We start from the raw sequence: 56381 nt of genomic DNA on the forward strand, positions 1-56381 counted from the left end.
CACCTTTTATCTCCACCTTTTGCTCCACCTCGAACGGTAATATTTTGCCGTTTTTTGCGTGCCGGGGGAAAACAAAAAGTCCCGATTTCGCTTGGAAATCAGGATTTTACTATCTTTTGCTTTTCTTCAAAGTGGTGCCACCAGGAATCGAACCGGGGACACAAGGATTTTCAGTCCTTTGCTCTACCAACTGAGCTATGGCACCTTTCCTTTTCGTTTGCGTTGCAAAGGTAGGAATAATTTTTCAAACCACAAAACTTTTGAAAAAAAAGTGGAAATATTTTTTTGTTTCGGAAAAAAGCCTTATCTTTGCAGTGCAAAAACGGAAAGTAGCGCAGTTGGTAGCGCACTACGTTCGGGACGTAGGGGTCGGGCGTTCGAATCGCCTCTTTCCGACAAAAGCGATGACGGTCTTACCGCCATCGCTTTTTTGTTTGAAACATATTGTCCTCAATAACAATATATAAAGCATCACAAAGACAAAAAGAATCGTGTCATATCCCACAAGGAAGCCTGACACGATTCTTCTTATAATATCTATTCGGAGATAGCCTTGAACACCGGACGGGGATTCTGCACCTGGCTATCATAGCCATACCACACATATTCTTTGGCTCCGGGAGGAGCATAAACACAAAGACGTAACTGTTCCTGATATTCTCCAAAAACAATATTCCACTTTTCCGGAGGCGATACATGTTTCGTACGTACATGCTCGGCCGGTTGCTTTTTAAGGGATAAACCGCCCTCAATCCAAGCCTGCGCTACCAAAGGCGCATATTCCGGATAATGGTTCTTACAGAACTCATATAAAATTACACCACGACGATCCAATGCCATAGGCTGGTCAATCACATGCAGGGCCTGCAAATGCTCCAGAAAGCGAAGCAGGAAGTCAGGCTGCTCTATAATCAGCTGCCGTGTAACAGTCTGCCAGGTCTTTGCATTGTAAAAGGCATCGAGAAGGCGAGACAGATAGCGTGCCGTCTGCAACTCTTGTGGAGTAATGTGCGGGGTCATCAATACTTCATAAGGAGGATAAGGAGAATAAACCAGACCAAGTTCTGAAGCACGTCGCCGCATATCCGTACCGGGCAACACCTTTAAAGACTCCAACTGTATCTCACCGGCATGGTACGAAGCCAGAGTTACTACGTCAGAAAATATGTCTTGCAGTCGGTAAAGCGGCAGACCGGCAATCAGATCGGCATGTGTTTCCATGTTCGGAAGGGAACAAAGGAACTTCAATCCGGAAAGAGCATCCTCCAATCTTCCCTTACGATGACCCTCGGCAAGCACATCGGCTCGCAGACTTTGAATTCCGGCCTCCAAATGCAAAAGCCCCTGGGGCAAAAGAAGAAGTTCCTGCTTCAGCTCATCAGTCAGCAGGGCCGGGTGAATCTCCAAATGAAAGCGCATACCGGGAAACTCCTGAAACAACTGAAGCAACTGCCGGGCATAATGAATATTGTAATTAAAGGTGCGGTCCAACAAGCGTACATCCCGAATCCCAGCCTGATGGATTCGCTGCAAACGTTCGCGCACCTGCGACAAGGGTAAACGGCGCACAGGTTTCTCTCCCCCACTCACACAAAAAGAACAGGTATTGAAACAGCCGCGCGTTGTTTCCAACTGAACAAAGGGTTTCTCCCAATTGAAGAAACTGCTTTCCTCGGGAGAACACAACTGATCGAAATCTAGAACCCGGGCAATCCCTTGATCATGATAATTCCCTTGCGCATCATAATAGCACAGGCCTGAAATGTCAGACCAGGACTCCGGTTGATCCCAGACTCTCAGCCACTGGGAAAAACTTTCTTCTCCCTCACCCCGGAAAACAGCCGTAACAAAAGAAGACGTACGCAGGAACTCGGAATTATCACCCAGAAACTCCGGACCACCCAAGAGTATCGTTGCCTCAGGTAAAAGAGCATGTACTCTGGCCAGCACATGAAGCAAAACCTCATGATTGAAGAGCCAGCAGGTGGCGGCCACAACATCGGGCGCATAACGATATACCTCGGCCGCGATCATTCCGGGGTTTTCATTAATGGTAGCAGAATGGCGAAACCATTCCACATCGTCGGCCGAAGTGGCGACCTGCGCGTGTAATGCCGGTAAGGCCAAAGAGGAATGGGCATAAGAGCTGTTAAGATCAAGCCATAATAGTTTCATATCGAATAATGAGTTGAAAGGTCATGAAACAAAAAAGAGGATGCATCATGGATGCATCCTCTGACTTTAGTATATAGCAAATTATTCTGCTGCATTCTCTGTTGCAGGAGCTTCAACAGCTGGTGTCTCAGCAGCCGCAGCTTTCTTAGAACGACGTGTACGAGTGGCCTTCTTGGCAGCTTTCTTAGCCATGTTTTCATTGTAGTCAACCAACTCGATAAAACACATCTGCGCATTATCACTTGCACGGAAACCAGTCTTGATGATTCTGGTATAACCACCCGGACGGTCAGCAACCTTTACTGAGATCTCCTTGAACAACTCAGTAACAGCGTACTTGTTCTGCAGGTAGCTGAACACTACACGACGAGAGTTTGTAGTATCTTCCTTAGACTTAGTGATCAAAGGCTCAACATATTTCTTCAGCGCCTTAGCCTTTGCCAGGGTCGTAGTGATTCTTTTGTGCATAATCAGAGAGATAGCCATGTTAGCCAACATAGCATTTCTGTGAGATGCAGTACGGCCCAAATGATTGAATTTTTTATTATGTCTCATGTTTTATTATTCTTTATCTAATTTATATTTAGAAATATCAGTTCCAAACGACAGATTCAGACTCTCTAGCAAATCATCAAGCTCAGTGAGCGATTTCTTACCGAAGTTTCTGAACTTAAGCAGGTCAGTCTTGTTAAACTGTACCAGATCTCCCAGTGTCTCCACATCAGCTGCCTTCAAGCAGTTCAGGGCACGTACAGAAAGATCCATGTCAACCAGCTTGGTCTTCAGAAGTTGACGCATATGCAATACTTCTTCATCGAACTCTTCGTTGCCCTCACTGTCGGAATTCTCCAACGTGATCTTCTCGTCTGAGAACAACATGAAGTGATAGATCAGAATCTTTGCAGCCTCTTTCAGGGCGTCCTTCGGGTGAATGGAACCATCAGTAGAAATTTCAAGAACGAGTTTCTCGTAGTCAGTCTTCTGCTCTACACGATAATTTTCAACAGCGTACTTAACATTTCTAATTGGAGTGTAAATTGAATCGATTGGAATCACATTAACGTCGGTGCAGTACTCACGGTTCTCGTCAGCGGGAACGTAGCCTCTACCCTTGTTAATAGACAAATCGATCTGCATTGTTGCTTTGGCATCTAAATGGCAAATAACTAATTCAGGGTTTAACACTTCAAATCCAGTCAGATACTTGTTCAGATCACCCGCTTTGAATTCAGTCGTATTCTCAACGGTGATGCTCACTTTCTCATTCTCGAATTCTTCTACTCTTTGTTTGAATCGAACTTGCTTCAGATTCAAGATAATGTTGGTGACATCCTCTTTTACTCCAGGCACAGAGGCAAATTCATGCTCTACACCGGCAATACGCATCGTATTGATGGCATAGCCCTCAAGTGAAGAAAGAAGAATACGGCGTAAAGCATTACCAACAGTAATACCGAAACCGGGCTCCAACGGACGAAACTCGAACTTGCCGAATTTGTCATCCGCCTCCAACATTAATACTTTATCAGGTTTTTGAAATGCTAATATCGCCATTCTTTAATTATTATTTAGAGTACAACTCAACGATCAACTGCTCCTTAATGTTCTCTGGAATGTCTGCGCGCTCAGGCTTGTGCAGGAACTTACCAGACTTGGTGTTCTCGTCCCACTCGATCCATGGGTACTTGCTGTGGTTGAAACCAGCCAATGCGTCAGCGATTACCTCGAGAGACTTAGACTTCTCACGAACACCGATAATCTGACCTGGCTTAACAGCGTATGAAGGAATGTTCACAACCTTTCCGTCAACAACGATGTGCTTGTGACCTACCAACTGACGAGCAGCTGCACGAGTAGGAGCGATACCCAAACGGTAAACAACGTTGTCCAAACGGCACTCCAGGTTCTGCAACAGGATCTCACCGGTAATACCGTTAGTACGAGATGCCTTCTCAAACATGTTACGGAACTGTTTTTCCAATACACCGTAGGTATATTTAGCTTTCTGCTTCTCAGCTAACATGATACCATACTCAGAAGTTTTTCTTCTTCTTGAATTTCCGTGCTGACCAGGAGGAAAGTTTCTCTTAGACAAAACTTTGTCAGCACCGAAAATAGCCTCGCCGAATCTACGAGCAATTCTTGATTTTGGTCCAGTATATCTAGCCATTTTTTTTCTGTTTTAGTTAAGTTAGGGCAGGATTCACTCAGATTGCAGTCGCTAACCACAAAAAGAAATGTTCCGGCGAATCCTGCTTTTGTAATTAGGTTATCTATGAATTAAACTCTTCTTCTCTTAGGAGGACGACAACCATTGTGTGGCAATGGAGTAACATCGATGATTTCAGTAACCTCGATACCTGCACCGTGTACAGTACGGATAGCTGACTCACGTCCGTTTCCTGGACCCTTTACATATGCCTTAACCTTTCTCAAACCAAGATCGTAAGCAACCTTTGCACAATCCTGGGCAGCCATCTGAGCTGCGTAGGGAGTGTTCTTCTTAGAACCACGGAATCCCATCTTACCAGCTGAAGACCAAGAGATGATCTGACCTTCGCTGTTTGCTAAAGATACAATAATGTTGTTGAATGAACTATGAACATGCAACTGGCCCATAGCATCAACCTTAACATTTCTTTTCTTAGCTGCGACTGTTTTCTTTGCCATATCTAATTATTATTTAGTAGCTTTTTTCTTATTTGCAACTGTCTTTTTCTTACCCTTACGTGTACGCGCGTTGTTCTTAGTGCTCTGGCCACGTACTGGCAGACCAATACGGTGACGCACTCCACGGTAACAACCGATATCCATCAAACGCTTAATGTTCAACTGGATTTCTGAACGCAAATCACCTTCTACTTTGTATTCAGCAGCAATGATCTCACGGATCTTAGCAGCCTGATCATCGGTCCAATCCTTAACTTTCAGATCTTTGTCTACACCAGCCTTGTCCAAGATCTTGGCTGAACTACTACGACCTATACCATAAACATAAGTCAAAGCGATTTCACCTCTTTTATTTTGGGGCAAATCAACACCAACAATTCTAATTGCCATATACTAATTTATTTCTTTTGCAACAATGAATTAACCCTGACGCATTTTAAACTTAGGGTTCTTTTTGTTAATTACATACAAACGTCCTTTGCGACGCACAATCTTGCACTCAGGAGTACGTTTCTTTAAAGATGCTCTTGTCTTCATATTTTGCTTTTTATTTATATCTAAAAACGATACGTCCTTTTGACAAATCATAAGGACTCATCTCCACCCTTACTTTATCGCCGGGCAGAATCTTAATATAATGCATTCTCATTTTGCCTGAAATATGCGCTGTAATCTCATGGCCATTCTCAAGTTCTACACGGAACATTGCGTTTGAGAGTGCTTCAACTATAACTCCATCTTGTTCTATCGCGGATTGTTTTGCCATACTTAATATAATTTACCTTCTATTTTTTCAATTTCTTCAAACGAAGAGAGTATCTCTGCCTTTCCGTGATGAATGGCTATCGTGTGCTCGAAATGAGCGGCACACTTTCCATCAAGTGTCTTGATAGTCCAACGGTCCGGCATCATGCCGATTTTTGGTGAACCCAAAGTGATCATCGGTTCGATGGCCAGACACAGTCCATTCTTCAACAGAGGACCGTTTCCAGGGCGACCATAATTCGGAACCTGCGGATCTTCGTGCATCTCTTTTCCGATGCCGTGTCCAACAAATTCACGAACCACACCATAACCATGCTTCTCGCAATGTGCCTGAACGGCATGGCTGATGTCCCCTATTCTCTTTCCGGCAAGTGCTGCTTCGATTCCCTTGTACAGGGACTCTTTTGTAACTTTCAGCAATTGCTTAATTTCATCAGCGACTTCTCCGACACAGAAAGTGTAACAAGAGTCACCGCAAAAACCATTGAGCAGGGTTCCGCAATCGATTGAAACGATGTCGCCATCTTTCAAAGGAATATCGTTTGGTATTCCATGCACCACCTGATCATTTACGGAAGCACATATCGAAGCGGGAAAGGGACCACCATAAGGATTCGGAAATCCCTTAAAGGTCGGTATCGCACCGTGATCCCGGATAAACTCTTCAGCCAATTTGTCCAACTGTGCTGTAGTGACACCCGGTTTAATCACCTTGGCCAACTCGGCGTGCGTTTTTGACACCAGCTGATTGGCAGATCTCAAGAGATCAATTTCATCTTCTGTCTTAAGAAATATCATAGCAATTTATCAGTAAGCAGAAACATCTGAACGACCACGAATTCTACCAGAACTTAACAAGCCGTCATAGTGTCTCATCAACAAATGACTCTCTACCTGCTGCAGTGTATCCAGAACAACTCCCACCAAAATCAGCAAAGAAGTTCCTCCAAAGAACTGAGCGAACTCAGTACTGATACCCAGCAAACCGGCGAAGGCCGGCATACAAGCGATAATGGCCAGTAAGATAGAACCCGGCAAAGTCAGTCGAGACATCACTTGGTCGATGTAGTTGGCAGTATCATGACCTGGCTTAACACCCGGAATGAAACCATTGTTACGTTTCATATCCTCGGCCATCTGAGTTGGATTCAACGTGATAGCAGTATAAAAATAAGTAAATGCTATAATTAAGACTGCAAATATCAAGTTATAAAGCCAACTGGTGTGGTCTACCAACATTCGCATAACAGGAGTAGCATTATCCACTGAAGTATATCCTACCAAAGTGATTGGAATAAACATCAATGCCTGAGCAAAGATAATCGGCATCACATTAGCCGCAAACAACTTCAAAGGAATGTACTGACGGGCGCCACCATACTGCTGGTTGCCCACCAAACGCTTTGCATATTGAACAGGAATCTTACGAGTTCCCTGTACCAACAAAATAGAACCGCAAACGACAGCCAGAAGCACTGCGATCTCAATCAGGAAGAATACAAGACCACCGCCTGCTGCATTGGTCATTCTTGAGAAACCTTCTTGGAAGATAGCTCTTGGCAAACGAGCAATGATACCCACCATAATCAACAGAGAGATACCGTTGCCAATACCTTTATCGGTAATGCGTTCACCTAACCACAATACAAACATGCTTCCAGCGGCAAGGATAATTGTTGCAGTGATCATAAAAGCGGTCCAACTGATTGTCGGCGCCAATGCACCACCTGCCTGAACTTTCAAGTTTATTAGATAGGAAGGTGCCTGGAACAGAAGAATCACCAGAGTCAGATAACGAGTATACTGATTCATTTTTCTTCGTCCGCTCTCGCCTTCACGCTGCATCTTTTGGAAATAAGGAACAGCTACACCCAACAACTGAATTACAATAGAAGCTGAAATGTAAGGCATAATTCCCAATGCAAAAATGGATGCATTAGAAAACGCACCTCCTGAGAACATATTCAGCAAAGACATCAAGCCTTCGCTGGTCTGCTCACGCAATTTCGCCAGATTGTCGGGATTGATACCCGGCAGAACTATAAAAGAACCGAAACGATAGATTGCAGTAAACAAGAGGGTGATGAGGATCCTGTTTCTCAGATCCTCAATCAACCATATGTTCTTTAAGGTTTCAACAAACTTCTTCATTTGATTAAAGTTTTGTTACGTTTCCACCAGCTGCCAGGATAGCTTCTTCAGCAGACTTAGAGAACGCATTAGCAACCACATCAACCTTTGAAGTCAAAGTTCCGTTGCCAAGAACCTTAATCAACTGACCGTTAGATGCCAAACCGTTAGCGATCAACTCTTCAACACCTACCTTAGACAGGTTCTTTGCCTCTACCAAAGCCTGGATGTCAGCCAAGTTGATAGCCTTGTAAGCTACACGGTTAATGTTCTTGAAACCGAACTTAGGCAAGCGACGCTGCAAAGGCATCTGTCCACCTTCGAAACCAATTTTCTTCTTATAACCTGATCTTGCCTTAGCACCTTTGTGACCACGAGTAGAAGTACCACCCAAACCAGATCCAGGACCACGACCAATTCTCTTACGAGAATGAACAGAACCGCAAGCAGGCTTTAAATTATTTAATTTCATCTTTAAATCAATTTAAAAGTAATAATATAGATTAGTCCACGATGGTTACCAAGTGATGCACCTTCTGAACCATACCGCGCATTGTAGGAGTATCTTCTACTTCAACTACGTGATTCAGCTTAGTCAAGCCCAATGCGTCGAGAGTTCTCTTCTGAGTAGCTGGAGCACCAATTCTGCTCTTAATCTGTTTAATCTTTATAGTTGCCATAATATCTCCTTATCCTCTAAATACTTTTTCTAAACTTACGCCACGGTTCTCAGCAACAGTTTTTGCATCACGCATTTCTGCCAGCGCATTGATTGTAGCCTTAACCAGGTTATGTGGGTTTGAAGAACCTTTTGACTTAGCCAGACAGTCTGTTACGCCAACGCTCTCCAATACGGCACGCATAGCACCACCAGCCACAACTCCAGTTCCGTGAGAAGCCGGCTTGATGAATACCTCAGCACCACCGAACTTAGCAACCTGCTCGTGAGGAACGGTACCTTTCAATACCGGAACCTTCACCAGATTCTTCTTAGCGGCTTCAACACCTTTAGCAATAGCTGCAGTGACTTCGCCAGCCTTACCAAGTCCCCAACCGATGATACCGTTTCCATTTCCTACTACAACAATAGCAGAGAAAGTGAAAGTTCTACCACCCTTTGTAACCTTTGTAACACGATTGATAGCAACCAATCTATCTTTTAATTCGATATCGCTATTTATCTTAACTCTATTAATTGCCATAATCTATTAAAATTTAAGTCCACCGTTACGTGCTGCATCTGCAACTTCCTTCACTCTACCGTGATACAAATATCCGTTACGGTCGAAAACGACAGTTGAGATACCTGCTTCAAGGGCTTTCTTAGCGATCAACTCACCAACCTTAGCAGCCTGCTCTTTCTTAGGCATAGCTTCCATGCCCAGAGAAGAAGCGGCAACAAGAGTTGTGCCAGTCTCGTCGTTAATGATCTGTACGTAGATCTGCTTGTTGCTTCTGAACACAGACATACGTGGACGCTGAGTAGTACCAGAAATCTTATTTCGTACTCTATACTTGATCTTAATTCGTCTTTCTAATTTTGTTGTCATAATCTTACTGTTTTAAAATTACTTAGCACCAGCTGACTTACCAGACTTTCTACGAATCTGTTCACCAACAAACAAGATACCCTTACCTTTGTAAGGCTCTGGCTTACGGAAAGAACGAATTTTAGCGCAAACCTGACCTAACAGCTGTTTGTCGCAAGATTCCAATATGATAAGAGGATTCTGATTTCTTTCAGATTTAGTCTCAACCTTGATCTCATTAGGCAACTGCAAGAAAATGCTGTGAGTGTAACCCAAAGAGAACTCAATAATGTTACCCTGGTTTGAAGCACGGTAACCAACACCGACCAATTCCAACTTCTTCACATAACCTTCAGAAACACCTACCACCATGTTGTTTACCAGTGAACGGTACAAACCGTGGAACGCCTGCTTCTGCTTGGTTTCAACAGCATCATTTTGTTCATCAATCTCGAATGTGATGTGTGAATCAGCGATGTTTACTTTGATTGAAGGGTCAACAGCCTGAGTCATTTCACCTTTAGGTCCCTTAACAGAAACCACATTTTCAGGACTTACTGTCACAGTTACTCCTGCAGGAATGTTAATTGGTAATTTACCTATTCTTGACATATTCTACCCTCCAATTAATATACATAGCAAAGAACCTCACCACCAATCTTCAGGTCGGCAGCTTCCTTGTCTGTCATAACACCCTTAGATGTAGATATAATCGCTATACCCAATCCATTAATTACTCTCGGCATATCCTTGTAACCAGTATACTTACGCATACCCGGTGTAGATACTCTGATCAACTTCTTGATTGCGTTGACCTTGTTTACTGAATCATACTTCAAAGCAACTTTGATAGTACCCTGTGGTCCATCCTCAACAAATTTGTAGTTCAAGATGTAACCCTTGTCGAAAAGGATCTTAGTGATCTCTTTTTTCAAATTTGACGCCGGAACTTCAACAACTCTGTGCTTAGCCTGAATCGCATTTCTCAAACGCGTCAAATAATCTGCTATTGGATCTGTCATATTATAAATTATTTAATTAATCGGGACTCTCCCGACAATATTAAAAAAAATTTTTCTTACCAGCTTGCTTTCTTTACGCCCGGGATCAAGCCGCTAGAAGCCATCTCACGGAACTGGATACGTGAAATACCGAACTGACGCATGTAACCCTTTGGACGACCAGTCAACTTGCAACGGTTGTGCAAACGGATTGGGTTAGCGTTCTTTGGTATTGCCTGCAATTTCTGAGCAGCCTCGAATGCCTCTACAGGATCACCTGTGTTGACGATTTTCTTCAGCGCAGCTCTCTTCTCAGCATATTTGGCTACCATTTTGGCTCTCTTTACCTCACGAGCCTTCATTGATTCTTTTGCCATATTTATTTCTCGTTTTTAGCGTTCTTAAAAGGTAAACCGAACTCCTTGAGCAAAGCATAACCTTCTTCGTCAGTCTTGGCTGTAGTTACGAAAGTGATGTTCATACCCAAGATACGATCAATTGAGTCGATGTTGATTTCAGGGAAAATGATCTGCTCCTGAATACCCAATGTATAGTTTCCGCGTCCGTCGAACTTGCTCTCGATACCCTTGAAGTCACGGATACGTGGCAAAGCAACGCGAACCAGTTTCTCCAGGAATTCGTACATTCTCTCACGACGCAAAGTTACCATAACACCGATAGGCATTTTCTTACGCAACTTGAAGTTTGCAACGTCTTTCTTTGAAACGGTTGCAACGGCCTTCTGACCTGTAATTGCAGTGATCTCGTTGATTGCAACATCAATGATCTTCTTGTCGGCAGTAGCCATACCCAAGCCCTGATTGATCACAATCTTCTTGAGCACTGGAATCTGCATGGTAGAAGTATAGTTGAACTGACTCTTCAAAGCAGGCGCGATACGCTCTGCATATTCTTTCTTAAGGCTAGCAGTATTTCCCATTACTTAATCTCCTCTCCTGATTTTTTAGCAAAACGAACCAATTTACCGTCTTCGTTCTTCTTTCTTCCGATACGAGTCGGCTTGCCAGTTTTCGGATCAACAACATTCAAATTTGAAATGTGGATTGGAGCCTCCTGCTTTACAATACCTCCCTGAGGATTCTTTGCACTCGGCTTCTGGCTTTTAGATACGATATTGATACCTTCAACAACGGCACGCTGCTCCTCTACGAGCACTTTTAACACTTTACCAGTCTGGCCCTTGCAATTACCAGCATTTACGTAAACTGTATCGCCTTTTTTAATATGTAATTTACTCATTACTCTATTCTTTACTTATTAAAGTACTTCTGGTGCCAAAGAAACTACCTTCATGTTTGCTGCACGCAATTCACGAGCAACAGGGCCGAAAATACGACTTCCTCTCAACTCACCTGCATTGTTCAACAGAACACATGCATTGTCATCAAAACGGATGTAAGAACCGTCTGCACGACGAACTTCTTTCTTAGTACGTACGATCAAAGCCTTTGATACTGCACCTTTTTTAATATCACTAGATGGGATGACGCTCTTAACTGAAACGACGATCACATCACCTACAGACGCATAACGTCTCTTTGTTCCGCCGAGTACGCGGATACAAAGAGCTTCACGTGCGCCGCTATTGTCTGCAACTACTAATCTAGATTCTGCCTGTATCATAATTACTTAGCTCTTTCTACGATTTCTACTACTCTCCATCTCTTTGTTTTGCTCAAAGGACGGGTTTCCATGATCAAAACTGTATCACCTACATGACTGTCATTCTTCTCGTCATGAGCATGGTATTTCTTCGTTTTAGAAACGAACTTACCATAAATAGGGTGTTTCTCCTTGAACTTAGCAGCAACAACAATGGTCTTATCCATCTTATCGCTGATAACAACACCTGTTCTTGTCTTTCTTAAATTTCTAGCTTCCATGTGGACCATTATTATTTGTTAAGTTCTCTCTGACGCAACTCAGTCTGGATACGAGCAATTGTTCTACGTGCAGCCTTAATCTGCGCAGGATTCTCAAGTGGTGAGACAGCGTGGTTCAGCAACATCTGAGTGTAGTTTGCCTCTTCTGCCTTCAATCTTTCAACCAAGTCATTGGTTGCAATTTCTCTAATTTCTGCGATCTTCATAATTAAGCGTTTTTATCGTAATCACGTCTAACAATAAACTTAGTTGTAACCGGCAGTTTCTGAGCAGCCAGGCGCAATGCTTCCTTAGCAATCTCATAAGAAACACCTTCTACCTCGAAAATAATACGTCCCGGAGTGATAGGGAATACATATCCTACTGGATCTCCCTTACCTTTACCCATACGTACGTCTGCAGGCTTCTTAGTGATTGGTTTGTCAGGGAAAATACGGATCCAAATCTGTCCCTCACGCTGCATGTAACGTGTTACAGCGATACGAGCAGCCTCAATCTGACGACCTGTAATCCAGTGTGTATCCAAAGACTTGATTCCGAATGATCCGAAAGCCAACTGGTTACCACGCTGAGCATTTCCTTTGCAACGGCCCTTTTGCGGTCTTCTATATTTTGTTCTTTTCGGTTGTAACATAATTCCTAAAATTCAAATTAACGATTGTTGTTCTTCTTCTTGCGGAAGTTCTTGCCGCCATTGTTACCACGGCCAGTCTCTTTAGTCTGAGTAAAGTTCGGAGTAAGCTCACGCTTTCCATAAACCTCACCACGGCAGATCCACACCTTGATACCCAGCAAACCAACCTTAGTCAAAGCTTCAGCCTGGCAGTAGTCGATATCAGCACGGAATGTGTGCAGCGGAGTACGACCTTCCTTGTACATTTCAGAACGAGCCATTTCAGCACCGTTCAAACGACCAGAGATCAAGATCTTGATACCCTCGGCACCGCTTCTCATAGTGTTGGCGATAGCCATCTTGATAGCGCGACGGTAAGCGATCTTTCCTTCAACCTGACGAGCGATGTTGTTTGCAACAATCACAGCATCCAACTCAGGCTTCTTGATTTCGAAGATGTTGATCTGAATATCCTTGTCAGTGATCTTCTTCAACTCTTCCTTCAACTTGTCAACATCCTGACCACCTTTACCAATGACCAATCCCGGACGTGCAGTACAAACTGTAATCGTCACGAGTTTCAGTGTACGTTCAATGACAATTCTTGAAACGCTGGCAGCAGCCAAACGTACATTCAAGTACTTACGGATTTTGCTGTCTTCCAGCAAAGAATCACCAAAGTTCTTGCCACCGTACCAGTTAGAATCCCAACCTCTAATAATACCGAGTCGGTTGCTTATCGGATTTACTTTCTGTCCCATACTACTTCTTATTAATCATTAGTTTTAGTGCCAACGAACAAAGTCACGTGATTTGAACGTTTGCGAATTCTGTAACCTCTTCCCTGTGGAGCTGGTCTCATTCTCTTCAACGTAGCACCACCATCAACAAAAATCTTTGTTACGAACAATTCGCCGTCCTCAGCCTTACGTTCGTTCTTCTGTTCCCAGTTAGCGATAGCAGAGCGCAACAATTTCTCAACTACTGCAGATGCAGCTTTAGAAGAGAACTTCAATGTTCCAAGAGCTCTATTCACCTCCATACCACGAATCATATCAACCACATATCTCATCTTACGTGGAGAAGAAGGCACATTCTGCACTTTGGCAAAGTACTGGGTTTTGAGGGCTTCTTTTCTTTTTTCAGCCGCAATTTTTTTTCTTGCTCCCATTTATATTTAGTCTTTATATGTCAAATAATGCACCTGTTTTTATTTTTTCTTGTTACCAGCATGGCCACCGAAACGACGAGTAGGTGCAAACTCACCCAGCTTGTGTCCGACCATATTCTCTGTAACGTAAACAGGAATAAATTTATTTCCGTTATGAACTGCAATGGTGTGTCCTACAAAATCAGGAGAAATCATTGAAGCTCTGGCCCATGTCTTCACAACACTCTTCTTGCCGCTCTCGTTCATGGCGAGAACTTTCTTTTCGAGGTTAACTTCAATATATGGACCTTTTTTTAATGAACGACTCATATTTTACTCAATTAACTTAATTACTTATTACATCTTTCGATAATATACTTGTTAGACTGTTTCTTAGGAGCTCTAGTCTTCAAGCCCTTAGCATACAATCCCTTACGTGAACGTGGATGACCTCCAGACTGACGTCCTTCACCACCACCCATCGGATGATCATGCGGGTTCATTACCACACCACGGTTGTGAGGACGACGGCCCAACCAGCGAGAACGTCCAGCCTTACCTGAACTTTCCAAAGCGTGATCTGAGTTACCAACGCTACCGATAGTAGCCTTACATGCACTCAAGATCTGGCGAGTCTCACCTGAAGGCAATTTGATAACGCAATAGCGTCCCTCACGTGAAGTTAACTGAGCAAAGTTACCTGCAGAGCGTACCAGCAAGGCACCCTGTCCCGGACGCAGCTCGATATTGTGAATTACAGTACCGACTGGGATATTCTGCAATGGAAGTGCGTTACCAATCTCAGGCGCCGCATTCTCTCCGGACATAACTGTGCTGCCTACCTGCAAGCCGTTAGGAGCAATAATATAACGTTTTTCTCCATCAGCGTAATACAACAAAGCGATACGAGCCGAACGATTTGGATCGTACTCAATTGTCTTAACAACTGCTGGAACACCATCTTTATTTCTCTTGAAGTCGATGAAACGGAATTTTCTCTTGTGACCGCCGCCATTGTAGCGCATTGTCATCTTTCCGACATTGTTACGACCACCTGTTGAACGTTTTCCACTTACAAGAGACTTCTCTGGTACCGATGCAGTAATCTCTTCAAAAGTACCAATAATTTTGTGTCTCTGCCCTGGTGTTGTGGGCTTAAATTTACGTACTGCCATCTTTTATTTAAATATTGCTATAAAAATCAATAGTTTCGCCCTCTTTCAGAGTTACGATTGCTTTCTTGAAAGCGTTTGTACGGCCCTGGATCAGACCTGAACGAGTGTAGCGGTTCTTAGACTTACCTGCATAGTTTGAGGTATTTACAGCTACTACTGTAACATTATACAAAGCCTCGATTTCCTTCTTAATCTCCAGCTTGTTAGCCTCAGGACGAACGATGAAGCCGAACTTGTTCAGCTTCTCTGTTGTAGTGGTCATCTTCTCAGTGACCAAAGGTTTGATAATATATCCCATAATTGGTTAAGCCTCCTTATTTTGTTAAGATTTCATCAACGACTTTCAACGATGACTCGGTTACAACCATAACATCTGCGTTCAATACAGTATATGTATTCAGCGCAGAAGCAAGTGCAACATTCACACGTTGGATGTTACGAGCTGACAAATATACGTTTTTATCAGAAGACGGCAAAACGAACAAAGCCTTCTTGTCGTTAACTTTAAGATTATTTACGATTTCGATAAACTGTTTAGTTTTTGGAGCCTCCATAGTGAAGTCTTCTACTACTACGATAGCACCTTCCTGTGCCTTGTAGCTCAGAGCTGACTTACGAGCCAAAACCTTAACTTTCTTGTTCAGCTTGAAACCGTAGTTTCTTGGTCTAGGACCGAAAACGCGTCCACCACCGACTAATACTGGAGAGTTGATATCACCGCGACGGGCACCGCCACCACCTTTCTGACGACCCAGCTTTCTGGTAGAACCGCTAACTTCGCTTCTCTCTTTTGCCTTAGCTGTTCCCTGACGCTGATTTGCCATGAACTGCTTAACGTCCAAATAGATTGCGTGATCGTTTGGCTCAATTGCAAAGATAGAATCATTCAAGGTAACCTTTCTTCCGGTATCCTCGCCCTTAATATTCAATACACTAATTTCCATTATTTCTCAATTATTACGATTGAACCTTTATAACCCGGAACAGAACCCTTGATCAGAATCAGATTGTGCTCTGGAATTACTTTTAACACTTGCAAGTTGTGCGTAGTTACGCGGTCGCCACCCATCTGGCCACCCATACGCATTCCTTTGAATACTTTTGCTGGGTAAGAACAAGCACCGATAGATCCCGGCTTGCGTGCGCGGTTGTGCTGACCGTGAGTAGTCTGACCTACACCACCGAAACCATGACGCTTAACTACTCCCTGGAAACCGTGTCCCTTTGAAGTACCGATCACGTCTACAAAAGCTGCATCTGCGAAGATATCTACAGTTACAGTGTCACCTAAATTCAGTTCGTTCTGAAAATCTGCTGCGAACTCGGCCAAGTGTCTCTTTGGAGTAGTACCTGCTTTCTTAAAGTGTCCCATCATAGGAGCTGTAGTATTCTTTTCCTTAGCTTCCTGGAAGCCCAACTGTACTGCTGCATATCCATCCTTTTCTACACTCTTGATCTGAGTTACTACACAAGGACCAGCTTCGATAACAGTGCATGGTACATTCTTACCATCGGCACTGAAAACGGATGTCATTCCGATTTTTTTTCCTAATAATCCTGGCATTTCGTTTGATTTTTAATAATAGTACTAAACTTTAATTTCTACTTCTACACCGCTTGGCAATTCCAACTTCATCAAAGCGTCAACAGTCTTTGCAGTTGAGCTGTAGATGTCGATCAGTCTCTTGTAAGAAGAAAGTTCAAATTGCTCACGAGATTTCTTGTTCACGAAAGTTGAACGGTTTACAGTAAAGATGCGCTTGTGAGTTGGCAATGGAATAGGACCGCTAACAATAGCGCCAGTTACCTTCACTGTTTTAACGATCTTCTCAGCTGACTTGTCTACCAAGTTGTGATCGTAAGATTTCAGTTTAATTCTAATTTTCTGACTCATTTGTTTTTATTAATTATTTATTGAATGATTAATATGACAAGTAAGAAGGTATGTCGGCTAAGAGTCATTCGCTAGCCGACACCTTCAAACTCTAAATATTTCTGATTTGGTGATTATACCAAGTCTGTACGTCCCTTGATCTCCTCGAGTACGGCCTTAGCAATTGAGCTAGATACCGGTGCGTGGTGATCGTATGTCATTGATGAAGTAGCACGACCTGAAGTGATGGTACGCAATGCAGTTACGTAACCGAACATTTCTGCCAGAGGAACCATAGCCTTAACGATACGGGCACCACTACGGCTTGTATCCATACCTTCAACCTGACCACGACGTTTGTTCAAGTCACCGATTACGTCACCCATGTTCTCTTCCGGTGTTACCACCTCGAGCTTCATGATAGGCTCCATCAATACCGGCTTAGCCTGAGCACAAGCGCTCTTGTATGCCTGCAGGGCGCAGATTTCGAATGACAACTGGTCAGAGTCAACCGGGTGGAATGAACCATCCAACAACTCTACTTTCAAGCTATCCATTGGGAAGCCACCGAGGATACCATTCTTCATAGCGTTCTCGAAGCCCTTCTGTACTGAAGGAATGAATTCCTTAGGAATGTTACCACCAGTTACCTTGTTCTCGAACTGCAGACCGCCTTCCTTGTAGTCCTCATCAACCGGACCTACGTTAACGATGATGTCAGCGAACTTACCGCGACCTCCGGACTGCTTCTTGTAAACCTCACGCAAGTTAACGGTCTTGGTAATTGCTTCCTTGTAGTTAACCTGTGGCTTACCCTGGTTACACTCAACCTTGAACTCACGTTTCAGACGGTCGATAATGATATCCAAGTGAAGCTCACCCATACCTGAGATTACAGTCTGACCAGTCTGCTCGTCAGTCTTCACAGTAAAGGTTGGGTCCTCCTCAGCCAACTTAGCCAAACCGTTAGACAGCTTGTCCAAGTCCTTCTGAGTCTTCGGTTCTACTGCGATACCGATTACTGGATCCGGGAAGTCCATAGACTCCAATACGATTGGTGCATCCTCATCACACAGAGTATCACCAGTACGGATATCCTTGAAACCAACTCCTGCACCGATATCACCGGCACCGATCACCTCAACCGGGTTCTGGTGGTTAGAGTGCATCTGGAACAAGCGTGATACACGCTCTTTCTTTCCTGAACGAGAGTTGTAAATATATGAACCAGCTTCCAGCTTACCAGAGTAAACACGAACGAAAGTCAAACGACCTACGTACGGGTCAGTAGCGATCTTAAATGCCAGAGCTGAAGTCTTCTCATCTTCTGATGGCTTGCGATCTTCTTCCTCGCCAGTCTCAGGATTTGTACCTACTACGTTAGGAGTATCCAGTGGTGAAGGCAAGAATGCACATACGTAGTCCAACAGAGTCTGTACACCCTTGTTCTTGAATGAAGAACCACACAACATCGGAGTGATTTCCATTGCTACTGTAGCAGCACGCAATGCACGCAGAACTTCTTCTTCAGTGATTGTTGAAGGATCGTCGAAGTACTTAGTCATCAACTCATCGTCGAACTCAGCGATCTTCTCCAACATCTTGTCGCGCCACTCTTCTGCTTCAGCAACCAGATCAGCTGGGATTTCGTCTACCTCGTAGTCAGCTCCCATAGTCTCATCGTGCCACAGGATAGCCTTCATCTTGATCAGGTCAACAACACCCTTGAAGTTCTCCTCAGCACCGATTGGGATAACAACCGGACATGGATTAGCACCCAAAACGTCCTTCATCTGACGTACTACTTCGAAGAAGTCAGCACCTGAACGGTCCATCTTGTTTACATAACCGATTCTTGGTACATTGTACTTATCAGCCTGACGCCATACAGTTTCAGACTGAGGCTCTACACCACCTACTGCACAGTAAGCAGCAACAGCACCGTCCAATACACGCAAAGAACGCTCCACCTCAGCAGTAAAGTCCACGTGTCCCGGAGTGTCAATCAAGTTAATACGATACTGCTTGCCAGCCCAGTTCCAACGTGTTGTAGTTGCAGCAGAAGTAATTGTGATACCACGCTCCTGCTCCTGAGCCATCCAGTCCATGGTTGCAGCACCATCGTGCACCTCACCAATCTTGTGAGTCAAACCTGTGTAGAACAGGATACGCTCTGAAGTGGTAGTCTTTCCGGCATCGATGTGAGCCATGATACCGATATTACGAGTTAAATGTAAATCTTGCTTTGCCATTTTAAGCTACTTTAATAAAATTAGAATCTAAAGTGTGCGAATGCGCGGTTAGCTTCAGCCATACGGTGCATATCTTCCTTACGCTTGAAGGCACCACCCTGCTCGTTGAATGCGTCCATGATTTCAGCAGCCAACTTATCAGCCATTGACTTACCACCACGCTTGCGAGCAAAGAGAATCATATTTTTCATTGAGATTGACTCCTTACGGTCCGGACGGATTTCAGTAGGAACCTGGAATGTAGCACCACCTACACGACGAGACTTAACCTCAACCTGCGGAGTAATATTATCCAAAGCTTTCTTCCAAATCTCAAGAGCGCTCATTTCCTCATTTGACATCTTAGCCTTAACAGCTTCCAAGGCAGCGTAGAAAATTTCGTAAGAAATGTTCTTCTTACCGTCATACATCAAATGATTTACAAACTTAGAAACCTTTACATCATTAAATACGGGATCTGGAAGAATCACACGTTTTTTTGGTTTTGCTTTTCTCATTGTTCTTTAATTTTGTTTGGCTGCAGATTTGTCTTCAAACGCTCCTCCGAGCATTTTACTCAACCTATAAATACAAACCAAAACTGCGTTAATAAGTTAAATAATACTAAAATAAGAGTTTTAATTACTTCTTACCTGCTTTTGGGCGCTTAGCACCATACTTAGAACGGCGCTGTGTACGATTTGCTACACCGGCAGTATCCAAAGTACCGCGAACTACGTGGTAACGTACACCAGGGAGGTCCTTAACACGACCACCGCGAACCAAAACGATTGAGTGCTCCTGCAAGTTGTGTCCTTCTCCCGGAATGTAAGAGTTTACTTCCTTCATGTTAGTCAAACGAACACGAGCAACCTTACGCATTGCAGAGTTAGGTTTTTTAGGAGTGGTGGTATAAACACGAACGCAGACACCACGACGCTGCGGACAGCTGTCCAAAGCTGGTGATTTGCTCTTGTCTACCAGCACTGTTCTACCCTTTCTTACTAATTGTTGAATAGTAGGCATTGTCTTTAAAATTTTAATTATTATATTGTTATTTTCTATTGATCAAATTCGTACAGGCACAGAATGCACCCTTTTGGGCTACAAAGTTACGAATTATATTTCAATCTACAATATGTTTTCTTAGCCGAAAAGAAGCATACAACACCTAAAACCACCAAAAGACGAAAGATTTAAACATATTTAACCCTGACAACTAAGAGATAAAGCATTCCATTACCCCAAAACGGAACCGTTGCTTCATTTTGCAACAGAAGTATCACAGAATGATCAAGCAACCACGCACACCATTGTTTGTATTATGTTTGTATATAAATAAAAAATGGGCACGCCGCTACGGCGCACCCATAGTTATTATGCATCTCCTTTGTTTACATTGAATGGAGCAACTGTTCTAGGACCATCCTCCGGCATGTGAATCGGACCGAAGTTCTGCTCGTATTTTGAAATATTGTCCTGCAATGCATACATCAAACGCTTGGCATGTTCCGGAGCCAGGATAATGCGTGACTGTACGTTTGCCTTTGGCACACCCGGAAGGATGCGTACGAAATCAAGAATTACCTCTGAACTGGAATGTGCAATCAATGCCATGTTGGCATATACTCCCTGTGCAATCTCCGGAGTCAGCTCAATCTGAAACTGACCGCCCTGATTTTTTTCTTCGTTAGCCATGATATGTTTTTGTAAGGTGAAAAATTAGTTTTTTGATTTTCTCTTAAACAAAGATATAATCATTTTGCTAATCTCACAACATTTTCCTCACTTTATTCCTGCCTATATATATAAAAAGGAGAATATGCCTGCCGTATTACGTTTGGAATACGATCCACCCTACCGCCGAAAACGGCGCATGATGTTTTTCTTCGGGTAACATCTGCGACGCTAGCAAAGACGGGCATAAAAAAGCGGTGCCCCGTCATGGTAACGGGGCACCGCTTCATTATATCTTAAAGTCGTATCGATCAATCAACATTGAAATCCAACACAGACTTTCTGTTTGCAATCACACGGTCGTAGTCCTCACGGCTTCCTACGATGATGCGTTCGAACTCACGCAGACCGGTACCGGCAGGAATCAGGTGACCGCAGATTACGTTCTCCTTCATACCCTCGAGCTTATCGCTCTTACCGTTGATGGCTGCCTCGTTGAGCACCTTGGTAGTTTCCTGGAAGGAAGCTGCCGACATGAAGCTTGAAGTCTGCAATGCGGCACGGGTGATACCCTGCAGGATCTGGGTAGATGTTGCCGGAACGGCATCACGTACCTGAACCAGACGCAAGTCTTTACGCTTCAAGGTTGAGTTCTCGTCTCTCAACTTGCGGGCAGTAACAATCATACCTGGCTGCATAACCTCTGAATCTCCGGCATCTACTACCACCTTCTTGCCCCAGATGCGGTCGTTCTCTTCTGCGAAATCGAGCTTGTCCACAATCTGAAGTTCCAGGAAGCGGGTATCTCCCGGCTCGTCGATCTGTACCTTGCGCATCATCTGACGTACAATCACCTCGAAGTGCTTGTCGTTGATCTTTACACCCTGCAAACGGTACACATCCTGAATCTCGTTCACGATATATTCCTGAACGGCAGTAGGACCCTTGATGGCCAGGATGTCTGACGGAGTGATGGCACCGTCGGACAGCGGAGTTCCGGCACGAACGTAGTCGTTCTCCTGTACCAGGATCTGCTTTGACAGAGGTACGAGATACTTCTTCACCTCGCCCAGCTTAGAAGTTACGATGATTTCACGGTTACCGCGCTTGATCTTACCCATGGTAATCTCACCGTCGATTTCTGAAACCACAGCCGGATTTGATGGATTACGAGCCTCGAACAACTCGGTTACTCGAGGCAAACCTCCGGTGATATCGCCTGCCTTACCAACGGCACGCGGAATCTTAACCAAAACATCACCGGCCTTCACCAACTGATTGTCTTCAACTACCAGGTGACCACCGATCGGGAAGTTATAAGTACGGATCAGCTCTCCGTTCTCATCCACAATATGAGCAGAAGGCACCTTGGTCTTGTCCTTAGACTCTGTGATGATGATTTCACGCAAACCGGTTGTCTCATCGGCTTCAACACGGTAGGTTACACCTTCGATTACGTCTTCGAAAATCAGCTTACCCGGATTTTCAGTTACGATTACCGCATTAAATGGATCCCACTTGGCGATAACCTTACCCTTCTCTACCTTGTCACCCTCGTTTACATACAGAGTAGAACCGTAAGGTACGTTCTGAGTAAAGAGAACGATATTAGTGTTCAGGTCTACGAAGCGAACCTCGGCCAGACGACCAACAACCATCTTGGCCGGATTGCCCTGCTCGTCATGAATATCTACGGTACGCAATTCCTCAAACTCAATCTTAGAATCGTACTTAGCCACGATTGTTGCGTTGGCAGCAGCATTCGCGGCCACACCACCGGCGTGGAATGTACGCAGAGTCAACTGAGTACCCGGCTCACCGATAGACTGTGCGGCGATCACACCGACAGCCTCTCCCTTCTGTACCATACGGCTGGTTGCCAGGTTACGTCCGTAACACTTCATACATACTCCCTTGCGGCTTTCGCAAGTCAATACGGAACGGATTTCTACGCTTTCGATTGGTGAGTCTTCGATCTCCTGTGCCTTGTCCTCGGTGATCTCCTCTCCGGCAGCAACAATCAGCTTACCGGTCTGCGGATTGATTACATCGTGAACAGATACACGACCCAAGATACGCTCGTAGAGTGAAGAAATCACTTCGTCACCGTTCTTCAAAGCGGTGCAGACAAGTCCTCTCAAAGTACCGCAGTCTTCCTCGGTGATGATCACGTCGTGTGAAACGTCTACCAATCGACGAGTCAGATATCCGGCATCGGCAGTCTTCAAGGCGGTATCGGCCAAACCCTTACGGGCACCGTGAGTAGAGATAAAGTACTCCAACACGCTCATACCTTCCTTAAAGTTAGAAAGGATCGGGTTCTCGATAATCTGAGCACCCTCGGCACCTGCCTTCTGAGGCTTGGCCATCAAACCACGCATACCAGACAACTGGCTGATCTGTCCGGCAGAACCACGGGCTCCTGAATCCAACATCATGTATACGGCGTTGAATCCCTGGTCAGCCTCCTTCATGGTCTTCATCAAGATCTTAGACAAGTCGTTGTTTACGTGAGTCCAAGTATCGATAACCTGGTTGTAACGCTCCTTGTCGGTGATGAATCCCATACCGTAATCGTTGGTGATACGCTCAACCTCTTCGTTACCGCGCTTAACCAGTTCTTCTTTTTCTTTCGGGATGATGATATCGCCCAAGTTGAATGACAGACCACCATCGTAGGCCATCTTGTAACCCAGGTTCTTGATTCCATCCAGGAATTCGCAAGCACGAGCCACACCTACAGCCTTGATTACATCGCTGATGATGCCGCGCAGGGTCTTCTTGGAAATGATATCATTGAAGAAACCAACTTCTTCGGGCACGATTTCGTTTACGATAACACGACCGACAGAGGTTTCAATCATCTTCTTCACGATATTGCCATTCTCATCCAGATCATTAGCCAACACCTTGATCGGAGCGTGAATGTCCACGCGCTTCTCATTGTAGGCGATGATAGCTTCCTCCGGACCGTAGAAGGTCAAGCCCTCTCCCAGTGATCCCGGACGCAGCTTGGTGATGTAGTACAATCCCAACACCATATCCTGTGAAGGCACGGTAATAGGAGCACCGTTGGCCGGGTTCAGGATATTGTGAGCCTGCAACATCAGGATCTGTGCTTCCAGAATAGCTTCGTTGCTCAAAGGCAAGTGTACCGCCATCTGGTCACCATCGAAGTCGGCGTTGAACGCAGTACATGCCAACGGGTGCAACTGAATTGCCTTACCCTCGATCATCTTAGGCTGGAATGCCTGGATACCCAGACGGTGCAGAGTCGGCGCACGGTTCAGCAATACAGGGTGTCCCTTCATCACGTGCTCCAGGATATCCCAGATTACCGGTTCCTTGCGGTCAACAATCTTCTTGGCTGACTTCACGGTCTTCACGATTCCGCGCTCGATAAGCTTGCGGATGATGAACGGCTTATACAGCTCGGCTGCCATCAGTTTCGGCAAACCGCACTCACCCATCTTCAACTCCGGACCTACAACGATAACCGAACGGGCTGAGTAGTCAACACGCTTACCCAACAAGTTCTGACGGAAACGTCCCTGCTTACCTTTCAATGAGTCAGAAAGTGACTTCAATGGACGGTTGGCATCGGTCTTCACCGCACTGCTCTTGCGTGAGTTGTCGAACAAGCTGTCCACAGCTTCCTGCAACATACGCTTCTCATTACGCAAGATCACCTCAGGTGCCTTGATCTCAATGAGTCGCTTCAGACGGTTGTTACGGATAATCACACGGCGATACAAGTCGTTCAGGTCGGAAGTGGCGAAACGTCCACCATCCAGCGGAACCAACGGACGCAACTCTGGCGGAATTACCGGCAAAATCTTCATAATCATCCACTCCGGCTTGTTACGGCCACGGCTGGCACGGAAAGACTCTACTACCTGCAGACGCTTCAAAGCCTCGTTCTTACGCTGCTGGGCTGTGTCTGAGTTGGCACGGTCACGCAGTTCGTAAGACAGCTTGTCCAAATCTACGCGCAACAGCAAATCGTAGATTGCCTCGGCACCCATCTTGGCAATGAACTTGTTCGGATCAGAATCCTCAAGATACTGGTTCTCGATAGGCAGGCTTTCCATCTTGTCCAGATACTCGTCCTCTGTGAGCAGGTCGAGTTCCTGAACGTCTCCAGCCAGAGCACCCGGCTGAATGACAATATAACGTTCGTAATAAATTACAGAATCAAGTTTCTTGGTCGGGATACCCAACAGATAACCGATTTTATTCGGCAGAGAACGGAAGTACCAGATGTGAGCCACAGGCACAACCAGCTGGATGTGACCGGAACGCTCACGACGTACCTTCTTCTCGGTAACCTCTACACCGCAACGGTCGCACACGATACCTTTGTAACGGATGCGCTTGTACTTTCCGCAATGGCACTCATAATCCTTGGTAGGACCGAAGATACGCTCGCAGAACAAACCGTCGCGCTCTGGCTTATATGTACGGTAGTTAATGGTTTCGGGCTTCAGCACCTCACCATACGAATTTTCCAGGATTTCCTCCGGAGAGGCCAGTCCAATGGTAATTTTCGTAAAATTACTCTTTATTTTAGATTCTTTTCTAAAAGCCATGTTTCTTATTTATATATAAAAGAGTTACTTCGTAAAATTAGTCAAGAGTGATACTCAATCCCAAACCACGCAACTCGTGCAACAGCACGTTCAATGATTCAGGTATACCCGGAGTTGGCATCGGCTCACCTTTCACAATGGCCTCGTATGCCTTAGAACGTCCTACCACATCATCTGACTTAATGGTCAGGATTTCCTGAAGCACATGAGAAGCACCGAAGGCCTCGATGGCCCAAACCTCCATCTCTCCGAAACGCTGTCCACCGAACTGCGCCTTACCACCCAACGGCTGCTGGGTAATCAAAGAGTACGGACCGATAGAACGGGCGTGCATCTTGTCCTCAACCATGTGACCGAGCTTCAACATGTAAGCGATACCTACAGTAGCCAGCTGGTCGAACTTCTCACCGGTAGCACCATCGTACAACTGAGTTGAACAGTAACGTGGCAAACCGGCCTTGTCAGTCCACTCGCACAGGTCGTCCAAAGTAGCACCGTCGAAGATAGGAGTAGCAAACTTAACACCTAACTTGCGTCCGGCAGCTCCCAATACAGTCTCAAAGATCTGACCGATGTTCATACGTGAAGGCACACCCAGCGGATTCAATACGATATCTACCGGAGTTCCGTCTGCCAAGAACGGCATATCTTCCTGACGCACGATCTTAGATACGATACCCTTGTTACCGTGACGACCGGCCATCTTGTCTCCTACACCAATCTTACGTTTCTTAGCGATGTAAACCTTAGCCATCTGAATGATACCTGAAGGCAACTCATCACCGATTGTAATGGCAAACTTCTTACGCTTCAATTCTGCATCGAGCAGCTTATATTTCTTCAGGAAGTTGATGATCAACTTGGCAATCAGACCGTTCACATGCTCATCCTCTGTCCATCCGATCAGCTGGATTGCAGTATAGTCCAGATTTTCCAAAGCCGGTGCACTGAAACGGGCTCCCTTGGCAATCACCTCAGCACCCATATAGTCTTTCACTCCGGCAGAAACCAGATTCTCGGTCAGTTCGAGCAACTTGTCGATCAGGATAGCCTTCAAGTCATCTACCTTGCTGTTGAACTCTTCATCAATCTTCGGCAGGATCAACTTATCGGCAGCCTTGGCAGCACGGGTCTTGATTGCTCTAGAGAACAACTTCTTGTCGATAACCACACCCTTCAAAGAAGGAGAAGCCTTCAAGGAAGCGTCCTTCACATCACCGGCCTTGTCACCGAAGATGGCACGCAACAGTTTCTCTTCTGGTGAAGGATCGCTCTCTCCCTTCGGAGTGATCTTACCGATCATGATGTCTCCCGGCTCAATGCGGGCACCCACACGTACGATACCGTTCTCATCCAAATCCTTGGTAGCTTCCTCACTTACGTTTGGAATATCTGAAGTCAACTCTTCAACACCACGCTTAGTTTCACGAACTTCGAGTGAGAACTCTTCCACGTGAATAGAAGTCAGGATATCTTCACGAACCACACGCTCGTTCAATACAATCGCATCCTCATAGTTATATCCCTTCCAAGGCATGTAAGCCACCAACAGGTTCTTACCCAATGCCAACTCACCGTTCTCGGTAGAGTAACCTTCTGTCAGGATATCACCGGCCTTCACACGCTGACCCTTGTCACAAATCGGACGCAAGTCAATAGTCATGTTCTGGTTCGTACGACGGAACTTCGGAATGCGGTATTCCTTCAAGGCTGGCTCGAAGCTTACGAACTCTTCTTCCTCTGTGCGGTCGTAAAGAATACGGATTGTAGTTGCATCTACATATTCAATCACACCATCGCCCTCAGCGGTAATCATGGTACGTGAATCCTCGCATACCTGTTTCTCGATACCGGTTCCGACGATTGGAGACTCACTCTTCAACAATGGAACTGCCTGGCGCATCATGTTAGATCCCATCAATGCACGGTGAGCATCATCGTGCTCCAAGAACGGAATCAAAGAAGCCGCGATAGAGGCAATCTGCTGCGGAGCAACGTCCATCAGGTTCACTTCTGTAGGAGGTACTACTGGATAGTCATCATCCTGACGGCATTTAACCTTAGTACGGATAAAGGTACCGTCGTCGTTCAGCGGAGCATTTCCCTGACCGATAATCTGTCCTTCCTCTTCCTCTGCAGTCAGATACTGGATACCTGTTTCCAAAGAAAGATCTACCACTCCGTTGTTTACCTTACGGTATGGAGTTTCGATAAAGCCCAAATCGTTGATCTTCGCATAGACACACAATGAAGAAATCAAACCGATGTTCGGACCTTCAGGAGACTCGATAGGACACAGACGACCGTAGTGAGTGTAGTGTACGTCTCGCACCTCGAAACCGGCACGCTCACGTGACAAACCACCAGGACCCAGGGCAGACAAACGTCTCTTATGAGTTACCTCGGCCAATGGGTTGGTCTGGTCCATGAACTGTGACAGGGCGTTGGTACCGAAGAATGAATTGATTACAGAAGAAATAGTCTTCGCATTAATCAAATCTGTCGGAGTAAACACCTCATTATCGCGCACGTTCATACGCTCGCGGATGGTTCTGCTCATACGGGCCAAACCAATGGCAAACTGATTACCCAGCTGCTCACCTACGGTACGTACACGACGGTTACTCAAGTGGTCGATATCATCTACGGTAGCCTTTGAGTTGATCAACTCAATCAGATACTTGATGATCTCGATAATATCTTCTTTAGTCAGCACGCGTACATCCATATCGGTGGTCAGATTCAACTTGCGGTTGATTCTGTAGCGTCCGACCTCTCCCAAATCATAACGTTTCTCAGAGAAGAACAGGTTGTTGATCACCTCACGTGCACTGGCATCATCTGCAGGGTCAGCATTACGCAACTGACGATAGATGTAAAGCACAGCTTCCTTCTCAGAGTTACTTGGGTCTTTCTGCAGTGTATTGAAGATGATAGAGTAATCCGAGGTGTTCACCTCTTCCTTATGGATCAAGATGCTGCTAACGCCACTGTCAATGATTTCCTCTGTATTTGATTCGTCGAGCACAGTCTCGCGATCCAAGATCACCTCGTTACGCTCGATAGAAACAACCTCACCAGTATCTTCATCCACAAAATCTTCTACCCAGCTCTTCAGGACACGGGCAGCCAGTTTCTGTCCCCAATATTTTTTCAGATTAGCTCTTGAAACCTTAACTTCTTCAGCCAGATTAAAGATCTCAAGAATATCCTTATCATTTTCAAAACCGATAGCACGCAACAAAGTAGTTACCGGCAACTTCTTCTTACGGTCGATGTACGCATACATCACATTGTTGATGTCGGTAGCGAACTCAATCCATGATCCCTTGAAAGGAATGATACGTGCTGAATATAACTGAGTTCCGTTGGCATGAATGCTAGAACCGAAGAACACGCCCGGAGAACGGTGCAACTGAGATACTACGACACGCTCAGCACCATTGATAATAAATGTACCGTTGGCGGTCATATAAGGAATCGGTCCCAGGAAAACATCCTGAATCACCGTATCGAAGTCTTCATGATCAGGATCTGTACAATAAAGTTTCAGTTTAGCCTTCAAAGGAACGCTGTAGGTCAAGCCACGCTCCAAGCATTCCTCGATGGAATAACGAGGCGGATCGATATAATAGTCCAAGAACTCCAATACGAAGTTGTTGCGAGTATCCGCAATCGGGAAGTTCTCTGAAAAGACCTTATAAAGTCCATCATTCTTTCTCAACTCAGGGGGGGTATCCAACTGCAAGAAATCCTTGAACGACTTCAATTGCACTTCAAGAAAATCGGGATACGGCATCGGATTCTTCACCGATGCAAAATTTACTCTCTGATTTACTATGTTAGAAGACATCAGTTATATTATTATAATAAACCTAGATATTTATAGACACAAAAAGGTAAAGAACCCCCTACCAGAGGATTCTTTACCATATAACCTGTCAGAACAGGCAAATTCTTACTTCAGCTCAACTTCAGCACCAGCCTCTTCCAAAGTCTTCTTCAAAGCCTCTGCATCAGCCTTAGCCATGCCTTCCTTCAATACGCTAGGAGCGCCGTCTACCATATCCTTAGCTTCCTTCAAGCCCAGACCGCAAGACTCCTTAACAGCCTTAACTACCTGCAACTTAGCTGCACCAGCGCTCTTCAACACTACGTCGAAAGAGTCCTTCTCCTCAGCAGCAGCTGCACCAGCAGCAGCAGGACCAGCAACTGCAACAGCTGCAGCAGCAGGCTCGATACCATACTCATCCTTCAGGATAGTAGCCAACTCATTAACTTCCTTAACTGTCAAATTTACCAATTCTTCAGCAATAGCTTTCAAATCTGCCATTTTATTCTAATTTTTTATTTGTTTGTTACTAAATTAAATATGTATTATTTGCCTTCACCCAAAGTCTTCAAAACACCATGGATTGTATTGGCACCTGATTGAAGAGCAGAAATAACGTTCTTCGCAGGAGATTGCAGCAAAGCAACGATCTCAGCAATAACCTCATCCTTGCTCTTGATAGCTGTAAGAGCATCCAGCTGGTCTGCACCAACATAGAATCCTTCTTCAGCGTAAGCAGCCTTCAATGTAGGACCGCCATCCTTAGCTAAATCCTTCAACAACTTGGCAGGAGCATTTGCAACGTTTGTGAACAAGATTGCAGTTGTACCTTTCAAGCAGCCATATAATGGAGAGTAATCCAATTCAGCGCCTTCAAAAGCCTTGTGCAAAAGAGTGTTCTTAACCAGAACCATCTTAATCTCAGACTGGAAGCACTTTCTTCTCATCAAGCTGGTCTTAGCTGCATCCATACCGGTTGCATCAACCAAATAGAAATGAGGATACTCTTTCAGAATTTCACCAAGCTGAGCTATAATATTACCTTTATCTTCCTTTCTCATGATTTCTTAAAATTTTTAGATTTCTTCAACTGCCTTAGGGTCGATTTTAATACCACGGCTCATTGTACTTGAAAGATAAATGCTCTTTATATATGTACCTTTAGCTGATGATGGCTTCAACTTAATAATAGTTGCAATGAACTCCTTCGCATTCTGTGCGATCTGCTCTGGAGTGAAAGAAACCTTACCGATAGAAGTGTGAACGATACCGCTCTTGTCTACCTTAAAGTCGATCTTTCCTTGCTTCACCTCTCTAACAGCTTTAGCAACATCCATTGTTACAGTACCGCTCTTTGGATTTGGCATCAATCCACGAGGACCAAGGACACGTCCGAGGGCACCAATTTTACCCATGATAGAAGGCATTGTGATGATTACATCAATGTCTGTCCATCCACCTTTGATCTTTTCGATATATTCATCAAGACCTACATAGTCAGCGCCTGCTTCCTTAGCAGCAGCTTCAGCATCCGGTGTACACAAGCAAAGAACTCGAGTCACCTTACCGGTACCATTAGGGAGAGATACAACGCCACGAACCATCTGATTGGCCTTACGAGGATCCACACCCAAACGAACATCGATATCTACAGAAGCATCAAACTTAGTAGTAGTAATCTCCTTAACCAAAGCTGAAGCTTCTTTCAAAGAGTATGCTTTCCCTGCTTCAATTTTCTCAGCGACTAACTTCTGATTTTTTGTCAGTTTACCCATTTTAATTGAAGATTATTAATTTATTAACCCGGGAAGTCCCCTTTTACAGTGATACCCATACTTCTTGCTGTACCTGCAACAAGTCTCATAGCAGACTCAATTGTAAAGCAGTTCAAGTCAGGCATTTTGTCCTGAGCGATAGCGCGTACCTGATCCCAAGTAATCTCAGCTACCTTCTTACGGTTAGGCTCTGCAGAACCACCCTTTACCTTGGCAACCTCCATCAACTGTACTGCTACAGGAGGAGTCTTAACGATGAAATCGTAAGATTTGTCAGTATAATAAGTGATTACGACCGGAAGAACCTTACCAGCCTTGTCTTGCGTTCTGGCGTTGAATGCTTTACAGAAATCCATGATGTTGATACCCTTGGAACCCAAAGCAGGACCTACTGGGGGTGATGGATTTGCAGCGCCTCCTTTAATCTGTAATTTGATTAATCCAGCAACTTCTTTAGCCATTTTTTTGTTTTTTATATTGTTATTTTAAGAAAAGAACAACGCACGTAACAAAATGCCTTATTCTTTTTCAACTTGCATAAAACCTAACTCTAACGGAGTTTTACGTCCGAAGATCTTAACCATAACCTTCAGCTTCTTCTTTTCGGTATTCACCTCTTCGATGGTTGCAGAGAAACCACTGAAAGGACCTTCGGTTACTTTCACGCTTTCCCCTACTTCGTAAGGTACAGGCATTTCTTCCGGAACATCCTTCAGTTCGTCCACAACACCCAAAAGCCGGTTTACTTCGTGTTGACGCAATGGAGTTGGATGACTGTTTGATTCACCCAAAAATCCCAAGACATTCGGCGTGTTTCGCAGCAAAGGAGCCACCTCACCGACCAGAGCAGCTTCTACAAGCACATAACCGGGCAAGTGATTTCTCTCCGTAACAACGCGTTTGCCATTACGATTAGTCACCACCTTCTCTGTTGGAATAAGCACCTGTGAGACATACTTGCCAAAGTCGCCTTTTTTAATTTCGGCATCAATATACTCCTTGACTTTGCTTTCCTTTCCACTAATAGCACGCATAACGTACCATTTCATTTCAATTTCGGCCATCTCTCTTTTTTTAAGGATAAATAAATTCCATTACGTTCTGAAACACAAAGTCCATAACGAAAACTACCAATGCAATGAGTAGGGAAGCAAATAATACTACGACTGCACTGTTTGTAAGTTCTGATGGACTTGGCCAAGTTGTTTTATGAACAAGCTCATTGTAAGATTCCTTACAATATTTTGTAATATTCTTAAACATATTCGATAATATTAGCACGGGAGGAGAGGCTCGAACTCCCGACACCCGGTTTTGGAGACCGGTGCTCTACCAACTGAGCTACTCCCGTAAAATAGGTCCCCGCAAAACGGGGACCTTAAATATCTAATTGAAGTATTTCTCCAATTTATTAGTCAAGAATCTCAGTGATCTGACCAGAACCTACTGTACGTCCACCCTCGCGGATAGCGAAACGCAAACCTACGTTCAAAGCAACTGGGTAGATCAAGTCAACCTTGATTTCTACGTTATCACCTGGCATTACCATTTCAGTACCTTCTGGCAAGTGGATCTCACCGGTACAGTCCATAGTACGCAGATAGAACTGAGGACGATACTTGTTACCGAATGGAGTGTGACGACCACCTTCCTCTTTCTTCAAAACGTAGATAGAAGCCTTGAATGAAGAGTGCGGAGTGATAGTTCCCGGGTGAGTGATAACCATACCACGCTTGATCTCCTTCTTGTCGATACCACGCAGCAACAGACCTACGTTGTCACCAGCTTCACCTTCATCCAACAACTTACGGAACATCTCAACACCAGTGATAACTGACTTCTTGTCCTCACCCAAACCAAGGATCTGAACTTCGTCACCTACCTTAACAACACCCGTCTCGATACGACCAGTAGCAACTGTACCACGACCAGTGATTGAGAATACATCCTCAACAGGCATCAAGAAAGGCTTCTCAACGTCACGAACTGGCTCCTGAATCCAAGTGTCACAAGCATCCATCAGCTCCATAACCTTGTCTTCCCACTGAGCAACACCGTTCAATGCACCCAGAGCAGAACCACGGATGATTGGAGTATCTTCCTCGAAGTCATAAGCTGCCAACAGCTCACGCATTTCCATTTCAACCAGCTCCAACATCTCTTCGTCCTCAACCATATCGCACTTGTTCAAGAATACAACCAAGCGAGGAACGTTTACCTGACGAGCCAACAGGATGTGCTCGCGAGTCTGAGGCATAGGACCATCAGTAGCAGCAACTACGATGATAGCACCGTCCATCTGAGCAGCACCGGTAACCATGTTCTTTACATAGTCAGCGTGTCCCGGGCAGTCTACGTGTGCATAGTGACGATTTGCAGTTTCGTACTCAACGTGTGAAGTATTGATAGTGATACCACGCTCTTTCTCTTCAGGTGCGTTATCGATCTGATCGAAAGACTTTACTTCAGACAGACCCTTCTTAGCCAACACTGTAGTGATAGCAGCAGTCAAAGTAGTCTTACCGTGGTCTACGTGACCGATGGTACCAATGTTTACATGAGGTTTGGTACGCTCGAACTTTTCTTTAGCCATAGCTTTACTTTTTTATTTTTAAAATTAATGAATAATCTTTTTGCTTATAATCTAAAAGAGCTGTTACCGAGACTTGAACTCGGGACCTCTTCCTTACCAAGGAAGTGCTCTACCGCTGAGCTATAACAGCAAAGAATGGAGCGGAAAACGGGGCTCAAACCCGCGACCCCCAGCTTGGAAGGCTAGTGCTCTATCAACTGAGCTATTTCCGCAAATAAAGCTTAGAACCAACAACCAAAACATCAACAAAAGTTCTAAACGTGGTGGGCAAAGATGGATTCGAACCACCGAAGGCGTAAGCCAGCAGATTTACAGTCTGCCCCATTTGGCCACTCTGGTATTTGCCCGGCCAGATGATAAATCATCTTAGTTCTAAGAAACACACTCTCGTGTTCTAGAGCCTCTTGTCGGATTCGAACCAACGACCCCGAGATTACAAATCACGTGCTCTGGCCAACTGAGCTAAAGAGGCAAGCTTTGCAACCGCTTTCGCAGTAGCGTTTCTTAAACGGTTGCAAAGTTAGGTATTTTTTTTAGATCACCAAAACTTTCTCGAAGTTTTTTCAGTGATTTTTCTGTTTTTCTTTCAATTTCTCCAATTGTCGTATCAAAGCGTCTACGCATACATCAACTGCTTCCTCAAAAGTATCACAAACTTTCTCTGAGAAAAGCTCTGCATTTGTAGCCAGAACCTTTATTGAAGCTTCCTTATTTAAAGAAGTCTCAGGCTTTACGACCTTTAATGACACCTCTACCTTTCTTATTTCGTCATTGAATTTTTCCAACTTAGCAACTTTCTTCTCTATAAACTCGTGCAATTTTGCAGTAGCGTCAAAATGAATCGCTTGAATTCTAACGTCCATAATCACCTCCATTTTTTATGCTCTAGGGTGAGCTTGTTTATAAACCTTTTTCAATTCCTCAAAAGTTGTGTGGGTATAAATTTCCGTCGTAGACAGGCTTTCATGCCCCAACAACTCCTTTACGGACTCTAAATCTGCATCATGATTCAACATGACCGTGGCAAAGGTATGCCGCAGAACGTGAGGACTCCGTTTTTTCAAGGTTGTAACTTGTGCCAGATAAAACCGCACTTTTTCAGCCACCCAATTATTCGACGCTCTCACGCCTCGCCCGGTAATCAGAAATGCCGATACCTGTTCGTCATCTTTCACAATCTGACTGCGCAGACTCAAATACTGCTGTATCAACTGGCACAGATCCGTTCCAAACGGAATGAGCCGCACCTTATTTCTTTTACCGAGAACCCGGATTTGCATCCGCGCCAGATCCACATCTCCAAGATCAAGTCCGGTCAGCTCCGACAAGCGGACACCGGTCTGATAAAACATGGATAAAACCAGGCGGTCGCGCACTCCATCAAAATCCTGAGAAAAATTCTTCTCATCCAGCAAGCGTTCCATTTCGGCCTCCCTTACAAAATAAGGCAATGGCTTCTTTTTCTTGGGACCGCTCAGCAGATGCGTAGGATCCTTTTCCAGAAGGTGGCGTTTCAAAGCAAATTTATAAAAAGACCTCAACGCGCTCAGGCGTCTGTTTACCGAGGTCTCCTTATGCCCCTGCTCCATCATGTGCACCATCCATTGACGGATTACATCCGGATCGACATGCTCCCATGTCAGCGAATCATCCAGATTCCGGAAGAACTCCTCAAAGAAGTTCAAATCGTCTCGATAACTGCGCAACGTACGGGGTGAATAATTCCGCTCGTATGCCAAATAATCAAGAAAAGAATCTTTCAGATTCATGGTTCATGTTCAATTACCTTACGGCAACGAATTTAAGAATAAAAAATAACAGTTGCAAGAAAAATTCGAATAAATTATTCTTCTACACGCTGCATTTTCTGAACGTAAACCGCACGTTCCTTTGCAAGTCTCTTAAGTACAGAAGGTTTGTCAAACTGCTGTCTGCTTCTCAATTCCTTAACAACACCAGTTTTCTCAAATTTTCTCTTGAACTTCTTCAAAGCTCTTTCGATGTTCTCTCCTTCTTTTACAGGTACTACGATCATACTTTTCTTTAATAATTAATTGGTTAATAATATTTTTGCAAAATGCGGTGCAAAAATAAGCAATGTTTTCCGTAACAACAAAAAAAAGTACATTTTTCTATCAGACAGCAACAAAAAAGGTGCATACATCGCTGTATGCACCTTTATTTATCTTTCTACAAGACTTCAATTACAAGTTTGGGTTGATCTTGCTCCACTCAGAGATAGCAGGAACAATGTTCAGAGTTACCAACTCATCACGCATCTTGCACAAGTGAGCGTAGCTGGCATCCAACTTGGCAACTTCCTCTTCAGTACCTGTTGGAACTGTGTAGTGGCAACCAGTTGCATCCAAAGTTGTATTCATAGCCATCATAATGTGGTTGTATTTGTCAGTCTGTACATAAGTACCAGCCGGCCAACGGAATGCCTCACCACCCATAGCAGCACGAATCATTTCTACTGACAGGTAAGAAGGGCTCTGGAATGAAGAACGTCCACGCAACTCGATGATCTTGGCACCACCCTTAGTTACATCAACCTTCATCTGCTCCCACTCTTCTGCTGAGAACTCAGAAGTACCGATCAGGTCGTTCAATGGCTTGCCGTCGATAGTTACAGCTGAACCGAATACAGCCATCTGCTCACCGTGACCACCGTAAGTAGCACTACCGGCAACCTTGTACTGAGGAACACCGAACTTCTTAGCCAAAGCGCTCTGCAAACGAGTTGAATCCAAAGCAGCCAGAGTTGTTACCTGTGATGGTTTCAAACCAGAGTACAGCAAAGTAACCAAACCTGTCAAGTCAGCAGGGTTGAAGATGATTACTACGTGCTTTACATCCGGGCAGTAAGTCTTGATGTCCTTACCCAACTGCTCAGCGATTTCGCAGTTACCCTTCAACAGGTCCTCACGGGTCATACCAGCCTTACGAGGAGCACCACCTGAAGAAATGATATATTTTGCATCCTTGAACGCCTCAGCTACATCAGTAGTTGCTGTGATATTCACTTTGTCGAAACCGCTCTGACGCATTTCCTCAGCAACGCCTTCCGGAGAGAATACATCGTAAAGGCACAAGTTTGTAGTCAAACCCATCATCAAAGCTGTCTGTGCCATGTTTGAGCCGATCATACCGGCAGCACCTACAATAACCAATTTCTCGTTTGTCAAAAATTCCATAACTCTAAATTTTATGTTTAAACGTATCTTATAATACTTTTTTCCACAGGCAAATTTAAAGAAAAAGGTTCAGACTAACTAATTTAAAACACGATTATTTTCCTTTTTGCACAATTATAATATACTTTTGCAAAACAGATATATCAAAAGAAAGATTCTATGACGACATTAATCCATAAAAGAGTTGAGCTGCTGCGCTCATTCCTTCAGAAACAAGGCCTGGATGCATTCATTTTTCCAAGTACCGACCCACATCAGGGAGAATATATCCCCGACCACTGGAAAACGCGTACCTGGATCTCCGGATTTGACGGTTCTGCCGGAACGGCCGTAGTTACCCTCCGTGATGCCGCCCTGTGGACGGATTCACGTTATTTTCTGGCAGCCGGGGAACAGTTGAAAGATACTCCTTTTTCCTTGATGAAAGAGCGCATCGAAGGAACACCGTCTATCACGGAATGGCTCGTCCAAGTGCTGCCGGCCGGCAGCAGAGTGGGCATTGACCCCACAGTAAATGCCTACGGTTCTTTTCTGGCCTGGAAGGAAGAGCTGAAAGCAAATCAGATGGAAATGGTATTGGCTGGCGATCCGGCCGAAACCTTATGGAAAGACCGCCCGGTCGTTCCCACCGACGCCATCAGCATACAGCCCGAAGAATTCTGCGGAGAGCCTGTAGCCAGCAAGCTGAGCCGTATCCGAAACAAGATGGAACAAAACCATGCCGAAGCTGTTTTGCTCTCTGCATTGGATGAAATTGCCTGGACGCTGAATCTGCGCGGCACCGACATTCACTGTAACCCGGTATTCATCTCTTATCTGCTCATCGCTCCACAACAGGCCACCTTATTTATATATGGCAACAAACTGACTCCGGAGGTATCGGCATACTTAAAGGAAAATGATATCGACATCCGCGAATATTCCGACATCGAAGAATTCCTGAAAGCTTTCCCGGGAAAGAGCATCATGATGGATCTGATGAATACCAACTGTGCCCTGGTGGAAGCCATACCGGCATCCTGCCCGATCATCGACCGTCCGTCGCCGGTGGCACTGATGAAGGCCATCAAGAATGAAGCCGAAATCAAGGGATTCCGCAACGCCATGACACGCGACGGAGTGGCTATGGTACATTTCCTGAAATGGCTGGAAGAGGAAATGCCGCAGAACACCGTTACCGAAGTAAGCCTCAGCAACCGTCTGGAGGCCTTCCGACGGGAACAGTCTTTATATAAGGATATCAGCTTCGACACCATAGCCGCCTATGGACCGCACGCTGCCATCGTGCACTACGAACCTACCGTAGAGAGTGACATCCCTCTGGAGCGCAAGGGACTGCTTCTGCTGGATTCGGGAGCACAATATCAGGACGGAACGACCGACCTGACCCGCACCATCGCCTTAGGACCGGTAAGTGAAGAGGAGATGCGCGACTATACCCTGGTGCTTAAAGGCCATATCGCTCTGAGTTCGGCCATCTTCCCCGAAGGAACTACCGGTACTCAGCTGGATATCTGCGCCCGCTATGCCATGTGGCAGGAAGGCATCAACTATCTGCACGGCACGGGTCACGGTGTAGGTTCTTATCTGAATGTGCACGAGGGGCCTCATCAGATCAGAATGAACTTTATGCCCACTCCCCTGCAAGCCGGCATGACGGTGACTGACGAACCGGGCATCTACAAGGCGGGCCGCCACGGTATCCGTATCGAAAACACGCTGCTGATCGGCGCAGACCGGGAAACTGAGTTCGGAAAATTCCTCCGTTTCGAACCGCTCACGCTCTGCCCGATTGACAAGACTCCGATACTCCTGTCTCTGTTGGACGAAAAAGAAATAAACTGGATCAACCGCTATCATCAGGAGGTATATGAACGCCTGTCACCGCTGCTCGACGAAGCACACCGCAACTGGCTGAAAGAAAAAACTGCACCAATCATCAAATAAAACAATGGGAATTATCAAAACACTGAAGGGAATTACCCCGAAATTCGGCAAGAACTGCTATGTGACCGAGGGAGCCTGCGTCATCGGCGACGTGACGATGGGCAATGATTGCAGCGTCTGGTTCAATGCCGTGCTGCGCGGCGACGTGCATTTCATCAAAATAGGCAACCGTGTGAACATTCAGGACTGCTGCTGCCTGCATACTCTCAGCGGCAAGGCTCCGGTCATCCTTGAAGACGATGTCACCATCGGTCATCATGTCACCCTGCACGGATGCATGGTTCACAAAAATGCACTGGTCGGCATGGGCTCTACCGTTCTCGATTTTGCAGAAATCGGCGAAGGTGCCATTGTGGCTGCCGGCGCCCTGGTACTCAAGAATACGGTGATCGGCCCCGGAGAACTCTGGGGCGGTGTACCGGCACGCTTCATCAAACAGGTGAATCCGGAACTGGCTGCCAGCCTCAACCAAAGCTATGCGCAGCATTATGTAGACAACATTCCGGTGTACCGCGAAGCGGATGCGAACCCCGAAAACACCAAGCACTGCTGCTATCCGGAAGCATCGCAAGAATAAGCGTCCCTTACGAAAGGAAAAAATCATCAAAATGAAATGCAAAAACCATTTCGATCATCTTACAGAATCATCGAAATGATTTTCGCAGCTGCCGGAAAAAGCATAAAAACAAAAAAGAGACCTTACCCAAAACGGATAAGGCCTCTTTTTTCATTATTTATTCACTAATTTTATTTCAGCAGTTCCAAGGCTGTTTTCATTCTTTTCAAGGTTTCCTCCTTGCCCAGGAATGCAGCCAGTTCATACATATCCGGACCCTTTCCGGCACCGACCAATACGACACGCCACGGATTCCAAGGCTTCTTGCCATTGGTCTCGGCCCAAGTATCAATGGTCTGCTTCAAGGCTTCTACCGAGAAGTCGTCCTGACCCTCCAGAATCTGCAACAGTTCTGCCATGTCCGCAGCTGCCTGCTCGTTCCAGTTCTTCTTGATGAACTTGTCTGTCTTGTCAAACTGAGTAGGAGCAGTGAAGAAGAAGTCGCACAAAGGCCACAAATCCTTGATGAAGTTGATCTTCTTCATCTTCATCATGCCGATTACGGCTTCCATCTGCTCTTCAGTGGCCTGAATACCATTCTCCTGAAGGATCTTGGCAAAGGCAGGAACCAGTTCCTTATTGTCCTTCATCAGGATATACTCACGGTTGAACCACATTCCCTTCACATAGTCAAACTTGGCGCCGGCCTTGCTACACTTGGTAATGTCGAACAGACGGATCATTTCGTCCATCGTCATGATCTCCTGGTCATTACCCGGATTCCAACCCAACAGAGCCAGGAAGTTGATGACAGCTTCAGGCAGATAACCGCTCTCACGATAACCTGAAGATACCTCGCCGGTCTTCGGATCGTGCCATTCCAGCGGGAATACCGGGAAGCCCAGACGGTCACCGTCGCGCTTGCTCAGCTTACCCTTGCCGTCCGGCTTGAGCAACAGAGGCAGGTGGGCAAAGGCTGGCATGGTATCGGCCCAACCGAAAGCACGATACAACAACACGTGCAACGGAGCCGAAGGCAACCACTCCTCACCGCGGATCACATGAGTAACCTCCATCAAATGGTCGTCCACGATATTGGCCAAGTGGTAAGTCGGCAGCTCGTCGGCTGACTTATACAGCACCTTATCATCCAGAATGGTAGAGTTGATCACCACATCGCCACGAATCATGTCGTTTACATGCACATCCTCGTTCGGCTCAATCTTGAAGCGGACCACATACTGCTTGCCGTCGGCAATCATCTGCTCCACTTCTTCCTTAGACAAAGTCAGCGAGTTGCGCATCATGCCGCGGGTAGAAGCATCATACTGGAAGTTGGCAATCTCATTGCGCTTGGCATCCAGTTCCTCAGGAGTATCGAAAGCAATATAGGCCTTTCCTTCCTCCAACAGCTGGTTTACATACTTTTTATATATGTCGCGACGCTCAGACTGACGGTACGGACCGTGATTTCCTCCGAAGCTTACGCCCTCGTCAAAGTGAATGCCCAACCACTTGAATGACTCGATGATATACTCTTCTGCGCCGGGCACAAAACGGGTGGAGTCGGTATCCTCGATACGGAAAATCAACTCACCGCCATGCTGACGGGCAAACAGATAATTATACAGGGCAGTACGGACACCACCAATGTGTAACGCTCCCGTAGGACTCGGAGCAAAACGAACTCTTACTTTTCTTTCTGACATCATAATTAATTGATTCTTTTGCGCAAAATTAGTACTTTTTTTTCTAACCCACGTAATTTTTTCGTATTTTCGCCTAGATAACAAAAACAGAATAAAATGAATAAGTTTAACGAAAAGAAGAACCTGAACGCGCGCGATATCTTTTACCGCATCTGTGTGGGCATAGCGGCCATCCTGCTGGTGGTCTATTTCATGCCCCGCGAAGGGCGCTCGGCCTACCAGTTTGATCTGGGCCGTCCCTGGAGATACAGTCAGCTGATTGCTACCTTCGATTTTCCTATCTATAAAAGTGACGAACTGATCAAAAAGGAGCAGGACAGCGTGATGCATCTGTTTGAGCCTTACTTTGAAATCAACCAGTCCGTCGAAGAAGAACAGGTGGCCAAATTCCGGAAGGACTTTGCGCAAATGGAAAAGAGCGGCATCCCCTATTACTACAAAGGATATATCGAGCAGAAGCTGCGCACGCTGTACCAAAACGGTATTGTGCAACCGGACGACTACAACCGTCTGGTGGACGACAGTATCACGGCCATACGTATCTTTACAGCCAACCAATCGGTCATACGCCCGACGAAAGACATTTACTCGCACAAAAGTGCCTATAAGTTCTTTTTCGAAACCGATGATACGGCCCGCTACGACCGTCTGAAACTCCAGAAATGCAACCTGGACCGCTATATCGTGTCCAACCTGCTCTTCGACCAGAAGAAGTCTGAAGAACAAAAGAAAGATTTGCTCAGCTCCATCTCCTATGCCAGTGGTATGGTCATGAGCGGACAGAAAATCATAGACCGCGGCGACATCGTCACCCAGGAAACATACAACATTCTGGCTTCCTATCTGAAAGAATCAAAGCAACGGATTGACTCCACCAAGCAGGAGGCCTATCTTCTGGTCGGCCAGATACTCTGCGTGGCGCTGATCTTCCTCTGCATGATGCTTTATTTTTCTCTGTTCCGCAAAGACTATCTCGAGAAAGGCAAAAGCGTGCTTCTGCTGCTCACCATGCTGGTCATCTTCCCGGTGCTGTCCTCCATTCTTGTGGACCAGAATCTGTTCAGCGTGTATATCATTCCTTTTACCATGGCGCCAATCTTCATCCGGGTGTTCATGGATTCGCGCACGGCCTTTGTCATGCATACAGTCATCATCCTGCTGTGCGCCGTTTCACTGAAATATCCCTATGAGTTTGTAGCCACACAACTGGTAGCCGGTATGGTGGCCATCTACAGCCTGCGAGAACTGTCGCAAAGAAGCCAGCTGCTACGCACGGCCCTGATTGTTACCGTTACCTCTCTGGTGTTCTATTTCAGTCTGGACCTGATGCACGAGAAAGAGATTGACAACCTGGAATATAACATCTACATCTATCTCATCATCAACGGAGTGTTGCTGCTCTTTGCCTACCCGCTGATGTTCCTTATCGAAAAGCTGTTCGGCTTCACCTCCAACGTGACTCTGGTAGAGCTTTCGAATATCAACAATGATCTGATGCGCCGCATGTCTGAAGTGGCTCCCGGCACCTTCCAGCATTCCATGCAGGTGGCCAATCTGGCTACTGAGGTTGCCAATAAGATTGACGCCAAGGCACAGCTGGTGCGAACCGGTGCCATGTATCATGACATTGGAAAGATCTGTAATCCGGCCTATTTCACGGAGAACCAAAGCGGTGTCAACCCGCACGACCAGCTGTCGCTCATCGAGAGCGCCCGCATCATCATCAGCCATATACCCGATGGCTTGAAAATGGCCGACAAGTATAATCTGCCGGAAGTAATTAAAGGATTCATCGCCACGCATCATGGAAGAGGTAAGACGAAGTATTTCTATATCTCCTACAAAAACAAATATCCGGACGAGGAGGTCGATGAGAATCTGTTCACTTATCCCGGACCGAATCCGCAAACCAAGGAACAGGCCATCCTGATGATGGCGGATGCCGTAGAAGCATCATCCCGAAGCCTGAAGGATTATACCGAAGAAAGCATCAGCAATCTGGTAGAAATGATCATTGACGCCCAGATTGCCGACGGCGCCTTCAAGAACTGTCCGATCACCTTCCAGGATATCACTACAGCCAAAGAAGTGTTTAAGGAAAAGCTGAAAACGATATACCACACCCGTATCAGCTATCCGGAACTCCATAAAAAAGAAGAGAACAATGACACCGGCAACAAGGAATCTGCTCGTTGAATGGGCCGGAAAGTATGAATCGGAAACTTTCATACCGAATGACCCCGTACAGTTTCCGCACCGATTTTCCCGCAAACAGGATATCGAGATTGCCGGGCTGCTTACAGCCTGGATCAGTTTCGGCAACCGGAAAATGATTTGCAGAAAAGCCGATGAACTGCTCGTCCTGATGCAACACCGCCCGTTGGAATATGTCATGGGAGAAAAATGGCGCACGGACTTTCCGGAGTCTGACGGACAGAGTTTTTACCGCACTTGCCCCAAGAAGCAAATGCACTGGCTTTTTGAAAAGTTATACGAAGCTTATCGACAATATGATTCTCTCGAGGAGACCCTGCTTACCTTTGCAGGATCTCCTCGAGAGAGTTTATGCCGGTGGCTGGACATCAGCACACAGAGCCCTCAGAAGAAAATGAATATGTTTCTGCGCTGGATGATTCGCCGGAATTCGCCGGTGGACTTCGGCATCTGGAATCATTTCCATCCTAAAGACCTGGTCATCCCTCTGGACACCCACGTCAACCGGATTGCGTTTGAACTGGGACTGACCGACAAAACCACGTATTCACTGGCTCAGGCGCTCCGCATCACCGAAGCCCTGCGGAAAATCTTCCCCGACGATCCGTGCAAAGGCGATTTTGCCCTGTTCGGCTACGGGGTAGAACATAAAGACTACAGCGGGTCTACATCGAAATAAAGCTGAATACTGCTACAAGAAGACTCCTGCAAAGCCATCTGGCACACATTCTGGAGGGCGGTACGCACCTTGGAATGAGAAGCAGACAGCTCAACCTTCAACACAATCTTCCGGATGTACAAGGACTGTACGCGGCCCACAGGAGGGGCGTCGGGCCCTAGAACGCGACTGCCGAACACCTGACGCAGGCGCTCCGCAAGCTGATGGGCAAAACGGTCCAAAGGCTCTTCCTGCCGATATTTCAGAAAAACATAAATCAAATGGCAGAAAGGAGGGTAATGAAAGAGTTTCCGCTCCTGCATCTGCCACAAATAATGGGCCAGATAATCGTGGTCTACCACCTGAGCCACAACCGGAGACTCCGGATTGCGTGTCTGCAAAAAGACGATTCCACGGTCTCCCCTGCGTCCGGCTCGGCCTGCCACCTGAGCCATCATCTGAAACGCCCGCTCATAACTTCTGAAATCGGGAATGTTCAGCATGCCGTCGGCATCCAGAATGCCCACAATGCGCACCCGGTCAAAATCCAGCCCCTTGCTCACCATCTGGGTTCCAATCAGAATGTCGGTCTTCCCGCTCTCAAAATCCATAAGAATCTGCTCATAGGCCTTACGGGTGCGGGTCGTGTCCAAATCCATTCGGGCCACTTTAGCTTCGGGGAAGCACTCGTGGATTTCATACTCCACTTTTTCTGTACCCAGTCCCTTATGCTTCAGCACCAGACTGCCGCACGAAGGACAAGACTTGGGAATAGGAGCCGAGAATCCGCAATAGTGACAGGTAAGCATATCAAAGCGCTTATGATAGGTCAGGCTCACATCACAGTTCTTGCATTTGGGAATCCAGTCGCACTCCTTACACTGCACAATTGGGGCAAAGCCTCGCCGGTTCTGAAAAAGAATTACCTGTTCCTTGGCTTCCAGCGCAGTACCGATAGCTTGCAACAGTACCGGAGAAAAAACACCTTTCATCAGTTTCTTTCGGGACAGTTCCTTTATGTCTACGACCTTTATTTCCGGGAGGGCCACCTGTGCATAGCGCGTGTGCAAATTGACCAGCGCATATTTTCCGTTACGGGCATGATAGTAACTTTCAAAAGAAGGAGTAGCCGTGCCGAGCAAAGTATGGGCTCCATAGAACGAAGCCAATACCAAGGCGACATTGCGGGCATGGTAGCGCGGTGCCGGTTCCTGCTGCTTATAACTGGGTTCATGTTCCTCATCTACAATCACTAATCCCAAATTCCGAAAAGGAAGAAAGACTGAAGAACGCACGCCTACGATAACATCGTAACCTTCTGCAGACAATTGTTTTTTCCAGATTTCCACCCGTTCCGCATCCGAAAAGCGGGAGTGATATACCCCCATACGATTCCCGAACACCCGACGCAAGCGTTCGGTGAGCTGGGTAGTCAGCACAATCTCCGGAAGCAGGAACAGCACCTGCTTTCCCTGCTCCAGATAATGCTGAATCAAATGAATATAGACTTCTGTTTTTCCGCTGGAAGTCACACCATGCAACAGACAGACACTTTTTTCCTGAAAGGCCTGTAAAATCTCCCGATAGGCCGTTTCCTGCGGTTCAGACAACTGAGCTGCCGCCTGTACGTCCCGGCTCTGCCGGTCCAGACGCCCGATTTCAGCAGCATACAGCGTCAGAATGCCCCGCTTGACCAGGGTCTGCACCAAATATGAGTTCACTCCGCTATACTGCTGTAACGCTGCACGGGAAACGGGTTTCACCAGCGACGGATCGTTTTTCTCCAACGCTCTCCCCCATCCGCTCAGTTCCAGAAAAGCGCATAGCAGCTGAGTCTGCTTTTCGGCTCGCCTCACCAGATCCAGAGCCTGATGCAGGGCTTCCTCGCTACGGTAAGCTTCGCTCAAGGTTACCATCGTTTCCGTCAACGGACGATAACCCGAACGGACTTCTTCTTTCACGGTAAGCAAACCGGAATCCAACATCTTGCGGACAACAGAAAGAACCGGAAAGGCAGTGATTCTCTTTTGCAGCAACGACAGAGACATCTCTTTCTGTTCGTGCAGAAGATTCCATACCTGCTGCACCTTTGGCTGACTGATTTCTTTGGGTGTGGGCGACTCCTCGCGACACACAAGCACGGTCTCGCTCTCCAGTTTCATGCCCGACGGCAGAGCAGCCTTAAAAACATCGCCGGGCGAACACATATAGTAATCGGCAATCCAGCGCCACAGCTTTCGCTGCACCGGGAGCAATACCGGCTCGGTGTCCAACTGTTCGGCAATATCCTTGATTTCAAAACCCGAAGGTTCTTCATCGTGTATGCGATCAACTACTGCCGTGTAATACTTTCGGGCACCAAAGGGTACAATAACCCGCTCGCCCACACTGAGCTGCATCGGTTCCGGAATGCGATAAGTGTAGGTGGCATTCAAGGGAAGCGGTAAGAGGACATCAGCAAATCGGTACATATCAGGAATTATTTAATACTTTAGTATAAAAGAAAAGTCCCGACTCTCCATTATCAGGAGGAATCAGGACTCTTTATGAATCTCAAATGGCTGTTGCGCCGTCTGGCTCCTTAGAACATGTAGGCCAAACGCACCTGCCAGGTATTGTTTTTCAATTTTGCAGTCTTTGCTGCTTCTACAATTCCGGTCACTTCTCCCGTCTGGCCCAAAGCAATGTTATAGGTAACACCCAATTGCAGGTGACTCAGTGCATTGATACCGACACCGACATTCCAGCTGAAGCTGGAAGTTTCCAAAGAACCATAACTAATATCATTCAAAGTCAATGACTTGCCTCCAAGATACCAGCTGTACTGCGGACCGGTTGCAATATAAGCTCCAATCAGGCTACTGAAACCGATATTATAACGCAGGTTAATCGGAATCTCCAGATAAGGCATATTCTGCTTGATGGTTCCTTCTACCAGAGAATTATCTTCGGTAGAAACCTCCAGATATTTCTGAGAATACAGCAAGGCGGCATCAAGTCCCAATCCGATAACGGGTGCAGTAAACTGAACCTTAGGACCGATGAACCAACCGGTACGGTTCTTGGCATTCAACTGATCCACACTTACTTTGCTGGCATTCAAACCACCTTCCACACCGAACTTCAGCTGGGCACTGGCCGGCAATACACAGCAACAAGCCACAAGGGCTAAAAATAACATTTTCAACTTTTTCATACGTCCATTCATTTTTGATAGGTTCGCAAATATAAGTAAAAATTTACAAACCCAAGGAAAAATCCTGCGATTATCTTCTCTGTCTTCTCACAGATACCCGGGGAGCTGCGCTCGAAGAGGACTTTTCTACCTTAGGAGCAGACTTCTTTACCGTTGTCTTTCTCCGTGAAGAACGGGTCGTTTTCTTCTCTTTGGTTTTCTCGGTAGCAACGATTGCGGCCTGCACGGAATCTGCCGAATCCTTAGGCTGCTCCAGCTTGCCCCACACATATTTCTCTACATTGACCAGTTCCTGTTCTATCCGCTTCTGCTCTTTAACCAGCGCACTGTCTGTCTTGCAATAGTTGGCCAGAGCCAATCCCTGCAAATTGGTGGTCTTGTAGATTTTACCGTCGTAACGGTTCATGGAGAAATAATCGTCAGCGGTCATATTCGACACGTTGTTGTAATTACTGCTCATCATGGCATGACGGGCAAAATAGGACGCTACATCGCTATACTTCACCCAGAAAAGAGGATAAGGTGTAGCAGCAGCCTCACCGAACTCATCATCACGAACCATTACCGGGCAAAGGGCAGTGACCTTCTTATGGAAGGAAGAAGTCCGCTGGTCAAAGTAAACGCTCTCCTTAATATACATGCGTTTCACATCGCGCGAAGGAATATCGCTGTTGTTGACCATAATCCGGTTTCCGTTCATCTCATAATAAATCTGATACTTCTCAAGAAAGTCCTTCGGCTTGATCTGATCTTTCTCGGCAAAAGACTCATTGCCGTCGAGACCGTACTCATATACGGGAATCTTACCGTCGAGCATCAAACGGAACATCAGGGTAAACAGGTTGATCTCACGACCCTGCGGCTCCACCGGATAATAAAGCGGAGCATTCTTGTCTATCGTAAGGTCCAACTGACGGTAAATGTCCCGTTTCCATACCATATCGTCCGGCATGTCCGTTGCCGCCGGAAATTGCAAGGATGCCCGGTCCGTAACCTGCTTCTGCTCGGTTACAGCCACTCGTCTCTTCTGAGGCTGCGCATGCATACTGCCCCAGAAACAGGCACCCAACAAAAATATAAATATCCTTTTCATCCTTTTTAATTAGATTTTCTAATTGATAATCACTTCCATTGATCCGTTCAAAGTGCGCTGGATTCCATCCGGTCCCACAGCACGGATTTTGGATATATAGAAGCGCTTGCCTCTTCCCAACATTCTGAAACGGTCCTTCTGGCGAGCCGTAAACTCTCCACTGCCAGAAACCTCAGGAATGGCATTTCCCATATTATCAAAGAATACGGTTTCGAAACCGACTACGCGGAAGCCGATATTCAACAGACCATCATCGATGGCGGCACCGATACCCGGAGCCTGCATCAGCTGCTGCTTGGAAATCTTTCCACCACGGAAACGCTCCGGACCGCTACCGGTCTGATACTCAATAAAGGCTGTCGGATCAGGTAATTTGCGCACCCGGAAAGTAAATTTACCCATCTCCTGAGTTCTGCCTTCCATCTGGGCACTGACCGTAATCACGGCATCAGAACCCACGGCTGTAGGATGAGCAATGTATTTACCGGGAGCCACAGATTTCAACTGGCCGCCACTCATGGTAGCCACAATCTTGTTGACCGGAATTCCGGGGATGGAAATACTCATCGGATTTTCATATCCGGCATAGAGTACATTCATCATATCTGCGGAAACGGTTGCACTCGGAGCCACAACAGAATATTTCTGTGAGAAGTCGCGACGCACCTTCTCTCCCTTTCCATCGGTGGTCTCAATATAACCATTCAGGGTAAATTCACCGGTGCGGGAACATACCGTTTCATAAATGCCCTTGCTTGAAGCTATCGGACGACCACCAACATAGATAACCGGACGGTTGGTCGTATCCACCGCTGCCATAATAATCTGCGCAGAGAATTTTCCTCCTTGCACCACGGTCTGAGACTGTGGAATAACATAAGCATTCAATTCATTGACACGAATGTCCTTCACGTCGATATTGGCAATCAGCGAGTGAAGCACCTCGCCCTCTGCATAGCGTATGTCGCTCTGCAACTTGGTCAGCAAAGTAACAGCTGCAGCAACCGGCATATTCTCAAACATGTATTGCTGCCAATTCTTTCCTAAAGTACGGCCGTCTTCAGGTACTTCCGTACTCAGATTACCGGCAATAATCTTCTTTTGTGCCGGATCATCAATCATCTTCAGAATCTGTGTTCTGAAAGAAACGATTGCCTGATGCAACTGCTCCCCCTGTCCTCTTTTAGGAGCCAGCATGATGTGAGTAGCCGCTTCGAGGTCTTCCTTATTCTGAATGTTGTTTACATCACCATCTTTTCCGTCAGCCTCTTTCACAATCTCTGTTTTCAAAAGAGCTGCATAATTGTAGAGCGAATCAGAAATCCGCTTTACATACTGTGCCTTGTCATACCATTCCTTCACCTTGGCCGGATTAGCTTTCATCTGGCTTTCGAAGTTTTCGTAAATAGCCTGGTTGGACAAGGTTGCACTGGAAGTGGTTCGATTCAGACTTTGCTCCACCAAAGAAAAACCGTTCAACACATCCGATGATACGTTCAAGGCCAACATAGCCATCAGCACAACGTACATCAGATTAATCATCTTCTGTCTTGGTGAAACTCGTTGTTTATTTACTCCCATGGAATCTATTTGGTTTTAAAAATCCATATAACATTAAGGAGCCACATTCTGGGCACCGTTATTCTTTGGCATATTTACTGTAAGAGCCTGAATCATACGTGTATATACACTATTCAGTTCTTCGATCAGCTGGGCCATCCGCCGTGTCTGGTCGTTAATCTGGTCAATAGCGCCCACCTGCAGACTGACGCTCTTCAGCTGCATCTCATAAATGGTATTGATGCTGGTCAGCGTGCGGTTCAGCTTGTCCATTTCTTCTGAATCCTGAGTCAGATGACGAGCCTGCTCACCAACCTGACGCAAAATCTCGGTCAACTCTTTCAGTTCCTGCACATAATTCTCTGCCGCAGTACCAATCTCCGGGTTACAAGCCACCTTGGCCTGCTCCATAAGATCTTTATTGGCCTCCTGAACAATCTCAATCAGCTTTTGAGTGTCTACAGCAGCCGCAGCAGAAGCAACCGCAGCAGAAGCCGACAGATCTACAGGGGCCGGATTACCCACAACCACTGTTGGCTGAACAAAAGAAGGCTGAGGACTTACCGCCTCTCCTGTTGGCAGACTGGCCTCTGCATTTTCTTCTTCCAATTCATCCTCTTCCAATTCATCATCATCCTGCTTTTTCGCATCAAACGGACGGTCGAATCCGGAAATAATGAACACGAAAACCTCAGTGCTCATTCCGACAAAAAGCATCAAATCGGCTCCTTTTATATGAGTCAGCTTAAAAAGTGCTCCTAAAATCACAATTGCAGCACCCCAACTATATGCATAGTTCAGGAAACTCTGTCCAGGCACAGAATCCATCCAACGCTGCAAGCGTGCTATTATATTATTCTTTCCTCCTGCCATAATCTTTATTTATTAATTATTTTCTCTTATTATTACCTATCATGGAACGTACACAACGGAAGCCTACATAAGAACGCGGCTGGTTCTGATATTCATAAGAACGCCATGCCGAACGGATCATAGACTCGGGATCTTTCCAAGAACCGCCTCGTACAGACTTCTTTTTCAGACGATAAGGATCTTCTTTCGCAGCCTGATATTTCAGTTGCGGATTCATATCACTCATACTTTCCACACCGGCTTCGGTATATACCGTACTGGTCCACTCGGCCACATTTCCGGCCATATCATACAATCCGTTGGAATTGGGTGAATAAATGCCTACTTTTGAAGTAATCAGGTTGCCGTCTTTCGTATAATTTCCCTGATCGGGCTTGAAATTGGCATAATAGCATCCTTTATCACTCTTCACGTCTTTGGTTTCCCACGGGAAAACATTTCCTTCTTTGCCACGGGCCGCATACTCCCATTCGATTTCTGTCGGCAGACGGTAAGGCATGATTTGTACGCCAGACATTCCCAGACCTTTTTTCAAGAACTCGGTGCGCCACACACAGAAGGCATTGGCCTGCTCCCAGGTTACTCCAACCACCGGATAATCATCATATACCGGATTGCTGAAGTAGAGTTGCATATAGCGTTCGTTTTCGGAATTGGCAAAGTCGTTCACCCAACAGGTTGTATCCGGATAGATATTGACGATATAGGTGCTCAAGAAATCATAAGCACTGGACAAAGGACGGGTAATTGTTTCCTGCACTATGCGACCTTCATCGTCCAAATAAGCGGTATCCTTGGAGATCATTACAGTCTGATCTTCGGGAAGAGAGTGATCGGTATTCAAATCGCGTTCCAAAGGATTGATGCGGTTCTTTCTCAAAGCCGCAGCCGTATGGTCGTAGACTTCATATTTATAGTTCATCTGGCGGGCATCCAGCATCTTGACGCCGGTTACCGGATGTGTGACATACACGCTCTCTATGGCACGCAACTCATCTTCATTGGGCTTTCTCCAAGGAATAGGCTTGCTCCAGTTCAGATGCGGAGTCACGGGATTACCATACTTGTCTTCTTCAATCTTATATGTTTCATCACCGCCATAGGCCGGATCGGCCAAACGCTCGCGAATAATCGAGTCACGCACCCAAAAGACGAACTGCCGGTATTTGGCATTGGTTACTTCTGTTTCATCCATCCAGAAGCCGTCTACAGAAACTTCTTTCGTAGGAGCATTATCCCCCCACAAAGAATCCTGTTCCTGAAGTCCAACCTTTAAATATCCACTTTTGACCGCCACCATGCCATACGGTGCCGGCTCATTATAAGCCACGCCGTGAATGCCTGTCAACTCGCCGCCCACGGCAGACGATGCTGATTTAGGCCCCAAGCAAGAGCTCAGCGCCAAAGAAGCACATAAGGCCGTTACGATCCAAACACTCTTCTTGTTCATTATAATATTCTTACGCTTTTATGTTTATTCTTTCCTTTTTTAAAAATATTGAGATCGGTCTGATAACTCAGCGTAATCTCATGACTTCCGTTCAATGCTCCGATTGCCGAGGTGTACATTTCATAGGAATAACCTAAGGTGACTCCCATAACTTTACCGCCAAACAAAAGGCTGACCGAATTTGTGGGACTGTATGAAAGTCCGCCGTAAAGCTGAATCCGCCCGCCTTCATAAGCTAGCCTGCAACTGACATCTCCCCGATAAAACATAAAATCACTTCGGAACATGGCAGAAGTATACATCTTATATAACGGATTCTTGAACGAAATATTGTATCCGCCAAAAAAATAAAAAGTTTGGGGCACAGATATCTGGTTGACTTTCTCATCGCCATAAGTAATTTCCGGCCCGGTTAAATGCATGGCCGAAGCACCCACATACCACTTTTTATGCTTATAATACAAACCGAAATCCAAATCAAAACCGGAGCCGGTTACATCAGAAGTCGGAAACGCCGGATCACTGGTATCCGAAACATCCAAACCAGAACCGTCAAAACCTTCACTCAACATGCCCAACCGCAGTCCGGCACTCAAACTTCCACCCCACAATGGCTGGTGATAAGCATATTGTATATAAAACTTTTTATGTGCAAAAAGTCCGGCTTCATCATTCAGGAAGCCGACTCCCATTCCATGCTTCGGACTGAGAAAAAATACGGGAAGGTCCACACCGGCATATAAAGTGGCCGGAGCATTTTCAAATCCGACCAGCTGCATGGCATAAGCGGCCTGAACGTTCAGCTTGCCATCCAGACCGGTAGTTGCGGGGTTATAGAAAGGTTGCAGGCTCCAATATTGTGAAAAAGCCGGATCGTACTGTGCCTGAGCGGGAACGTAACTGAACAGGAGCAGCAATCCGCCTGCAATCTTTTTCCATTCTGCCATGCTTCTGATATTCATAAATAGTAATGTTTCTGTATAGAAAAAACGGACGCCATAAGCGTCCGCCAAATCTCATCTGATGTCATTAATACTCATCTTCGTTGAATAAGAAGTCCTCCTTGGTCGGATAATCGGGCCATACATCTTCTATTGTCTCATAGATTTCGCCTTCATCCTCCATCTCCTGAAGATTCTCAATCACTTCCAGAGGAGCGCCAGAACGCATCGCATAATCGATCAACTCATCTTTGGTTGCCGGCCATGGAGCATCTTCCAGCTTTGATGCAAGTTCCAAAGTCCAATACATAACACTTATTGTTTTAAAGTTTTCAGTCTAAATTTGTGATTGTCTTTATATCGGACGCAAAAATAATACTATTTTTCAAATCAGCAACGTTTCTGCCAAAGATTTTCCTGTTGTCCGCTTATAAAATTTATTTTCAAAGAAAGCATAAATAAATAATCGGACAAACGATTGATATAAGCCATGACCTCGCCTGGAACCACCTGCTCTTTAGACAAACAGCATAGCTGGCGCTCAGCCCGCCGACATACCGTCCGAGCCAGATGGGATAACGCCGCAGGCCAGGTGCCTCCCGGAAGAATAAAGCCTCCCGGCATTTCCACCTGATTTTGCATTATATCCATTGACGATTCCAATTCAAGAGTTGCTGCAGCAAACGCTGTAAGATTCTTCTGCATGGCAAAATCAGAGACAACCAAAGCACCAAGTTCAAATAACAGATTCTGCGCCTGCACAAGCACCTTACGCCCATCAGAAGGCACATCCTGCGCCAGTAGACATCCTAACACAGCATTCAGTTCATCAAGACTGCCACAGACCTCTATGTGCATATCATCCTTATCTACCCGGACTGCCCCACTCAATGATGTCTTTCCGCAATCTCCTGTTTTCGTATAGATCTTATTCAGTTTCATATCAATCCAGGAAATTTACTACATAATGTTGCTTAAACAGGCTCCGGTCAAAAAAGACCAGCAAAAAATCATAAAGATCAAAACTTACGCCACAAAACTCACTGCCCTGAATAATTTCCGAACAGTGCGACCGGACCTCAGCCGAGTTCACCCGTAAAAGCAAAGCGGAATCAGGTGTTGCCGTAAGGGCACAGCGTTCGAGCAATGCCGGCAAAGCAGTTGCATCCGCAATACTATAAAAAAGTGTTTTCCGGGGGACAGATTCACTCCAATTGCTCCAAGAAGACCAAGAAGCATTTCTACTTGCAGCCTGCATATATGCCAACTCGGCCTGCGGCAGTTTATTATCTGCGACAAAGAGTTCCGGATGCACATAATTCGTCAAGCGGAATAAAAAATGCAAACATTTACAAGTATGCGAATAGCGCCAAAAGAAACTCTTCCCATAAATACCATCCATTTCCTTATAAGCATAATATGCTCCTTTTTCAAAAACAACTCCGGTAATAAAATTGAAAGCAAAGGGAGAGTGTACTCCATAACCACAGCGCTTCCGGAAGCGCTTTAACCAGGCACCAAAATATCTGATAGAAATCATCAATCATTCATTTTATAATCACGGGCAAAAATAATTGAAAATACATCACGGTTAAAAAGTTTGTTCCAATTTTTCTTTGAAAGACGTTAATCTATGTTATTCAACATATTTTCCGGTTTTGTTTGTTTGCGCACACAGAAAAAAGAAGTACCTTTGCATTGTGTTTTTCATAGTATTAGATTTAAGGTTAACAAAGGTTGGAGTACAGCGGTACTCCTTTTTTTATTTTACCAGCAGCCTGCTCTAAAATCTGATCAAAGAATCATCAAAGACTCCTTATTTATATATAAGCACAGCAGACAAAATGCCCCAATTGGAATCTGACTTGTCGGGTTAATAATAGTTAATACACAGAAAGTTTTAACGTCCCAAATTACTTCCAACGGAATTTAATGTCTATCTTTATCCCGAAATACCTAGAAACAATAAATTATTAACCCTTAATTAACACGCAAGATGAAGAAAATTTACTCGATTTTCTCGTTGTTTCTCATGATTTTGGGAATCAACACTGCCTATGCGGGTGTCAGCTTGGGAAATTCAGTCACAGACCCAAGTACACTTACAAACGGCAGCAAGATTATCATTCATTCGAATGCATTTGCGAATGAAGCCAATGCGACTTACAAATTCTTCTCTGCATTAGCAGACAGTTTGGTTTTCTCTGTAACAACAGTTGACCCAGTTGATCCTTATGTTACTTTTTCTTTGGAAACAGCTGAAGGTAAAACTGTAAACAAAGAACAAGCTTACTACTTGAAGAATGAGTACAACGGCAAATATTTGACTTACAGATATGAAGCCGGAGAAGACGGTAGTGTTTCTGATGATGGTGCCGGTGGTTGGGTTGCTGAAATGTATCTGACTTTCACAGCAGACAAAGAAAAAGCAACACCTGTTATCATCAAGACACAAGCTGTAGGTGGCGAAATGATGGGATATGTTGGTGATGCTCCAGAGCAAGAAAACTGCATGATGATTATTGCAGAATTCCCAGAGCACAACAACGATTTGATCGCGTTGAACCACGTTTACGATCGTCCAATCGTCGCTTCCTATAACGATTGGGCTGCTTGGTGGCAAATCTACGAAGCAAACATCGTTGAGGACTACATTGCTGATTTGAGTTCTCTTTATACTAAGGTTGAGCAGCTGAAGTTTATCGGCGGTACAGATCCTGGTTGCTATGATCAGGGCATGGTAGATGCATTTGAAAAGGCTAGAACTAATGCTCAGGATCTGTTGAATTCAACAGACGGTTCTCTTACTCCAGAGAATGCAAAGACAGCTTATAAAACTTTGGAAGATGCTTACTTGGCACTGGTAGTTGGTACAGCTGTTCCTGTAACAGAAGGTTACTATCGTATCAAATCTGCCTATAGCGCATTTACTGCTCAGCAGGGTGCAGAAGCCATCAAGACCATTTATACAGATAACACGGATATCATGAAGTGGAAGAATCTGGATAACGAAGATGCAACAATGGTTTGGCAGTTCATCGACCGTCATGATGGTACTTGGTTGCTCTACAACGTAGGTACTGGTACATACGTTAATGCAGCAAAATCAACAGGACAGAGTTCAAATTATACGATGACTAGCGACTCTACTGGTTGTGCCGTAAAGATCACAGGTTTGGGTCAGAGCGCCTTTAACTTGATTTCTAATCTGTCTGGTCAATATGCATTCCATACAGGTGGCCACAGCAGTGGTGCTGGCGTAAGCGGTAACATCGTAGCATGGAACGGTGGTTTAGAAACTGGTT

The 56381-nt window shown here is 45.6% G+C and carries 64 protein-coding genes and 7 tRNA genes (1 of these 71 running past the window's edge); 6 read left to right on the forward strand and 65 right to left on the reverse strand.

The window, feature by feature from the left end:
* Positions 1-132: 132 nt before the first annotated feature.
* Positions 133-205, reverse strand: a tRNA-Phe gene (locus DXA74_RS10390).
* 118 nt (positions 206-323) lie between these two features.
* On the opposite strand from DXA74_RS10390, the gene DXA74_RS10395 reads away from it, so the two are divergent.
* Positions 324-396: transfer RNA gene (locus tag DXA74_RS10395), tRNA-Pro, on the forward strand.
* A gap of 141 nt (positions 397-537) precedes the next feature.
* On the opposite strand, the gene DXA74_RS10400 is transcribed toward DXA74_RS10395, so the two are convergent.
* From DXA74_RS10400 to DXA74_RS10660, 53 genes are all read right to left on the reverse strand, one after another.
* The gene (locus DXA74_RS10400; protein ID WP_118527339.1) at positions 538-2175 is read right to left on the reverse strand and encodes a B12-binding domain-containing radical SAM protein; all 1638 of its coding nucleotides are present in this window, start codon (positions 2173-2175) and stop codon (positions 538-540) included.
* An 81-nt stretch (positions 2176-2256) separates the two neighbouring features.
* Complete coding sequence (rplQ, locus tag DXA74_RS10405; protein WP_118527341.1) at positions 2257-2730, reverse strand: 50S ribosomal protein L17; 474 nt, start codon at positions 2728-2730, stop codon at positions 2257-2259.
* 6 nt (positions 2731-2736) lie between these two features.
* On the reverse strand, positions 2737-3729 hold the full coding sequence (locus tag DXA74_RS10410; RefSeq protein WP_118527343.1) for a DNA-directed RNA polymerase subunit alpha: 993 nt from the start codon (positions 3727-3729) through the stop codon (positions 2737-2739).
* Positions 3730-3739: 10 nt separating this feature from the next.
* The gene (gene rpsD / locus DXA74_RS10415) at positions 3740-4345 is read right to left on the reverse strand and encodes a 30S ribosomal protein S4 (RefSeq protein ID WP_118527345.1); all 606 of its coding nucleotides are present in this window, start codon (positions 4343-4345) and stop codon (positions 3740-3742) included.
* Between the two features lie 110 nt (positions 4346-4455).
* A complete protein-coding gene (rpsK, locus tag DXA74_RS10420) occupies positions 4456-4845 on the reverse strand; it encodes a 30S ribosomal protein S11 (RefSeq protein WP_118527347.1) in 390 nt (129 codons plus the stop codon).
* 9 nt (positions 4846-4854) lie between these two features.
* Positions 4855-5235: a 30S ribosomal protein S13 gene (gene rpsM / locus DXA74_RS10425; protein WP_118527349.1), complete on the reverse strand. Its 381-nt coding sequence runs from the start codon at positions 5233-5235 to the stop codon at positions 4855-4857.
* A 30-nt stretch (positions 5236-5265) separates the two neighbouring features.
* A complete protein-coding gene (gene ykgO / locus DXA74_RS10430; protein ID WP_008623101.1) occupies positions 5266-5382 on the reverse strand; it encodes a type B 50S ribosomal protein L36 in 117 nt (38 codons plus the stop codon).
* Between the two features lie 10 nt (positions 5383-5392).
* On the reverse strand, positions 5393-5611 hold the full coding sequence (infA, locus tag DXA74_RS10435) for a translation initiation factor IF-1 (RefSeq protein ID WP_002558052.1): 219 nt from the start codon (positions 5609-5611) through the stop codon (positions 5393-5395).
* 2 nt (positions 5612-5613) lie between these two features.
* Entirely contained in the window at positions 5614-6408 is a 795-nt protein-coding gene (gene map, locus DXA74_RS10440) for a type I methionyl aminopeptidase (RefSeq protein WP_118527351.1), read from the reverse strand.
* Between the two features lie 9 nt (positions 6409-6417).
* Positions 6418-7761 (reverse strand): preprotein translocase subunit SecY, encoded by a 1344-nt coding sequence (secY, locus tag DXA74_RS10445; RefSeq protein WP_118527353.1) that lies wholly within the window; start codon positions 7759-7761, stop codon positions 6418-6420.
* 4 nt (positions 7762-7765) lie between these two features.
* The gene (gene rplO, locus DXA74_RS10450; protein WP_118527355.1) at positions 7766-8212 is read right to left on the reverse strand and encodes a 50S ribosomal protein L15; all 447 of its coding nucleotides are present in this window, start codon (positions 8210-8212) and stop codon (positions 7766-7768) included.
* A 31-nt stretch (positions 8213-8243) separates the two neighbouring features.
* Positions 8244-8420 (reverse strand): 50S ribosomal protein L30, encoded by a 177-nt coding sequence (gene rpmD / locus DXA74_RS10455; protein ID WP_118527357.1) that lies wholly within the window; start codon positions 8418-8420, stop codon positions 8244-8246.
* Positions 8421-8429: 9 nt separating this feature from the next.
* Positions 8430-8942 carry a 30S ribosomal protein S5 gene (gene rpsE / locus DXA74_RS10460; RefSeq protein ID WP_118527359.1) on the reverse strand — a complete coding sequence of 171 codons (513 nt, stop codon included), beginning with the start codon at positions 8940-8942 and terminating at the stop codon, positions 8430-8432.
* Positions 8943-8948: 6 nt separating this feature from the next.
* On the reverse strand, positions 8949-9290 hold the full coding sequence (gene rplR, locus DXA74_RS10465; RefSeq protein ID WP_118527361.1) for a 50S ribosomal protein L18: 342 nt from the start codon (positions 9288-9290) through the stop codon (positions 8949-8951).
* Positions 9291-9308: 18 nt separating this feature from the next.
* A complete protein-coding gene (rplF, locus tag DXA74_RS10470; RefSeq protein WP_118527363.1) occupies positions 9309-9881 on the reverse strand; it encodes a 50S ribosomal protein L6 in 573 nt (190 codons plus the stop codon).
* Between the two features lie 14 nt (positions 9882-9895).
* On the reverse strand, positions 9896-10291 hold the full coding sequence (gene rpsH / locus DXA74_RS10475) for a 30S ribosomal protein S8 (RefSeq protein WP_118527365.1): 396 nt from the start codon (positions 10289-10291) through the stop codon (positions 9896-9898).
* A gap of 56 nt (positions 10292-10347) precedes the next feature.
* The gene (gene rpsN / locus DXA74_RS10480) at positions 10348-10647 is read right to left on the reverse strand and encodes a 30S ribosomal protein S14 (RefSeq protein ID WP_118527367.1); all 300 of its coding nucleotides are present in this window, start codon (positions 10645-10647) and stop codon (positions 10348-10350) included.
* 2 nt (positions 10648-10649) lie between these two features.
* Complete coding sequence (gene rplE, locus DXA74_RS10485) at positions 10650-11210, reverse strand: 50S ribosomal protein L5 (protein WP_118527369.1); 561 nt, start codon at positions 11208-11210, stop codon at positions 10650-10652.
* The gene (rplX, locus tag DXA74_RS10490; protein WP_118527371.1) at positions 11210-11530 is read right to left on the reverse strand and encodes a 50S ribosomal protein L24; all 321 of its coding nucleotides are present in this window, start codon (positions 11528-11530) and stop codon (positions 11210-11212) included. Before rplX ends, rplE begins: the two co-directional genes overlap by 1 nt.
* Before the next feature lie 18 nt (positions 11531-11548).
* Positions 11549-11914, reverse strand: a complete 366-nt coding sequence (gene rplN / locus DXA74_RS10495) for a 50S ribosomal protein L14 (protein ID WP_118527373.1) — start codon at positions 11912-11914, stop codon at positions 11549-11551.
* A gap of 2 nt (positions 11915-11916) precedes the next feature.
* Complete coding sequence (gene rpsQ / locus DXA74_RS10500; RefSeq protein WP_199666152.1) at positions 11917-12174, reverse strand: 30S ribosomal protein S17; 258 nt, start codon at positions 12172-12174, stop codon at positions 11917-11919.
* A gap of 11 nt (positions 12175-12185) precedes the next feature.
* Positions 12186-12380 carry a 50S ribosomal protein L29 gene (gene rpmC, locus DXA74_RS10505; protein WP_118527378.1) on the reverse strand — a complete coding sequence of 65 codons (195 nt, stop codon included), beginning with the start codon at positions 12378-12380 and terminating at the stop codon, positions 12186-12188.
* Positions 12381-12382: 2 nt separating this feature from the next.
* The gene (gene rplP, locus DXA74_RS10510; RefSeq protein WP_118527380.1) at positions 12383-12808 is read right to left on the reverse strand and encodes a 50S ribosomal protein L16; all 426 of its coding nucleotides are present in this window, start codon (positions 12806-12808) and stop codon (positions 12383-12385) included.
* Positions 12809-12825: 17 nt separating this feature from the next.
* Entirely contained in the window at positions 12826-13548 is a 723-nt protein-coding gene (rpsC, locus tag DXA74_RS10515) for a 30S ribosomal protein S3 (protein WP_118527382.1), read from the reverse strand.
* An 11-nt stretch (positions 13549-13559) separates the two neighbouring features.
* A complete protein-coding gene (rplV, locus tag DXA74_RS10520; protein WP_118527384.1) occupies positions 13560-13958 on the reverse strand; it encodes a 50S ribosomal protein L22 in 399 nt (132 codons plus the stop codon).
* Positions 13959-13997: 39 nt separating this feature from the next.
* Positions 13998-14267: a 30S ribosomal protein S19 gene (gene rpsS / locus DXA74_RS10525; protein ID WP_118527386.1), complete on the reverse strand. Its 270-nt coding sequence runs from the start codon at positions 14265-14267 to the stop codon at positions 13998-14000.
* 20 nt (positions 14268-14287) lie between these two features.
* Positions 14288-15112 carry a 50S ribosomal protein L2 gene (gene rplB, locus DXA74_RS10530; protein ID WP_118527388.1) on the reverse strand — a complete coding sequence of 275 codons (825 nt, stop codon included), beginning with the start codon at positions 15110-15112 and terminating at the stop codon, positions 14288-14290.
* Between the two features lie 7 nt (positions 15113-15119).
* Positions 15120-15410, reverse strand: coding sequence for a 50S ribosomal protein L23 (gene rplW / locus DXA74_RS10535; protein WP_118527390.1), 291 nt, complete (start codon positions 15408-15410; stop codon positions 15120-15122).
* Positions 15411-15426: 16 nt separating this feature from the next.
* Positions 15427-16056 (reverse strand): 50S ribosomal protein L4, encoded by a 630-nt coding sequence (rplD, locus tag DXA74_RS10540; RefSeq protein ID WP_118527392.1) that lies wholly within the window; start codon positions 16054-16056, stop codon positions 15427-15429.
* Positions 16056-16676 (reverse strand): 50S ribosomal protein L3, encoded by a 621-nt coding sequence (rplC, locus tag DXA74_RS10545; RefSeq protein ID WP_118527394.1) that lies wholly within the window; start codon positions 16674-16676, stop codon positions 16056-16058. Before rplC ends, rplD begins: the two co-directional genes overlap by 1 nt.
* Positions 16677-16700: 24 nt before the next feature.
* A complete protein-coding gene (gene rpsJ, locus DXA74_RS10550) occupies positions 16701-17006 on the reverse strand; it encodes a 30S ribosomal protein S10 (RefSeq protein ID WP_008623145.1) in 306 nt (101 codons plus the stop codon).
* Positions 17007-17119: 113 nt separating this feature from the next.
* Positions 17120-19237: an elongation factor G gene (fusA, locus tag DXA74_RS10555; RefSeq protein WP_118527396.1), complete on the reverse strand. Its 2118-nt coding sequence runs from the start codon at positions 19235-19237 to the stop codon at positions 17120-17122.
* Positions 19238-19257: 20 nt separating this feature from the next.
* Positions 19258-19734 (reverse strand): 30S ribosomal protein S7, encoded by a 477-nt coding sequence (rpsG, locus tag DXA74_RS10560; protein ID WP_118527398.1) that lies wholly within the window; start codon positions 19732-19734, stop codon positions 19258-19260.
* A 124-nt stretch (positions 19735-19858) separates the two neighbouring features.
* A complete protein-coding gene (rpsL, locus tag DXA74_RS10565; RefSeq protein WP_118527400.1) occupies positions 19859-20242 on the reverse strand; it encodes a 30S ribosomal protein S12 in 384 nt (127 codons plus the stop codon).
* A gap of 351 nt (positions 20243-20593) precedes the next feature.
* Positions 20594-20914, reverse strand: coding sequence for a DUF3467 domain-containing protein (locus DXA74_RS10570; RefSeq protein WP_118527402.1), 321 nt, complete (start codon positions 20912-20914; stop codon positions 20594-20596).
* A 290-nt stretch (positions 20915-21204) separates the two neighbouring features.
* Entirely contained in the window at positions 21205-25482 is a 4278-nt protein-coding gene (rpoC, locus tag DXA74_RS10575; RefSeq protein WP_118527404.1) for a DNA-directed RNA polymerase subunit beta', read from the reverse strand.
* 37 nt (positions 25483-25519) lie between these two features.
* Complete coding sequence (rpoB, locus tag DXA74_RS10580; RefSeq protein WP_118527406.1) at positions 25520-29335, reverse strand: DNA-directed RNA polymerase subunit beta; 3816 nt, start codon at positions 29333-29335, stop codon at positions 25520-25522.
* 105 nt (positions 29336-29440) lie between these two features.
* Positions 29441-29815 carry a 50S ribosomal protein L7/L12 gene (gene rplL, locus DXA74_RS10585; RefSeq protein ID WP_118527408.1) on the reverse strand — a complete coding sequence of 125 codons (375 nt, stop codon included), beginning with the start codon at positions 29813-29815 and terminating at the stop codon, positions 29441-29443.
* A 44-nt stretch (positions 29816-29859) separates the two neighbouring features.
* Positions 29860-30375 (reverse strand): 50S ribosomal protein L10, encoded by a 516-nt coding sequence (gene rplJ / locus DXA74_RS10590; protein ID WP_118527410.1) that lies wholly within the window; start codon positions 30373-30375, stop codon positions 29860-29862.
* A 15-nt stretch (positions 30376-30390) separates the two neighbouring features.
* The gene (gene rplA / locus DXA74_RS10595) at positions 30391-31089 is read right to left on the reverse strand and encodes a 50S ribosomal protein L1 (RefSeq protein ID WP_118527412.1); all 699 of its coding nucleotides are present in this window, start codon (positions 31087-31089) and stop codon (positions 30391-30393) included.
* A gap of 23 nt (positions 31090-31112) precedes the next feature.
* A complete protein-coding gene (rplK, locus tag DXA74_RS10600) occupies positions 31113-31550 on the reverse strand; it encodes a 50S ribosomal protein L11 (protein WP_118527414.1) in 438 nt (145 codons plus the stop codon).
* A gap of 57 nt (positions 31551-31607) precedes the next feature.
* Positions 31608-32153: a transcription termination/antitermination protein NusG gene (gene nusG / locus DXA74_RS10605; RefSeq protein ID WP_118527416.1), complete on the reverse strand. Its 546-nt coding sequence runs from the start codon at positions 32151-32153 to the stop codon at positions 31608-31610.
* A gap of 10 nt (positions 32154-32163) precedes the next feature.
* The gene (secE, locus tag DXA74_RS10610) at positions 32164-32352 is read right to left on the reverse strand and encodes a preprotein translocase subunit SecE (protein ID WP_118527418.1); all 189 of its coding nucleotides are present in this window, start codon (positions 32350-32352) and stop codon (positions 32164-32166) included.
* Positions 32353-32367: 15 nt separating this feature from the next.
* Positions 32368-32440 (reverse strand) — tRNA-Trp (locus DXA74_RS10615).
* A gap of 60 nt (positions 32441-32500) precedes the next feature.
* Positions 32501-33682 carry an elongation factor Tu gene (gene tuf / locus DXA74_RS10620; protein ID WP_118527419.1) on the reverse strand — a complete coding sequence of 394 codons (1182 nt, stop codon included), beginning with the start codon at positions 33680-33682 and terminating at the stop codon, positions 32501-32503.
* Positions 33683-33740: 58 nt separating this feature from the next.
* Positions 33741-33812: transfer RNA gene (locus DXA74_RS10625), tRNA-Thr, on the reverse strand.
* 6 nt (positions 33813-33818) lie between these two features.
* Positions 33819-33894 (reverse strand) — tRNA-Gly (locus tag DXA74_RS10630).
* Between the two features lie 49 nt (positions 33895-33943).
* Positions 33944-34029, reverse strand: a tRNA-Tyr gene (locus DXA74_RS10635).
* 51 nt (positions 34030-34080) lie between these two features.
* Positions 34081-34154 (reverse strand) — tRNA-Thr (locus DXA74_RS10640).
* Positions 34155-34245: 91 nt separating this feature from the next.
* Positions 34246-34545, reverse strand: coding sequence for a ribosome hibernation-promoting factor, HPF/YfiA family (gene hpf / locus DXA74_RS10645; protein WP_118527457.1), 300 nt, complete (start codon positions 34543-34545; stop codon positions 34246-34248).
* A 15-nt stretch (positions 34546-34560) separates the two neighbouring features.
* Positions 34561-35451, reverse strand: coding sequence for a tyrosine recombinase XerC (xerC, locus tag DXA74_RS10650; protein WP_118527421.1), 891 nt, complete (start codon positions 35449-35451; stop codon positions 34561-34563).
* 74 nt (positions 35452-35525) lie between these two features.
* Positions 35526-35717, reverse strand: a complete 192-nt coding sequence (rpsU, locus tag DXA74_RS10655; RefSeq protein WP_118527423.1) for a 30S ribosomal protein S21 — start codon at positions 35715-35717, stop codon at positions 35526-35528.
* A 169-nt stretch (positions 35718-35886) separates the two neighbouring features.
* Complete coding sequence (locus DXA74_RS10660) at positions 35887-36879, reverse strand: malate dehydrogenase (RefSeq protein WP_118527425.1); 993 nt, start codon at positions 36877-36879, stop codon at positions 35887-35889.
* 159 nt (positions 36880-37038) lie between these two features.
* Between DXA74_RS10660 and DXA74_RS10665 the strand changes: the two genes are divergently transcribed.
* A complete protein-coding gene (locus DXA74_RS10665; RefSeq protein ID WP_118527427.1) occupies positions 37039-38826 on the forward strand; it encodes an aminopeptidase P family protein in 1788 nt (595 codons plus the stop codon).
* Between the two features lie 4 nt (positions 38827-38830).
* Complete coding sequence (locus DXA74_RS10670; RefSeq protein ID WP_118527429.1) at positions 38831-39403, forward strand: gamma carbonic anhydrase family protein; 573 nt, start codon at positions 38831-38833, stop codon at positions 39401-39403.
* Positions 39404-39573: 170 nt separating this feature from the next.
* On the opposite strand, the gene gltX is transcribed toward DXA74_RS10670, so the two are convergent.
* Entirely contained in the window at positions 39574-41091 is a 1518-nt protein-coding gene (gene gltX, locus DXA74_RS10675; protein WP_118527459.1) for a glutamate--tRNA ligase, read from the reverse strand.
* A gap of 96 nt (positions 41092-41187) precedes the next feature.
* On the opposite strand from gltX, the gene DXA74_RS10680 reads away from it, so the two are divergent.
* Positions 41188-43287 carry an HD family phosphohydrolase gene (locus DXA74_RS10680; protein WP_118527431.1) on the forward strand — a complete coding sequence of 700 codons (2100 nt, stop codon included), beginning with the start codon at positions 41188-41190 and terminating at the stop codon, positions 43285-43287.
* A complete protein-coding gene (locus DXA74_RS10685; protein ID WP_118527433.1) occupies positions 43256-43984 on the forward strand; it encodes a TIGR02757 family protein in 729 nt (242 codons plus the stop codon). Before DXA74_RS10680 ends, DXA74_RS10685 begins: the two co-directional genes overlap by 32 nt.
* Here DXA74_RS10685 and priA read toward each other — a convergent pair.
* From priA to DXA74_RS10735, 10 genes are all read right to left on the reverse strand, one after another.
* On the reverse strand, positions 43960-46434 hold the full coding sequence (gene priA, locus DXA74_RS10690; RefSeq protein WP_118527435.1) for a primosomal protein N': 2475 nt from the start codon (positions 46432-46434) through the stop codon (positions 43960-43962). The genes DXA74_RS10685 and priA overlap by 25 nt on opposite strands.
* Positions 46435-46544: 110 nt before the next feature.
* The gene (locus tag DXA74_RS10695; RefSeq protein WP_118527437.1) at positions 46545-47159 is read right to left on the reverse strand and encodes a porin family protein; all 615 of its coding nucleotides are present in this window, start codon (positions 47157-47159) and stop codon (positions 46545-46547) included.
* A gap of 70 nt (positions 47160-47229) precedes the next feature.
* Complete coding sequence (gldN, locus tag DXA74_RS10700) at positions 47230-48252, reverse strand: gliding motility protein GldN (RefSeq protein WP_118527439.1); 1023 nt, start codon at positions 48250-48252, stop codon at positions 47230-47232.
* Between the two features lie 18 nt (positions 48253-48270).
* On the reverse strand, positions 48271-49833 hold the full coding sequence (gene gldM, locus DXA74_RS10705) for a gliding motility protein GldM (RefSeq protein WP_118527441.1): 1563 nt from the start codon (positions 49831-49833) through the stop codon (positions 48271-48273).
* Between the two features lie 33 nt (positions 49834-49866).
* On the reverse strand, positions 49867-50685 hold the full coding sequence (gene gldL, locus DXA74_RS10710) for a gliding motility protein GldL (RefSeq protein WP_118527443.1): 819 nt from the start codon (positions 50683-50685) through the stop codon (positions 49867-49869).
* Between the two features lie 16 nt (positions 50686-50701).
* Positions 50702-52135 carry an SUMF1/EgtB/PvdO family nonheme iron enzyme gene (locus tag DXA74_RS10715; RefSeq protein ID WP_118527445.1) on the reverse strand — a complete coding sequence of 478 codons (1434 nt, stop codon included), beginning with the start codon at positions 52133-52135 and terminating at the stop codon, positions 50702-50704.
* Positions 52135-53097: a type IX secretion system membrane protein PorP/SprF gene (locus tag DXA74_RS10720; RefSeq protein WP_233550516.1), complete on the reverse strand. Its 963-nt coding sequence runs from the start codon at positions 53095-53097 to the stop codon at positions 52135-52137. Before DXA74_RS10720 ends, DXA74_RS10715 begins: the two co-directional genes overlap by 1 nt.
* Before the next feature lie 67 nt (positions 53098-53164).
* Positions 53165-53386, reverse strand: coding sequence for a DUF2795 domain-containing protein (locus DXA74_RS10725; protein WP_118527447.1), 222 nt, complete (start codon positions 53384-53386; stop codon positions 53165-53167).
* An 80-nt stretch (positions 53387-53466) separates the two neighbouring features.
* The gene (locus DXA74_RS10730) at positions 53467-54018 is read right to left on the reverse strand and encodes a cob(I)yrinic acid a,c-diamide adenosyltransferase (protein WP_118527449.1); all 552 of its coding nucleotides are present in this window, start codon (positions 54016-54018) and stop codon (positions 53467-53469) included.
* 1 nt (position 54019) lies between these two features.
* The gene (locus tag DXA74_RS10735) at positions 54020-54616 is read right to left on the reverse strand and encodes a hypothetical protein (RefSeq protein ID WP_118527451.1); all 597 of its coding nucleotides are present in this window, start codon (positions 54614-54616) and stop codon (positions 54020-54022) included.
* A 783-nt stretch (positions 54617-55399) separates the two neighbouring features.
* Here DXA74_RS10735 and DXA74_RS10745 point away from each other — a divergent pair.
* Positions 55400-56381, forward strand: the 5' end (the start) of a protein-coding gene (locus DXA74_RS10745; RefSeq protein ID WP_158576058.1) for a discoidin domain-containing protein. Its footprint extends 2309 nt past the window's final position; the window shows 982 of its 3291 coding nt (coding positions 1-982); it begins with the start codon at positions 55400-55402; the stop codon falls past the right edge of the window.

Source organism: Bacteroides sp. OF04-15BH (assembly GCF_003477995.1).
GTDB lineage: Bacteria > Bacteroidota > Bacteroidia > Bacteroidales > Bacteroidaceae > Paraprevotella.

Excerpts from the sequence above, each read along its gene's own strand:
- DXA74_RS10400 (WP_118527339.1), bottom strand. The coding sequence starts at position 2,175 with ATGAAACTATTATGGCTTGATCTTAACAGCTCTTATGCCCATTCCTCT.
- rplQ (WP_118527341.1), bottom strand. The coding sequence starts at position 2,730 with ATGAGACATAATAAAAAATTCAATCATTTGGGCCGTACTGCATCTCAC.
- DXA74_RS10410 (WP_118527343.1), bottom strand. The coding sequence starts at position 3,729 with ATGGCGATATTAGCATTTCAAAAACCTGATAAAGTATTAATGTTGGAG.
- rpsD (WP_118527345.1), bottom strand. The coding sequence starts at position 4,345 with ATGGCTAGATATACTGGACCAAAATCAAGAATTGCTCGTAGATTCGGC.
- rpsK (WP_118527347.1), bottom strand. The coding sequence starts at position 4,845 with ATGGCAAAGAAAACAGTCGCAGCTAAGAAAAGAAATGTTAAGGTTGAT.
- rpsM (WP_118527349.1), bottom strand. The coding sequence starts at position 5,235 with ATGGCAATTAGAATTGTTGGTGTTGATTTGCCCCAAAATAAAAGAGGT.
- ykgO (WP_008623101.1), bottom strand. The coding sequence starts at position 5,382 with ATGAAGACAAGAGCATCTTTAAAGAAACGTACTCCTGAGTGCAAGATT.
- infA (WP_002558052.1), bottom strand. The coding sequence starts at position 5,611 with ATGGCAAAACAATCCGCGATAGAACAAGATGGAGTTATAGTTGAAGCA.
- map (WP_118527351.1), bottom strand. The coding sequence starts at position 6,408 with ATGATATTTCTTAAGACAGAAGATGAAATTGATCTCTTGAGATCTGCC.
- secY (WP_118527353.1), bottom strand. The coding sequence starts at position 7,761 with ATGAAGAAGTTTGTTGAAACCTTAAAGAACATATGGTTGATTGAGGAT.
- rplO (WP_118527355.1), bottom strand. The coding sequence starts at position 8,212 with ATGAAATTAAATAATTTAAAGCCTGCTTGCGGTTCTGTTCATTCTCGT.
- rpmD (WP_118527357.1), bottom strand. The coding sequence starts at position 8,420 with ATGGCAACTATAAAGATTAAACAGATTAAGAGCAGAATTGGTGCTCCA.
- rpsE (WP_118527359.1), bottom strand. The coding sequence starts at position 8,942 with ATGGCAATTAATAGAGTTAAGATAAATAGCGATATCGAATTAAAAGAT.
- rplR (WP_118527361.1), bottom strand. The coding sequence starts at position 9,290 with ATGACAACAAAATTAGAAAGACGAATTAAGATCAAGTATAGAGTACGA.
- rplF (WP_118527363.1), bottom strand. The coding sequence starts at position 9,881 with ATGTCAAGAATAGGTAAATTACCAATTAACATTCCTGCAGGAGTAACT.
- rpsH (WP_118527365.1), bottom strand. The coding sequence starts at position 10,291 with ATGACAGATCCAATAGCAGATTATTTGACGCGTTTGAGAAATGCGATT.
- rpsN (WP_118527367.1), bottom strand. The coding sequence starts at position 10,647 with ATGGCAAAAGAATCAATGAAGGCTCGTGAGGTAAAGAGAGCCAAAATG.
- rplE (WP_118527369.1), bottom strand. The coding sequence starts at position 11,210 with ATGGGAAATACTGCTAGCCTTAAGAAAGAATATGCAGAGCGTATCGCG.
- rplX (WP_118527371.1), bottom strand. The coding sequence starts at position 11,530 with ATGAGTAAATTACATATTAAAAAAGGCGATACAGTTTACGTAAATGCT.
- rplN (WP_118527373.1), bottom strand. The coding sequence starts at position 11,914 with ATGATACAGGCAGAATCTAGATTAGTAGTTGCAGACAATAGCGGCGCA.
- rpsQ (WP_199666152.1), bottom strand. The coding sequence starts at position 12,174 with ATGGAAGCTAGAAATTTAAGAAAGACAAGAACAGGTGTTGTTATCAGC.
- rpmC (WP_118527378.1), bottom strand. The coding sequence starts at position 12,380 with ATGAAGATCGCAGAAATTAGAGAAATTGCAACCAATGACTTGGTTGAA.
- rplP (WP_118527380.1), bottom strand. The coding sequence starts at position 12,808 with ATGTTACAACCGAAAAGAACAAAATATAGAAGACCGCAAAAGGGCCGT.
- rpsC (WP_118527382.1), bottom strand. The coding sequence starts at position 13,548 with ATGGGACAGAAAGTAAATCCGATAAGCAACCGACTCGGTATTATTAGA.
- rplV (WP_118527384.1), bottom strand. The coding sequence starts at position 13,958 with ATGGGAGCAAGAAAAAAAATTGCGGCTGAAAAAAGAAAAGAAGCCCTC.
- rpsS (WP_118527386.1), bottom strand. The coding sequence starts at position 14,267 with ATGAGTCGTTCATTAAAAAAAGGTCCATATATTGAAGTTAACCTCGAA.
- rplB (WP_118527388.1), bottom strand. The coding sequence starts at position 15,112 with ATGGCAGTACGTAAATTTAAGCCCACAACACCAGGGCAGAGACACAAA.
- rplW (WP_118527390.1), bottom strand. The coding sequence starts at position 15,410 with ATGGGATATATTATCAAACCTTTGGTCACTGAGAAGATGACCACTACA.
- rplD (WP_118527392.1), bottom strand. The coding sequence starts at position 16,056 with ATGGAAATTAGTGTATTGAATATTAAGGGCGAGGATACCGGAAGAAAG.
- rplC (WP_118527394.1), bottom strand. The coding sequence starts at position 16,676 with ATGCCAGGATTATTAGGAAAAAAAATCGGAATGACATCCGTTTTCAGT.
- rpsJ (WP_008623145.1), bottom strand. The coding sequence starts at position 17,006 with ATGAGTCAGAAAATTAGAATTAAACTGAAATCTTACGATCACAACTTG.
- fusA (WP_118527396.1), bottom strand. The coding sequence starts at position 19,237 with ATGGCAAAGCAAGATTTACATTTAACTCGTAATATCGGTATCATGGCT.
- rpsG (WP_118527398.1), bottom strand. The coding sequence starts at position 19,734 with ATGAGAAAAGCAAAACCAAAAAAACGTGTGATTCTTCCAGATCCCGTA.
- rpsL (WP_118527400.1), bottom strand. The coding sequence starts at position 20,242 with ATGCCTACTATTCAACAATTAGTAAGAAAGGGTAGAACAGTGCTGGTA.
- DXA74_RS10570 (WP_118527402.1), bottom strand. The coding sequence starts at position 20,914 with ATGGCTAACGAAGAAAAAAATCAGGGCGGTCAGTTTCAGATTGAGCTG.
- rpoC (WP_118527404.1), bottom strand. The coding sequence starts at position 25,482 with ATGGCTTTTAGAAAAGAATCTAAAATAAAGAGTAATTTTACGAAAATT.
- rpoB (WP_118527406.1), bottom strand. The coding sequence starts at position 29,335 with ATGTCTTCTAACATAGTAAATCAGAGAGTAAATTTTGCATCGGTGAAG.
- rplL (WP_118527408.1), bottom strand. The coding sequence starts at position 29,815 with ATGGCAGATTTGAAAGCTATTGCTGAAGAATTGGTAAATTTGACAGTT.
- rplJ (WP_118527410.1), bottom strand. The coding sequence starts at position 30,375 with ATGAGAAAGGAAGATAAAGGTAATATTATAGCTCAGCTTGGTGAAATT.
- rplA (WP_118527412.1), bottom strand. The coding sequence starts at position 31,089 with ATGGGTAAACTGACAAAAAATCAGAAGTTAGTCGCTGAGAAAATTGAA.
- rplK (WP_118527414.1), bottom strand. The coding sequence starts at position 31,550 with ATGGCTAAAGAAGTTGCTGGATTAATCAAATTACAGATTAAAGGAGGC.
- nusG (WP_118527416.1), bottom strand. The coding sequence starts at position 32,153 with ATGGCCGAAATTGAAATGAAATGGTACGTTATGCGTGCTATTAGTGGA.
- secE (WP_118527418.1), bottom strand. The coding sequence starts at position 32,352 with ATGTTTAAGAATATTACAAAATATTGTAAGGAATCTTACAATGAGCTT.
- tuf (WP_118527419.1), bottom strand. The coding sequence starts at position 33,682 with ATGGCTAAAGAAAAGTTCGAGCGTACCAAACCTCATGTAAACATTGGT.
- hpf (WP_118527457.1), bottom strand. The coding sequence starts at position 34,545 with ATGGACGTTAGAATTCAAGCGATTCATTTTGACGCTACTGCAAAATTG.
- xerC (WP_118527421.1), bottom strand. The coding sequence starts at position 35,451 with ATGAATCTGAAAGATTCTTTTCTTGATTATTTGGCATACGAGCGGAAT.
- rpsU (WP_118527423.1), bottom strand. The coding sequence starts at position 35,717 with ATGATCGTAGTACCTGTAAAAGAAGGAGAGAACATCGAAAGAGCTTTG.
- DXA74_RS10660 (WP_118527425.1), bottom strand. The coding sequence starts at position 36,879 with ATGGAATTTTTGACAAACGAGAAATTGGTTATTGTAGGTGCTGCCGGT.
- DXA74_RS10665 (WP_118527427.1), top strand. The coding sequence starts at position 37,039 with ATGACGACATTAATCCATAAAAGAGTTGAGCTGCTGCGCTCATTCCTT.
- DXA74_RS10670 (WP_118527429.1), top strand. The coding sequence starts at position 38,831 with ATGGGAATTATCAAAACACTGAAGGGAATTACCCCGAAATTCGGCAAG.
- gltX (WP_118527459.1), bottom strand. The coding sequence starts at position 41,091 with ATGTCAGAAAGAAAAGTAAGAGTTCGTTTTGCTCCGAGTCCTACGGGA.
- DXA74_RS10680 (WP_118527431.1), top strand. The coding sequence starts at position 41,188 with ATGAATAAGTTTAACGAAAAGAAGAACCTGAACGCGCGCGATATCTTT.
- DXA74_RS10685 (WP_118527433.1), top strand. The coding sequence starts at position 43,256 with ATGACACCGGCAACAAGGAATCTGCTCGTTGAATGGGCCGGAAAGTAT.
- priA (WP_118527435.1), bottom strand. The coding sequence starts at position 46,434 with ATGTACCGATTTGCTGATGTCCTCTTACCGCTTCCCTTGAATGCCACC.
- DXA74_RS10695 (WP_118527437.1), bottom strand. The coding sequence starts at position 47,159 with ATGAAAAAGTTGAAAATGTTATTTTTAGCCCTTGTGGCTTGTTGCTGT.
- gldN (WP_118527439.1), bottom strand. The coding sequence starts at position 48,252 with ATGAAAAGGATATTTATATTTTTGTTGGGTGCCTGTTTCTGGGGCAGT.
- gldM (WP_118527441.1), bottom strand. The coding sequence starts at position 49,833 with ATGGGAGTAAATAAACAACGAGTTTCACCAAGACAGAAGATGATTAAT.
- gldL (WP_118527443.1), bottom strand. The coding sequence starts at position 50,685 with ATGGCAGGAGGAAAGAATAATATAATAGCACGCTTGCAGCGTTGGATG.
- DXA74_RS10715 (WP_118527445.1), bottom strand. The coding sequence starts at position 52,135 with ATGAACAAGAAGAGTGTTTGGATCGTAACGGCCTTATGTGCTTCTTTG.
- DXA74_RS10720 (WP_233550516.1), bottom strand. The coding sequence starts at position 53,097 with ATGAATATCAGAAGCATGGCAGAATGGAAAAAGATTGCAGGCGGATTG.
- DXA74_RS10725 (WP_118527447.1), bottom strand. The coding sequence starts at position 53,386 with ATGTATTGGACTTTGGAACTTGCATCAAAGCTGGAAGATGCTCCATGG.
- DXA74_RS10730 (WP_118527449.1), bottom strand. The coding sequence starts at position 54,018 with ATGAAACTGAATAAGATCTATACGAAAACAGGAGATTGCGGAAAGACA.
- DXA74_RS10735 (WP_118527451.1), bottom strand. The coding sequence starts at position 54,616 with ATGATTTCTATCAGATATTTTGGTGCCTGGTTAAAGCGCTTCCGGAAG.